Genomic DNA, 53,688 nt, shown 5'->3' on the forward strand with positions numbered 1-53,688 from the left:
ACGAGCCCGGCCATGACGATTTGTGAGTTCTCAAAGTGCGTGCGGAAATTTCGCCCGCACTTTGCCTCGCCTCAGTTCAGCATCCGCTTCGGCGGGCGGCCGGTGAACGGCTCGACATCGGCGGTGTGGGGCGGCTGGCCGTTGAAGGTCAGGACGCCGCCTTCGGTCGAGATTGCGACGTGGTCGCCGTCGCTGACCGAGCCGTCGAGGATCATCTCGGCGAGCGGGTCCTGCACATGGCGCTGGATCACCCGCTTCAGCGGACGGGCGCCATAGGCGGGGTCCCAGCCCTTCTCGGCCAGCCAGTCGCGCGCGGCGGGGTCGAGGTCGAGCACGATCTTGCGATCCTCCAGCAGCTTCGCCAGCCGGCTGAACTGGATGTCGACGATCCGGCCCATCTCGCTCTTCTGCAGCCGGTGGAACAGGATGATCTCGTCGACCCGGTTGAGGAACTCGGGGCGGAAATGCGCCCGCACCATCTCCATCACGGCCTCGCGCACCACGCCGGTGTCCTCGCCTTCCGGCTGGTTGACCAGATATTCGGAGCCGAGATTCGACGTCATCACGATCAGCGTGTTGCGGAAATCGACGGTGCGGCCCTGACCATCGGTCAGGCGGCCGTCGTCGAGCACCTGCAGCAGCACGTTGAACACGTCCGGATGCGCTTTCTCGATCTCGTCGAACAGCACCACCTGATACGGCCGGCGCCGCACCGCTTCGGTGAGCGCGCCGCCCTCGTCGTAGCCGACATAGCCCGGAGGCGCGCCGATCAGCCGGGCGACCGAGTGCTTCTCCATGTATTCGGACATGTCGAGGCGGACCATCGCGGTCTCGTCGTCGAACAGATATTGCGCCAGCGCCTTGGTCAGCTCGGTCTTGCCGACGCCGGTCGGGCCTAAGAACATGAACGAGCCCATCGGCCGGTTCGGGTCCTGCAGCCCGGCGCGGGAGCGGCGGACCGCGGTCGACACCGCATGCACGGCCTCGAACTGGCCGACCACGCGCTTGCCGATCTGCTCTTCCATCCGCAGCAGCTTCTCTTTTTCGCCCTCGAGCATCTTGTCTACCGGCACGCCGGTCCAGCGCGACACCACCTGGGCGATGTGATTGGCGGTGACCGCCTCCTCCATCATCTCGCCGGAATTCTCGTTGGCTTCGATGTCCGCGAGCCGCTTTTCCAGCTCCGGAATCCGGCCATAGGCCAGTTCGCCGGCGCGCTGATACTCGCCGCGGCGCTGCGCGTCGGCCAGTTCGAGCCGCAGCCCGTCGAGCTCGCTCTTCAGCTTCTGGGCGTCGGAGAGCTTGTTCTTCTCCGCGCTCCAGCGCTGGGTCAGCGCAGCCGACTTCTCCTCGAGGTCGGCGAGCTCCTTCTCCAGCGTCTGCAGCCGAGACTTGGAGCCGGCGTCGCTCTCCTTCTTCAGCGCCTCCTGCTCGATCTTCAGCCGCACGATCTCGCGGTCCATCGAATCGAGTTCTTCGGGCTTGGAATCGACCTGCATCTTCAGCCGCGCTGCGGCCTCGTCCATCAGGTCGATCGCCTTGTCGGGCAGGAAGCGGTCGGTGATGTAGCGGTTCGACAGCGTGGTGGCGGCGACCAGCGCCGAATCGGCGATTCGCACGCCGTGGTGCTGCTCATATTTGTCCTTCAGCCCCCGCAGGATCGAGATCGTATCCTCGACGGTCGGCTCGGACACGAACACCGGCTGGAAGCGCCGCGCCAGAGCTGCGTCCTTCTCGACGTGCTTGCGATATTCATCGAGCGTGGTGGCGCCGATGCAATGCAGCTCGCCGCGCGCCAGCGCGGGCTTCAACAGGTTGGACGCATCCATCGCGCCGTCGGCCTTGCCGGCGCCGACCAGCGTGTGCATCTCGTCGATGAACAGGATGATGCCGCCGGCGGCTGCGGTGACCTCGTTGAGCACGGCCTTCAGCCGCTCCTCGAACTCGCCGCGATATTTTGCGCCCGCGATCAGCGCGCCCATGTCGAGCGCCAGCAGCTTCTTGTCCTTGAGGCTCTCCGGCACGTCGCCATTGAGGATGCGCAGCGCCAGGCCTTCGACGATCGCGGTCTTGCCGACGCCGGGTTCGCCGATCAGCACGGGATTGTTCTTGGTGCGGCGCGACAGCACCTGGATCGTGCGGCGGATTTCCTCGTCGCGGCCGATCACCGGATCGAGCTTGCCGTCGCGCGCCGCCTGGGTGAGATCCCGGGCGTATTTCTTCAGCGCGTCATAGGCGTTTTCGGCCGTCGCGGAGTCGGCGGTGCGGCCCTTGCGCAGCGCGTTGATCGCGGCGTTGAGGTTCTGCGGGGTGACGCCGCCCTTGGCGAGCAGTTGCCCGGCCTCGGAATCCTTGTCGAGCGACAGCGCCAGCAGCAGCCGCTCCACGGTGACGAAGCTGTCGCCGGCCTTCTCGGCGGCCTGCTCGGCGCCGTCGAGCGCGCGCGCCGTCGCCGGCGCCAGATAGACCTGCCCCGCGCCCGAGCCGGACACCTTCGGCATCTTGCCGAGCGCGTCCTCGGTCGCCTTCAGGATCAGACGGGAATTGCCGCCGGAGCGATCGATCAGACCGCCAGCGAGCCCTTCGGAATCGTCGAGCAGCACTTTGAGGATGTGCAGCGGCGAAAACTGCTGATGGCCCTCGCGGACCGCCAGGGATTGCGCCGACTGGACGAAGCCGCGTACGCGTTCGGTGTATTTTTCAGGGTTCATTTTGGGTGTCCCTCAGCCTGCCGTCGGCGCCTCGAAAGCACGCGGACGGCATCTTCATTGGGTTCCACCGGCCGCGCTGACATTCCTCAGCCGGCGGCGGTCGTCGCCCTGCCCGATCAGGGCAGCGGCTTGACGGAAATGTGGGCATCTGCTGGTGGAAACGGAAGACGCGGCGTCACAATTTCGTGCAGGTCAGAGTCGCGGGAATCGACTAAGAAAAACGGCATGATCCTACCATCTCCAGCCTCCATCACCTCGATCTATCGCTACCCCGTCAAGGGCCTGTCGCCCGAATCGCTGCCGGAGGTCGCGCTGCGCGCCGGCCGGACGCTGCCGGCCGACCGCGCCTACGCGATCGAGAACGGGCCGACCGGGTTCGACCCTGCCGCGCCGGTGTGGAAGGCCAAGACCCACTACCTGATGCTGATGCGCAACGAGCGGCTGGCGGCGCTGCGGACGCATTACGACGACGACACGCATACATTGTCGATCGCAGCCGACGGCGCCGAGCTGGCGCGCGGCGACCTGCGCACCGCGGAGGGTCGCGCCGCGATCGAGGCGTTGTTCGCCGAACGATTCGCCGACGAGTTGCGCGGGCCGCCGAAGCTGCTCGTCGGCGACGGCTACAGTTTTTCCGACGTCGCCATGAAGGTGGTCTCGATCATCAACCTCGCCAGCGTCGCCGAGATCGAGAATATGACCGGGCACAAGGTCGACCCGCTGCGCTTCCGCGCCAACCTTTATGTCAGCGGCTGGCCGGCCTGGGCCGAGCTCGACATGATCGGCGAGACGCTGGCGATCGGCGAGGCGCGGCTGAAGATCGTCAAGCGCACCGTCCGCTGCGCCGCCACCAATGTCGACCCGGTCACCGCCGCGCGCGACATGAAGATTCCCGAAACGCTGCAACGCCAGCTCGGCCACGCCGATTGCGGGGTCTATGCCAAGGTGATCGAAGGCGGGCGCATCGCCAAGGGCGATAAGGTGGAATTCGCGTAGACGGATCTCGTCAGCAACATGCGCTCTTTCCTTCTCCCCTCGTGGGAGAAGGTGGCGCTGACGACGTCAGCGCCGGATGAGGGGGCGCAGAACTCGACGGCGATTGTTGTCGCGCCCCCTCACCCGGCAGCCTTCGGCTGCCACCCTCTCCCACAAGGGGAGAGGGTCAGAACAGCTCAGCTCGACGGCATCACATAGGCGTAGATGCGGCTCTTCGAGTAGACCGACTCGGCGACGCGGCGGCCGTGATTGCCGGAGACGACGATCGGATTGCCGCTGGAATCGATGCCGCTGACGATGCCGACATGGCCGCCGCGCTTGCCGCGCGACATCACCGCGATGGCGCCGACCTGCGGGCCGGAGATGCGCTGGCCGTAGCGGGCGAACGAACTCGCCATGTCGGAGCCGGTGCCGCGATGGCCCGAGCGCTCCAGCACCATGTTCATGAAGCGCGCGCACCACAGCCGGCTGCGGCCGGTCGGATTGCCGCCGATGTAGCGGCGTGCCTCGGCCACCAGGCTCGAGCCGCCGCCACCACCGCCGTTCCAGGTCTGCCACTGCGCCTGCTGGGCAGTGGGCGCGACCCGCGCCGAACGCCGCTGCGCACGCTGCTTCATCATCCGCGGCGCGCTGGTGGCGGCGGCGTAGTTCGGCGCGAAGGCCTGCGCCTGACCGGTCTGCGCCTGATCAAAGCCCGCGAAACCGAACTGCTGCGGCTGGGCGAAGCCATTGGCGGCGGCCTGAGCGGGCCTGCTCCGGGCATGACGCTTTGCGTAGCCCCGGCCGTGCCGTTTGCCGTAGCGCTTGCCGTGATGCTTGCCGGCACGATGCTGATAGCCGCGCTGTGACGCGAACTGATCGCCCTGATACCAATTCGAATAGTGCGTAGTGTGATGACCATGATGACGGTGCAACGGCCGGGCCGATGCGGGGCTCGTCAGTGCGGCGATCGCCGCAAAACCCAGGATCCATACGATAACGCGACTGAACCGAAACGCAGTGAACTCAACCATACAGCAACTCTCTCCATCGACACGCCGGTCCGCAACGACCGGCCGGGTGCCGTAAACAGAGCAGCGATGGCGAGAGAATGACTCGTGCGGCGACGAGGTAGTGATATGACGGTCATAAGAAGATCATTTCGTGGCAGGGGAACCCGCACGTCGGAACGTCGCGCCGCAGCGGCGACCCAATTCCGCATCACGAAATCGCGCGTCGCAGAACGCCGGTGCTGCAATCAGGGCGCGATGTAATCGCCCGGCGCGGCGTGGTGTTTCTTCTGCGCGCGGCTCAGCAAAAACACGCCCTGCTCGCCGAACATGTTCCAGAACCACCACGGCGCGTTGAGCCGCAGCGGCCGGCCGTAGCGGTCGAGCGCCACCGCGCGTTCCATCTTGACGTCGATCTCGTCGCACAGCAGGACGAAATCCTTGATGGTACAAAAGTGGATGTTCGGGGTGTCGTACCAGGTCGCCGGCAGATTGTCGGTGCGCGGCATCTGGCCGTTGATCAGCAGTTGCAGCCGCATGTTGATGTAGCCGAAATTCGGAAACGACACGATCGCGCGGCGGCCGATCCGCAGCAGGTTCTCCAGCACGACCCTGGGCTGCCGCGTCGCCTGCAGCGTCTGCGACAGGATCACGTAGTCGAAGGCGTCGGCGGTGTAGTTATCGAGGTCGGTGTCGGCGTCGCCCTGCACCACCGCGAGGCCGCGCGAGACGCAGCGGTTGACGCCCTCGCGCGACAGCTCGATGCCGCGGCAATCGACGCCGCGGGATTCGAGCAACTGCATCAGATCGCCCTCGCCGCAGCCGACGTCGAGCACCTTGGAGCCGGGCTCGACCATGTCGGCGACCAGCAGATGATCGGCGCGATGCACCCGCAACGTGGTCCGCGCCTGCGGCTCCAGCGGCAAGCTCTCCTGCACCGCCATCTCAGCGCCCCGTCCGGTCGAGCCCGCGCGCGGTCGCCGCCGAATGCAGGAAGGCGCGGGCGATGTCGATGAATTCCGGCTCGTCGAGCAGGAAGGCGTCGTGGCCCTTGTCGGTCTCGACTTCGGCGAACGACACCCGCGCGCCGCCGGCGTTGAGCGCGTGCACGATCGCGCGCGATTCCGGCGTCGGGAACAGCCAGTCCGAGGTGAAGGACACCACGCAGAACCGGGTCTGGGTGCCGCGGAACGCCGCCGCCAGCACGCCGTGATGGTCGGCGGCGATATCGAAATAATCCATCGCGCGGGTCAGATAGAGATACGAATTGGCGTCGAAGCGCTCGACGAAGGACGAGCCCTGATAGCGCAGATAGCTCTCGACCTGGAAATCGGCGTCGAACGAGAACGTCGGCAGCTCGCGGTCCTGCATCCTGCGGCCGAACTTGCGGTGCAAAGCGGCGTCGGACAGATAGGTGATGTGCGCGGCCATCCGCGCCACCGCGAGGCCGCGGTGCGGATGCGCGCCGGTCTCGACATAGCGGCCGTGGGCCCAGTCCGGATCGGCCATCACCGCCTGGCGGCCGAGTTCGTGGAAGGCGATGTTCTGCGCCGAATGCCTTGTCGCGCAGGCGATCGGCATCGCCGAGAACACCCGCTCCGGATAGGCGACGCTCCATTGCAGCACCTGCATGCCACCCATCGAGCCGCCGACCACGCAGAACAATTTGTCGACGCCGAGCCGGTCGATCAGCATCGCCTGGGCCCGGACCATGTCGGGGATGGTGATGACCGGGAAATCGAGGCCCCAGACCTTGCCGGTGGCCGGATTGGTCGAGGCCGGGCCGGTCGACCCCATGCAACTGCCGATCACGTTCGAGCAGATGACGAAGTAGCGGTCGGTGTCGATCGGCTTGCCCGGACCGACCAGCGTCAGCCACCCGCCGGGCTTGCCGGTGATCGGGTGCACGTTGGCGACGTGCTGGTCCATCGTCAGCGCGTGGCAGACCAGGATGGCGTTGCTCCTGTCGGCGTTGAGCGTGCCGTAGGTCTGGTAGGCGATCTGGAACGGGGCGAGGTCGACGCCGCAATCGAGCCGCAGCGGCTGGTCGGCGCCGAACGACGCCACCAGCGACGTCGGATGATCGGCCTCGTGCGGGCGCTCGCCATTCGCAGCCATGGGGCCTTTTGCCGAATGTATGTTCATCATATTGCCAACGGCCTCAGCGCGGAGATCCACGCTGACCTCAGATAAGAGCGGCCGAGCCAATAAAAAACCCGGCCTGAACATCGGTTCGGCCGGGATCAGAAACTGTCCCCGGCCTGTTTAGCGAGTTGTTTAACGTGGCTGCAAGCCGGCCGGCTCAAATGACCACGGGATCTGGCTGGGACTCTAATCACGAAGTCCGGAGCCGTCAATATTGGGCCTTTGGCGGGCGGCGCGGCTTGTTCCGGGATGCCTTCCAACGGGCACGGCGCAACCTCTCCCGCTTGCGGGGGAGGTCGACGCGCGAAGCGCGGCGGGTGGGGGAAGCTGACTCTCGGCGGATCGCAGCGTCCGTGCCCGGCTCGCCCTCACCCCAGCCCTCTCCCGCAGGCGGGAGAGGGAGCGCGCTGCGGCGGTTGAGAGGGAATCGATCAACGTTTCCTTTGCTTTCGCGGGCCCTGTTTTCTAATCAGGGGCGGTATCTCCCGGACGTTCGAACCCGCAAGGCCGACCATGACCCAACCGCCCTCGCCGCCGTCGCTCACCGAATTGCGGCAGGAGATCGACAGTATCGACGAGCAGGTCCACCAGCTGCTGATGCAGCGCGGCGACATCATCGACCGGCTGATTTCGGTGAAGCAGACCCAGGAGGTCGGCTCGGCGTTCCGGCCGGCGCGCGAGGCCGACATGATGCGGCGGCTGGTGCAGCGCCATAAGGGCATCCTGCCGCTCGACACCGTCGAGAGCATCTGGCGGGTGATCATCGCCACCTTCACTTATGTCCAAGCGCCGTTCGCCGTGCATGTCGACCAGTCGCTGGGCGAATCCGCGATGCGGGATTCGGCCCGGTTCCATTTCGGCTTCACCGTGCCCTATGTGCCGCATTTCTCGGCCTCCGCGGCGGTCGAGGCGGTGGCGCGCTCCAAGGGCGACCTCGCGCTGGTGTCGGCGACCTCCGGCAGCACGCCGTGGTGGCTGGCGCTGGAGGCCGACGGCGCGCCGAAGATCATCGCCCGGCTGCCCTTCATCGAGCGCGCCGACCATCCGGCGGCGCTGCCGGTATTCGTGGTGTCGCGGGTCGCCGACAGCGCCATGGTCACCGAGGTCGAAACCTGGAGTATCCGGGTGTCGGGCTGGAACGCCGAGATCGCCCGAGCGATCTCGCCGCTGGCCGAAGTCGTGGCGGTGCCGGATACCGCTTTCGACGGCGCGGCGCTGCTGGTGTCGATTTCCGCCCCCGGGAGCCTCGACCAGATCAAGGCTGCCCTGATCGCAGCGGGGGCCTCGGTGCGCTCATCGGGCCTCGTCGGCAGCCACGCGAGGCGCTATACGGTGCCCCCGAGCGGCAAGGCCCTGACCTGACGGCCCGGCTTTCAGCCGCCTGACACTCCGGAGTAGACGATGTCCCGTCCCGTGCCGAAGCCCGGCATTCTCGATATTGCGCCCTACACCCCCGGCAAGAGCCCCGTGCCCGAAGCCGGCCGCAAGGTGTTCAAGCTCTCGGCCAACGAAACCCCGTTCGGCCCGTCGCCGCACGCGATCGCGGCCTATAAGAGCGCGGCGGACCATCTCGAGGATTATCCGGAAGGCACCTCGCGGGTGCTGCGCGAGGCGATCGGCCGCGCCTATGGCCTCGATCCCGACCGCATCATCTGCGGCGCCGGCTCCGACGAAATCCTCAATCTGCTGGCGCACACTTATCTCGGCCCCGGCGACGAGGCGATCTCGTCGCAGCACGGCTTCCTGGTCTATCCGATCGCCACGCTGGCGAACGGCGCCACCAACGTGGTCGCGCCGGAAAAGGACCTGACGACCGACGTCGACGCGATCCTCGGCAAGGTCACGCCGAACACCAAGCTGGTGTGGCTCGCCAACCCGAACAACCCGACCGGGACCTATATCCCCTTTGATGAAGTCAAACGTCTCCGCGCGGGCCTGCCCTCGCACGTCGTGCTGGTGCTGGACGCGGCCTATGCCGACTACGTCTCGAAGAACGATTACGAGATCGGCATCGAGCTGGTGTCGACCACCGACAACACCGTGCTGACCCACACCTTCTCCAAGGTGCACGGCCTCGCCGCCCTGCGGATCGGCTGGATGTTCGGGCCCGCCAACATCGTCGACGCGGTCAACCGCATCCGCGGTCCGTTCAACACGTCGATCCCGGCGCAGCTCGCCGCGGTCGCGGCGATCCAGGACACCGCGCATGTCGACATGTCGCGCGTCCACACCGAGAAGTGGCGCGACCGACTGACCGAGGAGTTCACCAAACTCGGCCTGAAGGTGACGCCGAGCGTCTGCAATTTCGTGCTGATCCATTTCCCGACCACGGCGGGCAAGACCGCGGCGGATGCGGACGCGTTCCTGACCAAGCGCGGTCTCGTGCTGCGCGCGCTCGGCAATTACAAGCTGCCGCACGCGCTGCGCATGACGATCGGCACCGACGAGGCCAACGAACTGGTGATCGCGGCGCTGACCGAGTTCATGGCGAAGCCATGACGGCGCCGCTGTTTCAAAGAGTGGCGCTGATCGGCTTCGGCCTGATCGGCGGCTCGATCGCACGCGGCGCGCGGCTGCAGGGGCTCGCAGGCGAGATCGTCGCCACCGCCCGCTCGGCGGCGTCGCGCGCCCGCGTGGCCGAGCTGGGTGTCGTGGACCGCGTGGTCGAAACCAATGCGGAGGTAGTGAAGGACGCCGATCTCGTCATCCTGTGCATCCCGGTCGGCGCCTGCGGCGAGGCCGCGCAGGAGATCGCGGCGAATCTGAAGCCCGGCGCGATCGTCTCCGACGTCGGTTCGGTCAAGGCCGCGGTCGTCAAGGCGATGGCCGAGCATCTGCCGCCGAACGTGCACTTCGTGCCGGCGCATCCGGTCGCCGGCACAGAGAACTCGGGGCCGGATTCCGGCTTCGCCGAACTGTTCATCAACCGCTGGTGCATTCTGACACCGCCGGAGGGCACCAATGCGGACGCGGTCGACAAGCTCGCCGCGTTCTGGAGCGGGCTCGGCGCCAATGTCGAGATCATGACGCCGGAGCACCACGACAAGGTGCTGGCGGTGACCAGCCATCTGCCGCATCTGATCGCCTACACAATCGTAGGCACAGCCGAGGAGCTCGAAGGAGTGACGCGCTCGGAGGTGCTGAAGTTCTCTGCAGGCGGTTTCCGCGACTTCACCCGTATCGCCGCCTCCGACCCGACGATGTGGCGCGACGTGTTCCTGAACAACAAGGACGCGGTGCTGGAAATGCTCGGCGAATTCCAGGAGGACCTGTCGAAGCTGACCCGCGCGATCCGCCGCGGCGACGGCGAGGCGCTGTTCGAGCATTTCAGCCGAACCCGCGTGATCCGCCGAGGCATCGTCGACATCGGTCAGGACGAAGCCGCTGCCGATTTCGGCCGCAAGCATCCGCAACTGGGGAAGACGGCGACGTAACCGCGCCGTCATCGCCGGCGGCGCCGTGCTCCGCCATTGCGCCCCGCAGGCGGCGCGAACTCCGCCGCTGAAATCGATCCGGGCGAGACCTTAAACAACTAATCAAATTCGACAGGAGCAGGACGGCGCATCGTCAATTCGCGATCCTGCTCTCGCTTCCTATTTGAGTGGGGTCTCGCTGCAAGGCTGCATTGGCGAATGCACATGACCGGCAGACCGCCGGCGCTTGCGACGAAATTCACTCGAGATCGAGACCATCGCCGCGTTCCCCGTCGAGCGCGTCGTCGCGATCCGACGTTTTTCCGGCGCGACGCGCCAGCCTCGCATAACCGACCCGCAACTGATCGGCTGAAATCAGACCGCCGTCGGCCCGACGGGCTCCGGCGCGCACGAGCAGCGCCGCCATGCTGCGCCAGGTCAGCCCCGACGTCGCCCGCAACTTCGTGATTTCATCGAACTGATAAGCCAGGACGCGCTCGAACGGCACACGTTCGCCATCCACAGTGAGTTGAGCGACAAAATTTTCCGCCCAGGATTTTGGATCAACTTTCATGGCCGGGAACCTATGACCGAACCGTTCACTCAGTATGAATCGAATCCAAGAAAAAGCGGGGCGAAACACAAAAGCTGTGTTCACAATGATCGACTCTTTCTACATCGCTCGCGACTGCAGTCCAATTCACCAAGGATAGGCACGTCGGCTTCGGACAAGGTTCACTTGTTATCGCTGGTTCTGCACGAATGCCACTTTCGTCACAGACGGCCATGGTCGACACCAATACCAGCACGACGAATGCCCAGATATCGCGGGCCCAATTATCGCGGACAGAATCGCGACCGGCCGGCAGCGGCGCCGGCGACCGCGACGCATCTCACGCCAAGCCTGCGGGCAAGCCCACCGCCGCACCTCACATCGCAGCTCAAACGCTCGACGAATTGCTCGCCAAAGAGGCACTCGCGAATCTAAAACGCGCCCGCGCTGCTGCGCACGCCGAAGCCGACAAGACCAGGCCGCGGATCAACATCCCGCCTGCCAAGCTCGTCGTGCGGCCACAGACACTGCAGTCCTGGAAGCGCCCGTTCGTTTCGCTGGCGTTGGTTGTCGGACTCTCGACAGGCCTCTACGCCGCCGGCTTCGCCTATCTTATGGTGCAGCCGTTCTCTCCAGCGGCGCAATCCGAGGCCGAGATCCGAACGCTGCGCGACGGCGTGGCCCAGCTTCGCCGAGACCTCGCCGAACTTTCCAGCGATGTCGCGGCCGGCCGCACCACGCTGACTGCCGCGAACCAGGCCGCGACCGACCGTCTCGACCGCTTCGCCCGCATGCTCGTCCGAATCGAGCGAGAGCGGCCGACCCTGGCGGAGCAACCGCAACGGGCCGCAGCCGACGGCGCCGCGATTGCGCCGCCGGCGCGCGCGGCATCGCCGTCCGACGTGACCGGAAGCATCGCGCCGCCGTCGCCGTCCGCATCCCCACGGCCCGACATCGTCGCCGGATGGCGAGTCCGCCGCGCCTATCATGGCGTCGCCGTGCTCGAGAGCCAGTCCGGCGTGGTCGAAGTCGTTCTCGGTCAGAAGGTGCCCGAACTCGGACGCATCCTCGACATCAGATCCGACGACGGCCACTGGCAGGTCATGACGACCAAGGGACTGATCGAGTCCGGGCGCTGACAGGCGCAGGCGCCGCCGTCATCGCACCAGAACGGGTATCGTGCCACGCGTCTTCTGCAGGAAGGCGCAACGACGATCGCCCGTCATCATCACATCGCGGCATCGCCATCGCGAGCCATTCATTCGCAGAGCACCGACCCGGCTCCATGTCGCGGACGATTGGAACATTTTTAGAAACGTAGCATCACGTAGCATCACGAAGCACAGCGTCGCATCGTGTAGCTTTGTGTAGCTTTGCGTCGCAGTGCGTAGCGATTTGTTCTGGTAATTAGTAGTTCGCTACCATTCACACACCGACGTGAACGACACAGATAGCTTCAATTTTATATTTCCCCAATTTACCCTTAGTTTCTGCGCAATTCTATTACTTGACCTCGCGGTTCCAGATGCGCGTAATACTACTAGTTCGATTCGCTAATAACGAACCCGATACTCAGATTGAGCCGCACTTTCCCGAAACGATACACATCGGTCGCCGTGGCGACTTACTCCGACGACGGGTCACGAAAGGATACCGCCCTGTTCTCCGAAACTCGCCGGGCGGAGAAAAACGACGATCAAGCGGGCGTGCAGAAGCGCCGTCGCCTCGATGCCGAAGCCCATCGCGCCGATCGTCCGTCGACCACCAAAGACGCGGCGCGCCGCGTCAGAAGCAGTTGTGTTGCGTGAGTATCAATCAAAAAACGGATCAGGCGGACAGTCTCGTTCGGCTGTTCGACCGCACTCAGGCGAGCACACAGGGGAATCATATGTTTGTCGTAATCGACGATCGGCAGGGCGTGGTGAACGGCTACGCGGCCGGCTTTGACCGCGAGGGGATCGTGTCGATCGGTTTCTCGTCGACCGACTTCCGCGATTGGCTCGAATGCGCGGTCAGCACCGATCTCGGCGCCATTGGAGCTTTCATCCTCGGCGACTGCCCCGACAGGACCAGCCTTCCGCACAGCATCCGCACCAAATCTCCCGCGCCGATCATCGCATTGAACGGCATGAAGCGCCTGAACCAGACGATCGAGCTGTTCGAAGCCGGCGTCGACGACGTCGTTCATGCTCCGGTCCATGTGCGGGAGATCCTCGCACGCACCGCGGTGATCCGCCGGCGAACGATCGGATCGGGCGACCGGCCGGCCACCAGCGAAATCCGTGTCTTTCTCGATGGGCGGGATCCGGAAATCGGCGGCCGCACGCTGCCTCTGCCGCGCCGCGAGCTCCGCATCCTCGAATATTTCGTCGGCCATCAGGGGCGGTGGCTGACGAAGACCCAGGTGTTCAACTCGATCTACGGCGTATTCGACGCCAGCTTCGACGAGAACGTCATCGAGAGCCATGTCAGCAAGCTGCGCAAGAAGCTGCGCGGCCATCTCGGCTACGATCCGATCGAATCCAAGCGCTACATGGGATATCGGCTCGGCGATCTCAGGTCGCGCGCTACTGGCGAACCTGATCCTTCGACACATAGTTGAAGTCCTGAACCAGGACGTCCTGGACGACGCCGGCCTGCAGCCGCTTGTTGACCTGCTCCTTCACCTTCCGGGCGAACTGCGCGAGGTCGTATCTGGCCAGGTTCTTGAAGTCGAGGTTCTGATCGCCGTAGACGGTTCGAAACGCCTCGTCGACGACGAAAGGTTCGGGCGGCACCGGAAGCTGGCGCAACACCTTGGCGTCGGCGGTGAAAGCGAGTTGCGCCACGACGTAGCCCTGCACGCGGCCCTCGGCGATCATCGGCACGTTGACGACCTTGGTCTTCTCATACACCAGCCCGTCGAGATAATCCTGCGCCGGCGGCGGAGCGGCGCGGCTCTCGTTCCAGTACGACACGCCGAAGCTCGCCCCGATGGTGACGATGCAGGCCCACACGCCCGCCAACAGCAGTTTCATCATCTGCATGGACGCGTCCCGGCCAGCGAATAGGTTCCGTCGGATTCGACTTCCTGGACCGATCTGGTGATGATCGCCGAGACTTCACGCGCCGCATCCAGATGAATCTGCAGCGCCGCCTGGTTTCTGGCCAGGCTGGCGCGAAGCTGCGTCAGATGCGGCAGCAGCCGCGGATCGGCGGCATCTTCCGGGCTGCCCCGCACTGCCCTGTTCAGTTCCAGCAGCCCGCGATTCTTGCGCTGCCCGAACGACACGAAGTCGACGGCCGCCCTCGCCTCGAGCTTCTCGGTCTCCTCGTCGACGGTCGCCCTGAGCCGTTCGATGGCGCTGAGCGTATTCGAGTTGCGGCCGAGCCATCGGCCCGGATCGAGCGGACCTGCGCCCTCGTCCGGCGACGGCGATGCCTGCACGCCGGCGTCCGGCTGATCGCGTCCGCGTTCGGCCGCCGCGCTCGATGGCCGGTCCTCGATATGCGTGTTCTTCATGTGTCCCTCGTTCAGCTATCGGCCGCGGCGGGCTCCGTCGACGACGGTTTGCCGGCCAGCTGCTTCGCAATTCCAATTCCGTTGCCTCGGGCCATCTCGTTGCCGATCTGCTCGGCGAGCATCGATCGCCACACCGAGCCGGCCGTGCCCTTTCCGAACAGATCGTCGGCGTTCTTCGGCAACATCGATTCGACGAACATCTGCAGCACGAACGCCTCGAACTTGCGGTACACGGCGCGGTCGCCGCCGGCTTTGTCGACGATCGACGCGCGCCCCGCGATCTCGGCGGTCGTACTCCGCGCCGGCAGATCGGCGCCTGCGGTGGCGGCACGGCCGATCGTCGCGGCCTGGTCGGCGAGCTGGTCGACGGTCGCGACGAAGCTGTGATCCGACGCCATCCGCTCCAGCCTGCTCGCGGCGATGCGCTGCGCGGCCGGGTCGGCGGCCGCCATCACATCGACGATGAGATCGTTCACCGGTTCAATCGTCACGATCAGTTCCTTCCTCCGGCATCGGCCGTCTGTCTCCCTGACTAGATTTCCCCGGCGAACCGGGCGACCAGTCGCTCGATCTCGGCTTCCAGCACGCGTTGGTCGTCCTCGCGCGCCGCGCGCCCCGCGGCCGACCGAACCTTGCGCAACACCTGCTTCAGCTTGCGCGCCTCGTCGCGCGCCTGAACCGACAGTCTTTCCCTGCTCCGGTCGACAGCGCTCTGCTCGACGCCGATGCTCTTCAAATGCCCGTCGGCCGCCATCGCCAGGGCGGCATCCAGCCCGCCCGCGTCGTTGAAGCGCTCGATGATGCGGCGACGCCGGTCGTCCAGCTCGTTCCCCTTGGCCTGACATTCCATCAGCCGCCATTCGGCGATGCGGTGCAGCCTTGCCTGGACGGCTGCGATGCGGCGGATCTTGCGGTCTCTCGGTGTCATGGCCGGCTCAATCGGTCAGCGACGCGGCGAACGCGATCGCGAACTGCAGCAGCATCTCGCGGCTGCTGAGATACAGCAGCGTCAACCCCCCGATCAGCACCAGCGGCAGCGAGATGAAGTACACCGGAATGCTCGGCGTCAGCTTGTTGGCCAGACCGACCGCCAGATTGACGATGATCGAATACAGCACGAACGGACTTGCGATCCGCAGCGCCAGCGTGAACGCCTGGCCGAGACGTTCGACGATCTGGCCGAGTCCGTCCTCGCTGCTGAAGCCCGCGGCCGGCTGCCACGCACGATAGGAGCCGATCAGGCCGCGCAGCAGCTCCCAGTGCTGATCGGTCAGAAAGAACAACACCGTCGCCGACAACGTGATCAGCGGCACCAGCGACGGCACGTGTTCGCCGTCGTCGACGATGCCGGGGAGGCTGAGCCCGATGGCGGAGGCGATGAAGGTGGCCATGGTCTCGAGCGCGGCGAAGAACATCCGCGCGGAGAGCCCGATCACCAGGCCGACCAGAAGCTCCGAGCCGATCAGCCTGATCGCGGCGGACGGAGCGGCGCCCTCGACCACCGGCCGCAATATCGGTTCGAGCAGGGGAGACAGCATCAGCGTCACGGTGACGGCGAGGAACAGCCGCACCTGGAACGGGATGTTGGCGCGGGAATAGCCGGGCGCCACCATCATGCAGGTGCCGACCCTGCAGAAGATCAGGAAGACGGCGAGCACGGTGGTCGACGAACCTTCGATCACGACACCGCTCCGAGCGACATCACCTCGACGCCGCGGGCGATTTCGACATGCGACAGAACCGGCAAGGTCGGGAACAGCCGCTCCGTGATCATGCGGACATAGGCGCGCACGTCCGGCGGCGCGACCAGCACGATGTTCTCGCCTTTTCCCGACGCCTTGCGGACCGCGGCCGAGACGTCGGCGGCGAACTGCTCGACCAGCCGCGGATCGGCGTCGAACTCGACGACGTCGCCCTTGGCGTCGCGCTTGATGCTCTGGTGAAACGCGAGATCCCAGCGATTGCCGAGCCGCAGCACCTTGAGCACGCCGTTGTCGGAGAAGTCGCCGCAGATCTGCTGCGCGATCCGCATCCGGACGTGCTCGGCGATCTGCTCGGAGCGCCGGACGTGCGGTGCGATCTCGGCGATCGCCTCGAGGATCAGGTGAAGGTTGCGGATCGAGATGCGCTCGGCGAGCAGCAGCTTGAGCACCGCCTGAAGTCCCGAATACGAAATCTGCGAGGGGCAGATGTCCTCGATCAGGCGCTTGTATTCGGGATCGAGCCGGTCCAACAACGCGCGCATGTCCTTGTAGGACAGAAGCTGCGCCAGATTGCTGCGGATGACTTCGCTGAGATGCGTCAGCAGCACGGAGATGTTGTCGGCGGCCTTGAAGCCGTCCTTCTTGACGTCTTCGAGAAATGTCTCCGGGATCCACATCGCCTTCATCCCGAACGCAGGCTCGACCGTCTCGTCGCCCGGAACGTCCGGCCGACGATCGCCGTCGAGCAGCACCAGCACCTCGCCGATCCGCAGCTCGTGCTGCGCGACGACGGTGCTGTAGATCCTGATCCGATACGCCTTCGGACCGATCGACAGATCGTCCGACAGCTTGATCTCGGGAATCACGAAGCCGTATTGCGTCGCGAACCGGCGGCGGATCTTGCTCACCCGATGCGCCAGTTCGCCGTGCGCGTTCAGCATCTGGATCGCGAGCTGGCTGCCGACGCAGAGCTCGATATCGGCGGTCTTCAGGAATTCCTTGATCGAGTCCTTGGACTCCGCCTGGGCGCGCTGCTGCTCGTGATCGGCCCGCGCCCGCTCGACCAGGCGCTCCGCCGCCCTGCGGCGCGGCAGCGCGTAGCCCATGAACGCCATCGCGCCGCCGAGCAGCGCGAACGGCAGGAACGGCAGCCCGGGCAGCATGCCGAGCACGAACATCATCAACGCGGCGACCGATTGGGCCCGGGGATAGCCGCCGAGCTGGCGCAGCACGGTCTGCTCGGCGGAGCCGCGCGTGCCGCCCTTCGACACCAGCAGACCGGCCGACAGCGAGACGATCAACGCCGGGATCTGCGACACCAGCCCGTCGCCGACCGACAGCTTGGTGAAGACGTCGGCGGCGCGCTCGAGCGGCAGGCCGTGATGGGTGACGCCGATGACGATGCCGCCGAAGATGTTGATCGCGGTGATGATCAGCCCGGCGATGGCGTCGCCGCGCACGAATTTCGAGGCGCCGTCCATCGCGCCGAAGAACGCGCTCTCCTCTTCGAGCTCACGGCGCCGGCGCTGCGCCTCCTTGTCGTCGATCAGCCCGGCGGACAGATCGGCGTCGATCGCCATCTGCTTGCCGGGAATCGCATCGAGGGTGAAGCGCGCACCGACCTCGGCGATGCGAGTCGCGCCCTTGGTGATCACGACGAAATTGACGGTGACCAGGATGGCGAAGATGATCAGGCCGATGACGAAGTCGTCGCCCATCACGAATTTGGAGAATCCGGCGACGACGTAGCCCGCGGCGTATTCACCCTCGCCGCCGTGCGACAGGATCACGCGCGTCGTCGCCACGTTGAGCGCAAGCCGCAGAATCGTGGCGATCAGCAGCACGGTCGGGAACGCGGAAAAGTCGAGCGGCCGCTGGATCCACAACGCGACCATCAGGATCAGCGCCGACAGCGCCACCGAAAACGCCAGGCCGACGTCGATGAAGACGGTCGGTACCGGCAGCACCAGCATCGTCAGGATCGCGACGATGCCGAGCGCGAAGCCGACATCGGCGCCGATCCGACGCTCGTCCGGAAGAACTGGCTGGGTCACGTCGGTCATGGGATTCCCGCATCGTCGGCGATGCGCAGAGCTTGCCGCGCCGAGCTTGCGCGAAGGTGGCGGCCGACGTCAGAATCCGTGCTCGATCCGGGAATACACCAGCTCGGTGAAGGCGAAGATGTGGGCGCCGATGAACGAGCCCGACACCGCGACCACGATCAGCATCACCACGATCTTCGGGATGAAGGTGAGCGTCATCTCCTGCACCTGGGTCAGCGCCTGCAGCAGCGCGATCACGACGCCGACCGCCATCGCCGCGCCGACCGCGGGGCCGGACACGATTATGATCGTCCAGATCGCCTGCTGGACGATGTCGAGCGCGTCGCGTTCGTTCATGGCTCAGCTGATGGTGATGCCTGGGCCGAGCTGCACCTGAACGCCGTTGTCCAGCGTCGCGATCGTGCCGCCCTGGACGATGTACACCGCCTTGATGGTGCCGGTGGTCTGCACGCCGTCTTCGGCGGTGAACGACGCGGTCCGGCCGATCAGGCCTTCGGCCTGGGTCAGCGCGCTCGACGACAGCAGCGCGTCGAGCTTGGCGTTGGTCTGGATCGCCTGCTCGACCGACGACAACTGCGCGAACTGGCTCATGTATTGCGACGTGTCGGTCGGGCTGGTCGGATCCTGGTTGCGCATCTGCGCGATCAGCAACTGGAGAAAGTCGTCATAGCCGACCGTGGCCGACGACGAAGACGACGATACGGTGCTGCCCGTCGCCGCTGAATTCGATTGCACGCTGTCGACGACCATTTCATCCTCCTCGCATTCAAGCGGTTTCCATCTTCCACGTCGTGTCGGGGCGGGTCAGGATCGAATCCTCGATCTCGAACAGCGCCCGAAGCCGCCGCAGGGCATCGAAATATCGCTTCGCCTCGACCAGATCCTCGACCTCTTCCAGACCCTGAAGAATGTCGGCATTGTCGGTCACCGCGATCAGTTCGCAGCGCTGCACCCGGAACACCGCCCGGACGGGGTCGTTGTCGTGCGGACTCATCAGCATCAGCTGGACGACGAAGTAGAGCTGCCGCAGCGGCGTGACCGCGTCCTCGACCTGCATGACCTGGTTTTCGAGCAAGAACGCGACCTCGTTGATCAGTTCAAGCGTCACCTTGCGGTCGACCCGCAGCACCGCGCCGTTGACGTAGATCCGCTCGCCGGAACGCATCGAGATGGACATCGGCTTCTTCATGTCAGCGCGTCCCGGATGGTGACGTTGACGGCGATCAGTTGATCGACGTCGGTGGCCTTGTCGTGCCGGAGGCGATCGGCGTCCCTGATGATCCACAGCCCGATCGAGATCAGTTCGGCGCGGAGCGCCTCGGGCAATCCGTTGCGCGGGCTCGACAGGTCCTGGATGAAGAACGTCCACAGCCGCCGGATGAAGAGCAGCGCCTCGATCTGCTCGATCGGCGTCAGCTCACCGGCCTGCAGGCATTTCAGCAGGTCGATGCCGTAGTTCAAGGCGTCGCGCTCGCGCTCACGCGCTTCGCGGCCGCTGTCGGCAATCTCGGTCTCGTAACTGGCTAGCGTCATGCGATACTGCGTTCGGGTGTCGGCGCGGCGGATCCGGCGGCCATCAGAGATAGTTGAGGATGCTGAGCTGCTGGATGCGTGCGGTCAGCGCCAGCGACATCTCGAGCTGGTTGTTGAGATTGGTGACGCGGACCGAGGCTTCGGCCGGATCGACCTCTTCCATCGCTGTGACCTGCTGGGTGATCAGGTCGCCCTGAACCTTGAGCCGGCTGGTGGCGTTGGTGGTCTGCTCCTGCGCCGTGCCGAGATGCGCGCCGATGCCGGCGAGGTCGTTGATCGCCTCGCCGACGGTTCCGATCGCGGTGTCGATCACGCTCTGCAGCGCCGCCTGGTTGAGGTTCTGCGTCCCGAGATCGCTCAGCATCGTGTAGGCCATCGCGAGCTTCCTGAACGCCGGCTCGTTGGCGGTCGCCGACGAATCGATGGTCTGGGTGGTCGAGATCCGGCTGCGCATCACCTGATCCGACGACGTCGACCAGTTCGCGCCCCAGGCGGGATCGTCGAACTCGGCCTGGAGGGTGGTGTCGAGGAAGGACTGCATGTCGACCGCCGAGATGCCGGACACCAGCGGCGACGATTGCGAGAAGCCGAAGGTCGCGACGAACGCCGCGTCGATCGCGGTCTTGCTGGGCGAGCCCGCGGCGTAGTCGACCATCGGCGTGACGCCAGTGTTGGTGCCCGCGAACAGATACTGACCGTTCATGGCGACGTTCAGCGTCGAGATCAGGCTCTTGAGATTGGCCGCCGCCGATTGCGCGATCACCGTTCCGCCGTTGGCGGAATTGCGCGCCGCCAGGAGATCCTTCTGAAACGATTCGGCGGTGTCGATCAGTCCACTGATGCGCTGCTGCGAGGTGTCCAGCCGCCCGGCGACGAGCGCGTTGGTGTCGACCAGCTTGTCGATCTCGACCCGTTCGGCGCGCAGGACCACGTCGCGCCCGGCGAGGGCGCCGAGGCTGAGCCCGACATCGGCGTGTCGCCCCGTGGTCGCCTCCTTGGTCGCCCGCGACACTGCGGCCTGGCTCTTCATCGCCGCAATCCGCAGCGTCGTCGATATCGCGCTCGAAGAAATGAAAGTGCTCGCCATTGCGTTTATCCCACGGCTGCGAGGAGTTGCTTCAACATGTCGTCCACCGTCGCGATCAGCTTGGAGGACGCGGAGAACGTGCGCTCGACCTGCAACATGTAGGACATCTCGTCTTCCATATTGACGCCGTTGACGTTCGACAGCGCCTCCGCGCTGCGCTCGAGCAGTGTCTGGCTGTAGGTCGATTCGTTGCTGGCGCTCTGGCGCTGCGATTCCAGCCAGCTCACCGACGAGCCGGCGAAGTCGATCAGATTGGCGTTCGGCTTCCCCAATGCCGCGGGATCGAACGCCCGGGCGGCGGCCATCCCGTCGGCGAGTTGTTGAAGCCGATCCGAGAAGCCGGCGTTGCCGGTGGTGTTGTAGACGTAGGCGGCGCCGCCGGAGATGCCGCCGTCGCGGAGCCGGCTGGGATCGCCGCCGGCTGCCTGATCGACCGCCGCGCTGACGGCGATGGTGCCGGCCAGTCCGGCGGAGATCGCGCCGGAGGCGGGAATCGCCGGCGCGCCGGGATAGGTGAAGAGACCCGGGACGTCGGGCAGCGCCGAACCGCTCTGGTCGCTCTCGGCGAACGCCTCGATCAACCCGCGCGCGATTTCGTCGAGCTGGTTCTGGTACGACACCGTGGCGTCGTCGCGCAGCGAAGCGAGCCCGGCGAGCCTGCCCGAATGCACCGGCATCACCGCCGAGGCGCCGTTGACCGGCACGCCGTCGATATAGACCGCGTTGCCGACCGTCGCCGCGTTGTAGCCGTAGGTCGGCTCGAAGGTGACCGACCTGGCGCTCTTCTCGAACAGGGTGACGCCGGAATCGGTGTAGATCACCATGTCGTTGTTGGCGCGGGTGGCGACGGTGATACCGACTTCCTGCGACAGCTTCGACAGGATGTTGTCCCGCAGATCGAGATAATCGGTGATGTCGGACCCGGTGATGGTGCCCTTGACGACCGCGGTGTTGGCGGTCTCGAACTGCGCCAGCAACTGATTGATGGTCTCGACCGACGCCGCGAGATCGGCATCGGCGTCGGCCCTGACCGACTGCACGGTGTCGGTCGCCTCGTTGAGCGAGGCGGCCACCGCGTTCGCCGCGGTCACCGCGGCTTGCGCCAGCGTGACGTTGTCGGGCGCGGTGGCGTATTGCTGCAACGCGCTCTTCAGAACGGCGAGCTTCGCGGCCGGTGACTGGTCGAGCTCCGGATCGTCGACGGTCGCGGCCGCGATCTTCTGCAGGCCGTTATACAGCGTGTCCTGGCTGGACGAGGTCGACGTCGCCTTCAGCACGCTGTTGAACAGGCCGGCGCTGGTCGCGCGCTGGATGCCGGCGACGTAGATGCCGTTTCCAGGCATCGTCGAGAGCAGCACGTTCTTGCGGGAATAGCCGTCCTGCATCGCGCCGGCGATGTTGCGGGAGATCGCCGACGCCTGAGTCCCCGCCGCCATCAGCGACGAACGGGCCGAATTGAGCGCGACCGTGAGTGTCATGCTTGCACCTGGTCTGGTTCAGAATCTCGATCAGCGCTTCAGGTTGACGAGTACGTCGAGCAGGTCGGCGCCGGTCTGAAACACCTTGGAGTTGGCGGTGTAGCCGCGCTGCGACTCGATCATCGAGGTCAGCTCGGCGGCGAGATCGACGTTGGAGGCTTCCAGCGCTTCGGACTTGATAGTGCCTAACCCGCTGCGGCCGGCGAAATCGACCTGCACGTTTCCGGAATCGATACCGACCGAATAGACGTTGCCGGCCTCCGGCACGAGATTGTCCGGGCTCGGCACCGTCGCGAGCGGAATGCGATAAGTCGCGATCCGGGTGCCGTCGTCGTAGACCGCATACAGCGTGCCGTCGGTGTCGACCTCGACCTTGTCGATCGAACTCGGCGAATTGCCGTCGCCGGTCGCCTTGAACTGGAAGTCGTCGGCGACCTGGGTCATCGCCGACAGATCGAGGGTGAACGGCGAGCCGCCGGGAATGGTCAGGGCCAGCGAGGTCGGGCTGGCGGCGTCGAGCCGCCCCTTGCCGGTGGCGCTGACGTCGAAGGTGAAGACGTCGGACGCCAGCGCCGCCGACGAATACGGAAAGCCGCCGGCGGTGGAGTCGGCGTTGTTGTAGATCTCCATCGACCAGGTGTTGGCCGCGGTCTTGTAGGCGTAGATGTCGAGCGTCACCTTGTTGCCGATATTGTCGTAGGTGATCAGCGACGTCTTGGAGGTGTAGGCCGGCGGCCCCGCGGTGATCGCGGCGTTGGCGTCGAGATTGGCGCTGGCGACGGCGGCGGTCGACGGATTGCCTTCCAGCGCGGTCTGCCCGATGTTGACGACCTCCATCCCGGTGAGGCCGTTGGCGACGACGTTCGGCGCCCCATTGGCGAGGCTGTAGCCCATCAGATAGTAGCCGGCCGCATTGACCAGATTGCCCTCGCCGTCCGGCACGAAAGAGCCGGCGCGGGTCAGATACGGCGTCCCGCGGGCATCACTGACGGCGAAGAAGCCGTTGCCCTGGATCGCCAGATCGGTCGCGGAGGTGGTGTAGTTCAGCGTGCCCGGATCGGAGATCGCGTAGCGGACGTGGGTCTCGACGCTGCCGGAATTGTAGTTGCCGGTCCCGCTGCGGAGCACGAGCGACGAGAATTCGGTGGAAGCGCGCTTGTAGCCGCTGGTGTTGACGTTGGCGATATTGTCGGCGACGGTCGACAGCTTGTTCGATTGCGCGGTCATGCCGGAGCCGCCGGTGCGCATCACTCCATAAAGACTCATCGATCCTTCTCCCTTCCGAGTGTCCGCATTAGACGCGCCAAGCCTTGCGTGAGGCTGATCGCGACGACGACGAATGGTTACTTCGGCGCTGCGGGCGGGCCGCAGAACGAACGGGCGTCGCCGGTCCACGCCCCGAACCCGCTGGCCACGAGATTCCCGATCACGCTGCAGACGTAGCGTCGCTGCCCGGCCTTGTTGGCCGGGCCCGCGTTGTAGCGCGCCACCGCCATGGTCCAGCTGCCCTCGCGCGCTCGCAGCTCGCGCAGAAAGCGCGCGGCGTAGTCGACGTTGCGGGCCGGGTCGAACATCGACTCGACCTCCGCGAATTTGCCGCCGTGATAGTAGTGATTGATCTGCATGCAGCCGAGATCGACCAGCCTGGCGCCGCTGCGCCTGGCCGCGGTGAATTCCGCCATCGCCTCGCTCAGGCTGCCGGCGACGACGGTGCGCCCGTCGACATTGAGCGCATAAGGCCGCAGCACGTTCTTCGCACCGGTCTCGGTGAGCCCGACCGAGTACAACACGCCGAGCGGGACGCCGTGCCGGACCGACGCGAGCGCCATCTGCCGCTCGCACGGCCCGTTGGCGCGCGCCGCACCCGACAGGCTACAGATAGACAGCGCCGTCAGTGCCAACGCGATCGGCATCGTTGTTCCGGGGGCGCTCCGCCGGATCGGCAATCTGGTCATGCGGCTGCCTGCTGTGACGCGACCCGGCGTTGGGGTCGCCGGATTGGCGCTGTGCGCCGGCGTCGCCGAGTTGCGATCCGCCCGGCGACGATTGCGAAGGCCTGTGGTCCTGCTGCGCCTGTTGCTGACCGGCGCCCGCGCCGGAATCGGCCGGGCGGCTCTGGTCGATCGCGGCGATCTCGAATGTGTAGCCGGCCGATTGCATCGCGTCGGTGAGCGCGCCGCGCTCATGCCGGAGCAGTTGCGCGGTGTCGGGACGATCGGCGGAGAGACGGACCTGGACCGCATCCCCGACCAGCCGCATCTTCACGGTGACGGCGCCGAGGTCCGGCGGATCGAGCTGCAGCGTCAGCGTCCTGACCGGCGTGGCGGCCGGCCGATCGGACGCCGCCGGGCTCGCCGCTGACGCCGGCGCGGCCGGGCTCGACATCGCGGGCAGGTCGGCTCCGATCCGGTCGACGATCTTCTGCAGCAGGGTGAATGGCTGGACAGGTTCGAAATGCGTCTCCTGCTGCCGCACCACCACCTTCACCTGCACCGCAGTGCGGGTGTCGGAGAACGCGGCCGAGGTCTGCCAGCGCGGCTCGGCGGCAGCGCTCGTGCGGCTCTCGGTCGCGAGGCTCAGTTCGGGCTCGGCGCTCTGGCGCTGCGGCCGGCCCGGCGACGGCGCGACCGGCGTTATCGCGTCGGCCTCGTCGTTGTCGGAGGCTGCGACCGGCGGGCGGGGCTGATCGAGCCGCGAGATCAGCACGCTCAGGCTCGCATCCGGACTGGTCCAGTCCGGCTGGTCGCGCCTGTCGTCGGTGTCGACCGGCCGTTCGGCGCGCGGCTTCGGTGTGGCGGCGGGAGCAGACGACGCGAACGCGATCTCCGCGGCCGGGTGCTGCGGCGGCTCGATCCGCTGGATCAGGCTCGGCTCGATCGGGTCGCGCGGCGCGGGCTCAGCCTCGCGCTTCGGTTCGGGCTTCGGTTCGGGCTTGAGTTCGGGCTTCGGCTCCGCTTTGGCGGACTGCGCGATCCGGCGGAGCTGGTCGCCGAAATGCGCGACCCTGCCCTTGTCGTCCTTGCCGGCGCTGCCGTCCTTGCCAACCGCGACGTCGGCGAGGCTCGGCCGCGATGGTGTTCTTGCGGTGGCGAGCTGACGGAACGCCGCCAGCAGATCGGCATTGGTCATGGCTTGCCCTCCTCTGATGGCGGCCGGTCCTGGTCGAGAAGTTTCTGCGCACGATCGAGCGCATCCGACGACGAGCCGAATTCGATCCGCGACCGCACGGCGCTGTCGCCATCGCCGGCGACCTCGAGCGGCCCGGCGATCAAGGCCGCCGGCTTGCGCATGTTGCGCCCGAGCTCGAGCGCCGCCGTCAGCAGCTCGGCATCGGCGCCCGGCAGCCGGTTGCGGTCGAACTGCTGCAGGTCACGCAGCGCCTGCTCGTAGTCGCCGCTGACCAGACGCGCGGTCGCGCGAAAGAAATCGGCGCGTGCCCGTTCGGGGCTTTGCTCCTCGGTCAGCCTGATCAGGCGTTCTGCGGCGAGAGTGGCCATCTCGGTCTTGCCGCGGATCAACGCGGTGCGGGTGATCAGCACGTAGAGCGCACGCTGGCTGGCGCGGTCGAGATGATCCAGCACCGCGGCGAGCCGCCAGAACCGGTCCGCCTGCTGCGCGAAGCTGAAACGCGCCACCGACAGCGCGAAGCGCTGACGAAAATTCCCCGCATAGATCGAATGCCGGAAGCGGCGGAAATACTGCGAGGCGAGCGACTCGAACTTGTCGAAATCATCGGCCTGACCGACCAGAAAGATCTCGCGGCGCAACGCGGCTTCCTCGATCAGCGTCCCCGGCATCGCCAGCCGGACCTGATCGAGGCGCTTGATCGTGCTCTCGACGTCGCTGCGGGCGAGCAACGCCGATTGCGCCAGCGTGATCTCGGCGGCCAGCGTGTCGGGCAGCGCGTGCGCGTCGACACCGCCCAGCAGCGGCCGCGCGTCGTCGGGCCTGCCTTCGACGTAAGCGAGCGCGCCGTCGAGAATGGCCGGGTCGAGGCCCAGCAAATTCTTCGCCCGCAAGTCGCGGATCACCTTCGGATCGCCGCCGCTGAGCAGGAAGGTGACGGCCGCGCGCGCATTGCGCGGATCCTTCCACACCTCCGGATCGGCCTGCAGCAAGTCCTCGCCCAGCCGCTTCAGCAGCCCGGACTGCTGATTGTGCGCGTCGAGCGAGCCATAGGCGATCCGGTCCTGCAAAGCCTGCAGCTTGCGAACCGACCGGTAGGGCGGGCTCGCCGCTGCCGGCGCCGATTCGTCCGCGCGGGCCGAGCCGATCACGGCGAGCAAGGCGATGGCGGCGATGGCGGCGCGGGTCATGGCGCAAGCGTGCGGATCAGAATTTCGATGCGGCGATTCTGCGGCGCCGACGGATCGTTCGGCAGCTTCGGGCGGCGATCGGCGTAGCCCTCGATGCGCTCGACACGCTTGCCCTCCAGGCCGCCGCGGATCAGCATGTGATAGGTCATGTGCGCCCGGGCAGTCGACAGCCGCCAATTGTCGTAGTCCGTCGACGAGCGGTAGGGACGGTCGTCGGTGTGGCCGCGGACGATCACCTGCCCCGGGGTGCGCGCGATCAACGGCGCGATCTTGTCGAGCACCCGCACCAGATCCGCCGACGGACGCGCGGAGCCGGTGGCGAACATGACGTTGCTGGCATCGTCGGTCAGATTGATCAGGAGCCCTTCGGAGGTCTCGCGCAATTCGGTCGCGGGGCGCGACGCGCCGAGCGGCGCCAGCGCTGCAGCGACCGCCGCCTGCAATGCGCCGGCATTGCTTCGCGCCGGCGCGGCTTCCTGCGTCGGCGCCGCCGGCGGCGCGACGGGCGCGGGATTTTTCGGCGCTTCGTCGGCGAACAACCTGACGGGCCTCGGATCGTCGTGCCGATCGGGCTTCGCCGCGGCGCTTTCCAGCGGCTGGGCGCCCTTGCCCGGCGACGCGGTCGCGTCGGGCTGTCCCTGACGCGGACGGCGTCCCTGTCCTTCGATCAGTGCGGCCGCGTCGACGTCGAACGGCAGGCTGCCGATCTCGCTGCGGCCGGATTGCTGGTCCTCCACCGGCGATTTCGACGCCATCGGCCAACTGATCGGATCGAACGGATCGCGGTTGGCTTCACCGCCCTTCAGACCGTCGGCGCGGCTGGCCTCGATCGACGTGCCGCCTGGCGTCGGCGGTGACGGCGGACCGGCGATCTCCGACAGGATCGCATAGGGATCGCGAAACAAGGCGGTTTCGTCGAAATGCGTCTGGGCGCGTTCGGGCCGCTTGGTGGCTTTCGCCGCCTTGTCGGTCTCGGGGAGCGGCTTCGAGCTTTCGCCTTCGTCCGCCTTGCCGGCATCGATGCGCTTGGCGTCGTTGATTCCCTTGCGGTCGGGGGTGGAGTCGGTGAGCCTGATCGGGTTGAAGTAGCTGGCGACGCTCTCGCGCGTTTCTTCATTGGTGGCGTTCATCAGCCACATCACCAGAAAGAACGCCATCATCGCCGTCATGAAATCGGCATAGGCGATCTTCCAGACGCCTCCCTTCACGTCGTCGTCGAGCGAACTCCAGCGCCGAATGACGATCAGTTCCGGCTTTTCCCGTTCGGACGGCTCAGTCAAGAAACGCTACTTTCAGGCGATCGGCCCAGATCCTGAGCTGGGTTTCGAGAACGATCTGATCGATCGCGACCGCGACCTCGGCGACGGGTTCGGCGCGCAGCTCGATCGACGCGGCGCGAACGCCGAGCTCGCGCCGCACCAGATCAATCAGATTGGACGGACCCGTGATCCGAATTGCCGGCCGGTAATTGTCGGACACGATCGACGACAGCCGGCCGACGAAATCGCGCACGGCCTCGCGCTGGATCTGGGTCATGATCAGTGGTTCGAGCAGCCGCGCGGTGACGGAGGCGACATTCGCCTCGAACCGCCCGCCGATCTGCAGCACGTCGGCGGCGATCTTCGCGGCGCCCTCGTTCAGGAGATTCTGCCGCTCCTCGTCGAGCTGGGCATTGAACCGGATTCGCTCGTCGTTGAGCTTCTGCTCGTAGTCGGCCAGCGCCGCGGCCTGGCCGTCGGCGTAGCCGCGCTGATACGCATCGTCGTCCGGCGGCGGCGCCGGCTTCGGCGGCGGCGGCTTGCCGCTGGAATGCAGCGCCTGGTCGAACGGGACCACCCGGCTGCGGATCTTCGGCGCGTCCTGACGATCGAAGTCGGCCAGCAGCCTTGCTACTTTCTCCGCGCTCATGCCGCCTGCTCCTGTCGGATCCACTGCTTCAGCACCGCCGCGGCCTGCTTCTCATCGAGCTGCACGATCTGCTCGAGGCGTTTCTGCGGCGTGTGCTGCGCCCGTCGCGCGATGTCGGTCACCAGATTCGGCATCGCCTCGTGCGCAAGCTGCGGCGGCGTCGCGCCGTCGCCGGCCAGCATGCCGACGCCCTCGCCCGCCAGCAGCGGCGTCTCGTTCGATCTGGCGCCGGCCAGCACGGTGTTGATCGCCGGCCGCAAGCCGAACCAGATCAGCATGCCGGCCACGGCGAGGATGGTGATGGCGCTGACGACGTTGCCCGACTGGCGGATCAGCGCCTCGGTCAGCGACACGCCGGGGACCGGCGCGAAATCGCGCGCGCCTTCCATGAATTCGACGGCGGACACCTGAATCTGATCGCCGCGCGACCGGTCGAGCCCGGCCGCCGTCCCGGCGAGCTGCGCGATCTCGGCGACCCTGGCCTCGATCGCGGCCTCGCTGGCCTTGTCACCGAGGCTGGCCGCGAGCCGCGGGCGATTGATCAGCACCGCCAGGAACATCTTGTTGACGACGAAGCCGTCGCTGGTCGTCGTGGTGGTCTTCGACGACACTTCGAAGTTGGTGACGTCTTCGCGCCGCTGCTTCTCGTCGTTCGAGTTCTTGCCGCCGGTGGCGTTGTTCGGCTGGTCCGGAAGATTCTGCTGGACCGTGGTCGGCGTCTGCCGGTCGAGGCTCTGCGACGATTCCTTTTCACGCACCGAACGTATCGAACGCTGCGCGCGGGATTCGGGATCGTAGACGATCTCGTTGGTCTGCCGCTTGTCGGTGCTGATCTGGGTCGCGACGCTGACTTCGAAATTGTCGAGACCGAGATACGGCGTCAACGCCTTGCTGACGTTGTCCTGGATCAGCCTGCTGACGACGCGCTGCAGATTGGCCATCGTCGTCGGGCTCGAGCCGACGCCGTCGTCGTCGGTGCCGAGCAGCGATCCATCGCTGTCCAGCACCGTCACCTTGTCGGGCGTCATTCCCGGCACCGCGGCCGCAACCAGATGCCGGACCGAACGCGCGGTGCGCGCGTCGGCGGGAACGTCGGTCCTCAGCACCACGGAGGCCGAAGGCGGCGCCTGCTCGCGCCGGAACGAGCCACGCGCCGGCATCACGATGTGAACGCGCGCAGCCTTGACGCCCTTGATCACCTGGATGGTCCGCGCGATCTCGCCTTCGAGCGCGCGCACCCTCGTCACCTCCTGCATGAACGACGTCAGGCCGAGCGAGCCGATCTTGTCGAACAGTTCGTAGCCGCCGCCGGCGCTGCTCGGCAGTCCCTTGTCGGCGAGCAGCGTCCGCGCCTGCGCCGCCTGACCGGGGCGAACCAGGATGGTGTCGCCGGCGGAGTTGATGTCGAAGCTGATATTGGCCTCGCGCAGCGCCGCGCTGACGCGCGTGACGTCGTCGCGGCCGAGCCCCGAATACAGCACGTTGAATTCCGGCCGGCTGAGATAATAGGCGCTGCCGCCGACCGCCAGGAAAACCGAGATTCCGACCGCCGCCAGAATCGCCAAGCGCCGCCCGCCGAGCTCAAGCAGATTGCTCCAGAGTTTCTGCGCGTAGTCGCGATTGAACATCGAACCCTCTGCCATGCTTCCATGCCGACTATCGGTCGGGAAGCTTGTCTGGGGATTGCGCGATCCGGACATAAGTAACGGCCGCGACCAGCGAGGCCGCGGCCGTTACCATGATCGAGCGCGTGCGCTTACTGGAACAGCGACAGGATGCTCTGGCTGCCCGAATTGGCGATCGACAGCGCCTGGATGCCGAGCTGCTGCTGAACCTGCAGCGCCTGCAGCCGGGTCGATTCCGCGTTCATGTCGGCGTCCACCAACTGACCGACGCCGCGATCGATCGCGTCGCGCAGCGACTTGACGAAGTTGGAGTTGGAGTCGATGCGGGTCTTGACCGCGCCGAGATCGGCCGAAGCCTGGGTCACGGCGCTGAGGGCCTGGTCGACGATCGCAACGTAGTCGTTCAGCGTCTGCAGGTCGGCGGCAGAGTCGGTCAGCGCCGAGATGTCGATCGTCGCCACCGACGCAGTCGTGGTGCCGACGGTGACGTCCTTGTCCATGATGCCCGCCGGGGTGCCGCCGGCCGGGTCGTACAGCTTCAGCCCGTCGATGTCGATGTCGATGGTCTTGATCGCCACCGTGCCGCCGACGCGGGTGAACGACGACACCACCGACTTGGTGGCGTTGTAGCCGGCGGCGCTCGAGTCGACCGTCAGCCAGTTTTCGCCGTTGAACACCGCCAGGCCCGAGGTGTTCTCGAGGTCGTCCTGGATCGCGGAAAGTTCGGCCTGCACCTTGGCGCGATCGACGCCGGGCTCGCGCGCGGCGACGAGCTTGGCCTTCATCGCGGTCAGGCCGCTCTTGCTGTCGCCGACCACGGAGGTCAGCGCGGTGTACATGGTGTCGACGGTCGCGGCGCCGAGACCGAGAGCGTCGGACACCGCCGACAGGGCTTCGTTGTCCGAACGCATCGTGGTGGCGATCGACCAGTAAGCGGAGTTGTCGGAAGCGGTCGCGACCCGGAAACCGGTGGAGATTCGGTTCTGGGTGGTCGCGAGGTTGGAGCTGACCGTGCGCAGAGTCTGCAGGGCGGTCATCGCAGAGGTGTTCGTCAGAAGGCTCGACATTGGATGTCCCTTGTTTGATTTGACGTCTTGGGGGGGGGGACATACCGGGCTTGCACCGGTACGACAGGGCGGCATCATGCCTTTGGTTCGCCGATACACGGGGATCGGCCCAACCTGTCGTCGTTTGCGCAATCTAGCCGCCAAACCTTGCTCAAAGCTGAACGGCGCGACCGCGTTTCGCCGCAACGCCCGCAACCGCGCGTTACGGCAGAAACGATCTGACCAGACCGACGGACAGAAGACTCCAGCCGTCGATCAGCACGAAGAACAGCACCTTGAACGGCAGCGCGAACACCGTCGGCGGCATCATCATCATGCCCATCGACATCGTCAGCGTGGCGACGACCATATCGATGACGAGAAACGGCATGATCACCAGGAAGCCGATTTCGAAAGCTCTTCGTAGTTCCGAAACCATGAACGCCGGAATGATCACGCGCAGATCGACCTTCTCGCCCTCGGCGCGCACGCGGAGGCTTTCCGCGGCGAGCTCTTCGAAGGTCCGCAGGTCCTTGTCCCGGACGTGGGCCAGCATGAACTCGCGGAACGGATCGGTGACGCGCGAGAACGCTTCCTTTTCCGAGATCTCGTTCTGCATCAGTGGCTGCACGCCGTCGCGCCAGGCCCGGTCGAAGGTCGGCGCCATGACGTAGAAGGTCAGAAACAGCGCCAGGCTGACCATGATGATGTTCGCCGGCGTGGTCTGCAACCCGAGCCCGGAGCGCAGGAACGACAGCGCGACGACGAACCGGGTGAAGCTCGTCACCATGATCAGGAGGCCGGGCGCGAGCGACAGCACCGTGAGCAGCGCGACCATCTGAATGACGCGGCCGCTGGCGCTGCCCTGCCCCGGCGGAATCAGCGTCGACAGATCGGGAATCTGGGCGAGTGCCGCGGTGGGAAGCAGCAGCAGGAGGGCGGCGAGAACGGCGCGCGTCATTGCACGACCAAGGTTTCGATGATCAATTCCCGCACCTTTCCGCCGGAGCGGATCGCCGCCCGCTCGTTGAGATCCTCGCGCAGATATTGCAACCCCCGCGCGCCCTCGATCTGCTCCGGTGAGATCGTCCGGAGATAAGCGAGCGCGTCCTCACCGATCTTGGCGACGACGACGCTGGCTTCTTCCGCGTTCAACTGGTCGGTCACCACCGATGCCTCGAGACGGACCCAGACGCCGGGCGGCGAAGCGAGGTTGGTGACGATCGGCGACACCTTGTGCAGCCGGGCGTTCGGTCCGAACGCCGCCGGGGAGACCGCCGGCTCCTTCACCTCTTTCTTGCTGTCCGCGATCCGCTGGAACGACGACAGCAGATGCAGCCCCGACAGCACCCCGGCGCCCATCGAGACGGCCGTGAGCACCAGAACCACCGCGACCCATTGCATGACGCGTCCCTCTTCGTGCTCAGAACGGAACCACCTGATCGTAGATCTGCTGGCCCCAGGCGGGTTGCTGCACCTCCATCAGGCGGCCGCGCCCTCCATAGGAGATGCGAGCCTCCGCGACCTTCTCGTAGGCGATGGTGTTGTGACGGGTGATATCGAGCGGCCGGACGATGCCGCCGACATTGACGACGCGCATCTCGTAGTTGACCCGCACCTCCTGCGATCCGCTGATCAGCAGGTTGCCGTTCGGCAGCACGTCGACCACGACCGCCGCGACCGAGAATTTGACCTCCTCGGCGCGGTCGATCTTGCCGGTGCCCTTGGTCGAGGTCTTCGAATTGACGTTGGCCTCGAACTCTCCGCTCTTCGACCACGGCAGGAATTCGGCCAGATAGTCGGCGCCCAACCTGGTCTGCGAATCGCGCGAGCGATCGGTCTTGTTGTCGAGGATCGCCTTGTCGTTCATCGAGATGGTGACGGTCAGCAGATCGCCGACGCGCGATGCGCGGGGATCGCGGTACAGATCCTTGCGCTCGTCGAACAGTGAGTGACGGCGCGGCGCGTTGCGATCGCGCTGCTCCACCGGAATTCCGCGGGCGTCGGCGTGCAGTCCATGGCCGATAGGCGACATGAACGGCGCCTGGTTGATCTCCGCGGGATTGACCGCGCAGCCGGCCAAAGCAAGGCCGGCTACCACGGCCGGGAGAATAGGCGTGAACTTCATTGCGTGCTCTTTCCGTCGTCGGCGCGACGCATCCCGGCGAGGGTGTCGGCGAGCTGAGCGCCGCGGCCCGGCTCCATCTCGTTGAGAATTGCGCTGGCATTGCGGGCGCGAAGCTTGGCGAGGACCGCGGCCGCGGTGTCGTCCGACATGCTGGCGATCTGCTGCGCCGCGGCGTCGGGATTCATCCGCGAGTAGATGTCGACGACGCTGTCTTCGGCCTTTTTCAGGAAATCCTCCCGCCGCTTCAGCCACTCCTCGTATTCCGCGCGCTTGGCCTCGAGCTCGGCGATGCGCTGCCGCAGCCTGGCCTCGGCGGTCTCGAGCTCCTTCTGCTGCCAGGCGACACGCGCATCCAACGCGGTGTCGGCGATGTTCTTGCAGAACCGTGCAGCGTCGGTGTCGGTCCGCGCGGCCGGCTCTTCGCGCGCGGCGGCGGCAGCGGCAGCGGCGGCCGCCGCCGGCGCGGCCGCCGTCTTGGCGATCTGTCCGGTCGTCAGCTCCGGCTGCTGCGACGGCGCGACCGCGACCTTGGTCGATCGCTTCTGGCGCGCGGCCGATGATTTGGTGAACTCCGTCAGGTCGAGAGGCTTGGCCAACTTCTGTGCGGGCTGCGCTCGCGCCGGCGTCTGTCCCGCCATCGCGATGCAGCCCGCCAGCACAACCGTCGTCGCCGATATCGCAAATCGTGCCATGCGTGTTCTCGTGATCAGTTGGTGCGAGCGTTGCACGCCCAAGCTTGTGCGGCGCTGACCCGGCATCGCTACTGAATGACGAGATCGGCCTGGAGCGCGCCGGCCGCCTTGATCGCCTGCAGGATCGCGATGATGCCCGACGGCTTGAGGCCGATCTGATTCAGCCCGCGGACCAGCCGCTGCAGGTCGGTGCCGCGCAGGATCGCGATCTTCGCGCCGGGCTCGTTGGCGTCGATGAAGGTCTGCGGGACCACCACGGTCTGGCCGCGCGGCGAGAACGGCGCCGGCTGCGACACCACCGGCGCCTCGGTGATCCGAACGCTGAGATTGCCGTGGGTGACCGCGACGGTCGACACCTGCACGTTGCGGCCGATCACGACGGTGCCGGTGCGTTCATCGATCACGACCCGCGCCGGCGTGTCGGGCTCGACCTGAAGCTCCTCGATCTCGGCGATGAAGCGGACCGGCGACATCCATTTCGGCCGCGCCAGCACCACCGTCCGGTAGTCGCGCTCGAACGCGACGCGGGCCCGATAGCGCTCGCTGCCGAGCTGATTGATCGCATCGATGACCCGCATCGCGGTGACGAAGTCCGGATTCTTCAATTCGAGAACCAGCGATTCGCCGTCGTTGAACCGGCCCCGCACTTCGCGTTCGATCAGCGCCCCGTTGGGAATCCGGCCCGCGGTGGCGACGCCCTGGCTCACCGTCTGCGCCGCGCCTTCGATCGAGTAGCCGCCCACGGCGACCGCGCCCTGCGCGACCGCGTAGGTCTCGCCGTCCGCGCCGCGCAGCTGGGTCATCACCAGCGTTCCGCCGAGCAGCGAGGTGGCGTCGCCGAGCGAGGAAATCGACACGTCGATCCGGGTTCCCCGCGCCACGAACGGCGGCAGATCGGCGGTGACGACGACGGCGGCGACATTGCGGGTGCGCAGCAAGGTGCCGCGGATGTTGATGCCCATATTGTCCAGCATCGACTGCAGCGACTGCTCGGTGAAGGGCGCGTTGCGCAGCGTGTCGCCGCTGCCCTTGAGGCCGATCACCAGGCCGTATCCGAGAATTTGATTTTCCCGCACGCCCTTCAGGCTGGCGATGTCCTTGATCCGCACCGCGGCGTCGGCCGCCGTGAGCAGCAAAGCGAGGATGGCGCCCGAAATCAGCAGCCGGATCATCCGTTTTGAATCCGCACTGATCCGTCCGGCTGCACCACGCCCCTGATCGTCACCCCGGTGTCGAGATTGCGGAGCGGGATCGTCGCGCCCTCGCCGCCGGATTGCAGCGAAGTGCCGTAGGTGACGATCGACAGCCCGCCGTCCTCGATCGTCACTTTGACGACGCTGCCGCGGGTGACGATCTTCTGTTCCTCGATCGCGTTGATCGGGATCAGGTAGCCCGGCAACAGCGTTCGCCGGGCGATGCGCCCGACAGCCGCGGTCCGCTCGTTGACGAACGCCGCGAGGCCGGACAAATTCGGCGCGAATGCGCGATCGATCAGCATCTCGTCCTTGATCGCCTCGCCCGGATAGATCGTCGTGGCCGGGACCGGCAGCCGTACCGGATCCGCCGCCGCGGCTGCGCCGCACATCGGCAAGACCCCGACGGCCGCAACGACGATCCGCCGCAGGGCGATCGAAATGGCACGCACACCCAGCATCATCCGTTTCCGATTTGAGAGCCCGTCCGGGTCCGGTCAAACCGGAGCCGGACCCTGTGTTGTCGTTCGGCGCGCCGTCTTCGGACGCGCCGGTCAGCGAAGCCCCTTGGAGACGGTCGACGCCATCTCGTCCGCCGCCTGGATCACCTTCGAATTCATCTCGTAGGAGCGCTGCGCCGAAATCAGTTCGGTGATTTCCTTGACCGGATCGACGTTGGAGCTCTCCAGATAGTGCTGGTGGATCTTGCCGAAGCCGAGATCGCCCGGGACGCCGACGACCGGAACGCCGGACGCGAGCGTTTCCTTGTAGAGATTTCCGCCGAGCGGCTCGAGGCCGGCCTGATTGGCGAAATTGGCGAGCGTGAGCTGGCCGATCTGGCGCGGCGCGATCTCGCCGTCGAGCTTGGCGTAGACCTCGCCGGATTCGTTGACGGTGACTTCAACCGTCCCCTGCGGAATCAGGATCGCGGGATCGACAGTGTAGCCGTCGGCGGTGACGAGCTGCCCGTCGGCGTTGGTGTTGAACGATCCGGCTCGCGTGTACAACGTAAAGCCGTTCGGACCGGCGACCTGAAACCAGCCGCGGCCGTTGACCGCGAGGTCGTAGGTGTTGCCGGTCTGGGCCAACGTGCCCTGCATGTGCAGCTTGCGCACCGCCACCGACCGCACGCCGAGCCCGAGCTTGGCGCCTTCCGGCACGGCGCCCTCGCCGACCCGGTTCGGAACGCCCTGCATGCGATCGATCTGATAGAACAGATCGGTGAATTCGGCGCGCGCCCGTTTGTAGGACGTGGTGTTGATGTTGGCGATGTTGTTGGCAATGACCTCGACGTTGAGCTGCTGAGCGCTCATCCCCGTGGCGGCAATAGCAAGGGCTCTCATCGATCCGACCTCATATCGCCATTCGGCTGACTTCTTGATAGGCCTGGACGACCTTGTCCCTGACCGCGACGGCCAGTTGCAGCGTGCGTTCGGCGGACATCACCGCCTCGACCACGCGCTGGGCCGAGACCTTGCCCTGGATCGACGAGATCGACGCGGCTTCGCCGGCTCTCAACGACCCGATCGCATCGGCCGCGACCTGCTCCATGATCCTGTCGAATCCCACGGCCGCACTGCCGGGGCCGCCGATCGCCGGCGCGGGCGGCGCCATCGGCGCGGCGATCTGGTTCGTCCTGGCGGCGCCTGCGCCGTCCACGATCGAAGACAACGTATCCAGCATCACGACCCCCTCAGCAAATCAATCGTCATCGACACCATCGACCTCGCCTGTTTCACCACCTGCAGCCCGGCTTCGTAGGAGCGGTTGGTTTCCCGCATGTCCGCCATCTCGATCAGCATGTTGACGTTCGGCAGCTTGACGTAGCCGCTCGCGTCGGCGGCGGGATGGCTGGGCTCGTACTCCGTCCGGAACGGCGCGGAGTCGACGCCGATATCCTTGACCTTGACGACCCGGACCCCGGCCGCGCGATCCATTTCGGCGGTGAACGTCGTGGTCTTGCGCGCATAAGGCTCGGCGCCGGGGACGCGCCCGGTGGAATTGGCGTTCGCCAGATTCTCCGAGACGACGCGCAACCGCGTCGACTGCGCCTCGAGCCCGGAGCTCGCGATCTGAACGGAAGCCTGCAACGGATCAATCATCGGCGGCTCCTATCAGGCCTTCGCGCTGGTCATGAACATGCGGTGGAAGGATTTGACGATCGCGGTGTTCAGCGAGTAGTCGCGGTTGATGTCGCCGGCCTTCAGCATCTCCTGCTCCAGGCTGACCGAATTTCCCGAATGCACGACTTCCCAACTGTCCTGCTTGCGGACGCCCTGCGCGCGCACGGTGTCGCCGGTGGTGATGTGCATCGGCGACGTCACCGCCACCGGCACCACCCTGTTGTCGAGCAGCTTGGCGAACGGCTCGATGTCCTGCGCCCGGAAGCCCGGCGTGTTGGCATTCGCGACATTCGACGAGATCGCCGCCTGTCGCAGTGACAACCAGTGTGCCTGCGACGACGCGACATCGAACAGATAGATCGGTCCCACTGCGCCCTCTCATGCTTTGACCGCTCCTTGATACGCGGTCAAACTTGTCCGAGGCTGGCGCGACGATCTTTCGCGGCGCACCGCGCCCGCTCACGAGCCGGGCTTCTTCCGGCCCGCGTGCAGGAAGTAGATGATCTCCGCGACCGGGCGATAGAACTCGGCCGGGATCACCCGGTCCAACTGCGCGACGTCGTACATCGTGCGCGCCAGCAGCTTGTCTTCGATCACCGGAACGCCGTTCTGCTCTGCGATCTCCCTGATCTTCAAGGCGATCAGATCCTGCCCTTTGGCGACCACCGTGGGCGCGGGGTCTTCGCCGTGCTGATATTTGAGCGCGATCGCGTAGTGCGTGGGATTGGCGATGACCAGCGTCGCACGCGGCACCGCCGCCAGCATCGCCTTGCGCGCGCGATCGCGCGCGATCGAGCGCATCCGTGACTTGACGATCGGATCGCCTTCGGCCTGCTTGAATTCGTCCTTCAGTTCCTGCTTGGTCATCCGCAGATCGCGCCGCCAATGAAACCGGGCCCAGGCGAGGTCCAACGCCACCAGCACGATGGTCGCGATGCTGACCGCCGAGACCAGCCGCATCGCGGCCGACAGGATCAGCTCCGGGACGGCCGCCGGATCTCCGAACAATGCATTCACCGCAACGGTTTCCTCAGCCTGCAAGACGATCGCGACGACAATGCTGATGGCGAGAAACTTGGACACCGACTTCCCGAATTCGACGCGCCCCTGACTTCCGAATATCCGATCCCATCCCTTGGCGACCGAAATGCGCGAAAGGTCGGGGGTGATCCGCTCGAACACCAGATTCGGCGCGTTCTGGAAGATCGACGCCGCCACTCCCGCCAGCGCCAGCACCGTGACGATGGGGATTACCAGGCGCGCCGCACTCGCACCGACCGTCATCAGCAACGCGACGGCATCCGCGCCGTTGCGAATGCGGATTCCGGCGGGATCGTCGATCATCCGCGCCAGCGTCGCGCTGAGACCGCGGACGTTGCCGACGGTGAGAAAGCTCTGGATCAGGAGCAGCGCGATCATCGAGGCGAAGATCGAGACTTCGCGAGAGACCGGAATTTTGCCTTTCTCGACGGAGTCGCGGATTTTCTTTTCCGTCGGCTCCTCGGTCTTGCTTTCCTTGTCGGGCGCCTCGGACACGGTCTATGGCTTCACGTGAACAACGGCTGGTCTTCTTCGTCCGGATTGAGATCGATCTCTCCCCGCCCGGCCATTTCGAGTGCGAGATCGGTGATGACCCGCCGCGCCTCGACGATTTCCCGGTGGTTCGCCGGAACGCCGTTGGCGAGTTCGTGATCGACCAGCCGGCGGGTGCGCGAGGCCAGCGACGACAGGATCAATTCGCGGAACGTCGCGTCCGCGCCCTTGAGCGCCGTCACGACGCGGTCGGTCGGAACCTGATCGAAGATCAGCATGCGCGCCTTGGGCGTGAGATTGACGATGTCGTCGAAGGTGAACAGCATCCCTTTCAGGATCTCCGCCGATTTCGGCCGGGACTCGGCGAGGCTCTTGAGCGATTCCTCCATCTGCGCTCGCTCCATCTTGTTGATGATGTCGGCCATGCGCGGATAGGTGTCGGCGGCAAGATTGCGCTCGAAATTGATCATGAAGTCTTCGTGCATGGTCTTTTCGATGATGCTCATCGCATCCTCGACGACCGGCTTCAGGCTCAGCATCCGCCGCATCAGGCCGTGCCGGATATCGCCCGGCAGATGGCTCATCACCCGCGCGGCGCAGGCCGGCTTGACGCGCGACAGGATCAGCGCGGCGGTTTGCGGATGCTCCTTGAGCAGATAGTTCGCGAGCAGGCTCTCCGATACGAACGAGATCCGCTCCCAGACCGATTTGGTCTTGTTGCCCGACACCTCGGACATCAGATCCGAGATCTGCTCAGCAGGCAGAACGCCGGCCAGCAGTTGTTCGAGTTCGCCCACGGTCGCCGAGATGTTCGGGCCCGCGGTGAAATTCTGCGCGAACTCCTCGATGATCGATTCGAGCTCCGGCGTCGAAATCGGCGTCAGTTCGGACGCCGCCCGGGTGACGATCTTGATCTCGTCGGGATCGAACTGCTTGAGCACCGTGCCGGACAGCTCCCGACCCATCGCCAGCAGCAACACCGCGACCTTCGCGGTGCCGCTCAGCGATTTGACGTCGGGGGCGGTCTTGGCGGGCGGATTGATGGCCATCACTGTAACTCGCTAGGCCATGGCATCGCCGGCGATTCCCCCGACGATTTCGGTCAGCGACACGCCGAACCGGGAGTTCTCGTCCTCGACCACGACCACCGCCCCCCGCGCCACGATCCTGCCGTTGACCACGACCTCGACCGGTTCGCCGACGCGATGATCGAGCGGGATCACTGCGCCGCGTCCGAGTTTCATCAGATCGGCGACCGGCATCACGGCGGAGCCGAGCAGAACCTGGACGGTGACGGGAATTCGCAGAATCGAATCGAGGTTGGTCAGCCGGCTGGTTTCTTCGGCGGCGCGCGCCGCCAGATCCGCCAGCTTGCCGAACGAGGCGCCGTCGGGCCTGCTCGCATCGGATCCGGCCGCCGTCGCGGCGTTGTTGAGATCGACTTCAAACGATTGCTTCATGTCACCTGCTTTCTCGATGATAGTCCCGCCGGCGCGCCGGCGCCGGCAGCGCCTCCGGGGTCAGCGCCTCACCCACCCGACATTTCCCGCTCCGCGTTCATCTCGGCGATCGTCGCGCGCGCCTGCTCGATCCGGTCACCGAGCAGGCCGACGAGTTGCTTCCCCTCGTCGCCGAAGTCGCGCACCCGGACGACCATCTCGTCCATCGCCTCCGACGTCTTGCCGAAGACGTAGGCGAATTCGGCCTGGGCGCTGCGCAGCCGCACCAGTTCGCGGTGCATTCTGGTGACGCGGACACTGGTGAACAGAAGCGCGGTCAACAGGATCAGATCAACGAGATAGGATGCCATCGAGAAACTCCCGCTTCTGATCCGCCGATTCCTGGACTTGCAGCGAGTATGCGCCGTCGAGTTGCCCGAGCTGGCACCAGAACAGCCGCTGATCGTTGCATTCGAGACGCACCATCGTCTTCGGCGTCGCGTTGAGCTTGAGCACCTGCCCGACATGGAAGTGCGCGACTTCGCCGAGCGTGAACTCCCGCTCTTCGAGCACGGCCTTCAGCACCACCTCGGTGCGCTGAATCTCGCTGTGCAGCTGGCGGCTCCAGTTCGGATCGGTGGACACCGACTCGCCCGAGACGATCTGCGACAGCACCGTGCGGATCGGATTCAGCGCCCCGTGGGGAATTGCGATGAACATCTCGCCGCCGCGGTCGAGCGCCTGAAGCAGGATGTTGGCGCACACCGCCATGTTGTTGAGCCGGCCGATCGCCAGATAGTCCATCCGCGTCTCGACCCGTTCGAGATCGAAGGTGACGTCGGCGACGCGGGAGAACGACGTCTTCAGCGCCTTGCCGAAGCGCTCGAACAGCACCTGCGCGACGTGAAGCTCGACATTGGAAAACACCCGCGGCATGTCCAGCGGCGGCTCGGCGCCGTCGGCACCGAACAGCAACTCGATCATCGTGTAGACGAAATCGCGATCGAACCCGATCAGGATCCTGGCGTCCCAGGCCTGGGCGTAGAACACCGCGGCGATCGCCTCGCCCTCGTGACGATCGAGAATGTCGGAGAGGCGGTCGCTGGCGACGCCGCTCAACGAGAAGTAGGATTGCGACGGCGACATCGACCGCAGGCTCTCCGCGCACAGATTGGTCATCTGGTCGAACACCACATGCAGCATCGGCATGCGCTCGACCGAGATCCCGGCTGCGCCGAGCAATTGATCCGAGGCCTGGTCCGGTTGTCCCGATTTCACGTCCACCTCAGGCTCCCGCTGCGCGCGCGGCCGGCGTCGGGGCTTCACCCTTCTTGGCCGCCCCGGATATCGTCTCGCTCTCGACCACGTCGATCGACGGACGCTCGTTCGACCCGATCATCTTGCGGCCGTGCTCGATCGCGATCTGCGGCAGCGCGCCGTTCATGAAGGCGAGCAGCGTCTGCTTGACGATGATGTACATGCGACACTGCTGCTCGCGGACCGACTTGATCTTGGCCGCCAGCGGCGCGACCAGGCTGTAGGACAGGAAGATGCCCGCGAAGGTGCCGACCAGCGCCGAGCCGATCAGGCCGCCGAGTAGCTTGGGTGACTGATCCAGCGCACCCATCGCCTTGATGACGCCGAGGACCGCGGCCACGATGCCGAGCGCCGGAAGCCCCTCCGCCACCATCATCATCGAGCTGTAGGGCTTCAGTTTGCTGCGGACGATGGTGTCGATCTCTTCGTCCATCAGCGCCTCGATCTCGTGCGGTCTGGCGCTTCCCATCACGATCAGGCGGAAGTAGTCGCAGATGAAGCTGGTCAGGGCTTCATTCGCCAGCACGGTCGGAAACGCGGTGAAGATCTCGGAGGACTCCGGCTCGTCGATATGCGCCTCGACCTCGTTGCGGCCCTTGTTGCGGACTTCCCGCATCAGCGAATGCAGCAGGCCGAGAACATCGAGGTAGTCGCGCTGCTTCGGCACCGACATGGTCAGCGCCTGCCTGATCGCGACGCCGCTGTCGAGCACCACCTTCCACGGATTGGCCACGATGTAGGTGCCGAGCGCCATGCCGCCGATGATGACGAACTCCCATGGCTGCCAGATCACGCTGATGTGCCCGCCCAATGCGGTGAACCCGCCCAGCAGGCTGGCGAAGGTGATGATGGTACCGAACAAGATGCTCAAGCGATTCGCTCCGGACTGGTCCGAATCAACTAGGCGACGAATCTTGCTCGAAGCTGACATCGGCGGCGACAGGCCCGCGCAAGCTTGACGACGGAGCTTCGCATCCGGCCTCGTTCGCCGATTTCGAGGAAGGGCACGTCATGGTCTCGACCATCGTCAACTACCAACTCGTCACCAAAGACATCACCCGTTCGCTGCAGCGGACCGCGGACAAGCCGGACGTGTCGCGCGACACGAAATACTATCTGACCCACATCGGCGACGTGAAATCGATCGACGATTTCATCGGCGACTACCGGCTGTTCTCCTATGCGATGAAGGCCCACGGGCTGTCGGACATGACCTACGCCAAGGCTTTCCTGCGCAAGGTGCTGACTGAAGGAATTTCGGATTCGTCGAGCTTCGCCAACAAGCTGGTCGACACGCGCTATCGCGATTTTGCCGCGGCCTTCAATTTCGCGTCGCTGGGCGAGCAGGCGACCAACACCACCGGCGCGACCACAGGGACCGCCGAGAAATACATCCGGCAGTCGCTCGAGGAGGACGCCGGCAAGGACAACGAAGGCGTGCGGCTGGCGTTGTATTTCGAGCGCAAGGCCCCGACCATCAAGACCGCCTACCAGATCCTGTCCGACAAGGCGCTGCTGCAGGTGGTCCAGACCGCATTCGGGATCTCGCCGCTGACGGCAATGGCCGACATCGACAAGCAGGCGGCGATGATCGAGGCCAAGGTCGACTTCGCCGACTTCCAGGACCCGGCCAAGCTACGGACCTTCCTGCAGCGCTTCTCGGTGATGTGGGACGTCGAAAACAACCAGGCGACGTCCGCGGCCGCGCCGCAGATCCTCACCGGCCAGCCGATCGAGTTCGGACTGAGCGCCCGCATTCTCACCAGCCTGCAAGGCTTGAAGCTCGGAAGATAGACACAGCATGCAATCAGCCCTCTACGTCAGCCTGTCCGGCCAGGTCGCGATCGAAAAGCGGCTGGAAACCATCGCCAACAACATGGCGAACATGAAGACGGCGGCATTCCGGGCCGACGCGGTCAAGTTCGAGACCGCGTTGTCGCGCGCCGGGACGCAGCCGGTCGCATTTTCCTCGTCGGGCAACAATTTCATCTCGCGCAAGGCGGGCGGCGTGACCCAGACCGGAAACAACCTCGATGTCGCGGTGGTCGGCGACACCTGGCTGGGCTTCACCACCCCGTCCGGGCCGGCCTACACCCGCGACGGCCGGCTGCAGATCGGGACCAATGGCGAGCTGCAGACCGTCGCCGGCTATCCCGCCCTCGGCGCCGGCGGCACGCCGATCATCGTCGATCCCGATGGCGGGCCGCTGACCATCGCGCGCAACGGCACGATCTCGCAGCGCAACCTCCAGGTCGGGGTGCTCGGCCTGTTCGACATTCCGGCGGACGCCAGGCTGCAGCGCTTCGCCAATTCCGGCGTGATCCCGGATCGCCCGGCGACGGCCGTGATCGACTTCACCCGAACCGGCTTTCAGCAGGGATTCGTCGAGGCCTCGAACGTCGATGCGCTGTCGGAGATGACCGCCCTGATCACGGTGTCGCGGGCGTTTCAGGGGGTGAGTTCGATGATCGAGAATTCGGAAGGCACGCTACAGAACGCCATCCGCTCGCTCGGCGAACCGGCCAAGGGATAGCGGCTTGCGGCTGAATGCGGGGGCGGCATGAACGCGCTGGAACGGCTCGACGCCACGCTGGCCTCGCTGCGGCACGACGTGCCGACGGTACGGGTCGGAGGCACCGTCTCCGAGGTCACGCCGACCCATTATCGGGTGTCTGGCCTGTCGCGTTTCGTGCGGCTGGGGGAACTGATCGGACTCGACACCGGCGACGGGCTGCAGCTCGGCGAGGTGGTCCGCATCGACGGCAACGGCGTGACCGCCAAACCGTTCGAGTCGCATATCGCGGCAGGGCTGGGCCTGGTCGCCTACCGGCTGCCGCCGAAGACGTTGTCACCGCATCCGGACTGGAAGGGCCGGGTCGTCAACGCGCTGGGCCAACCGCTCGACGGCGCCGGCCCGCTCGCCGCCGGCGAGCGCGTGATGTCGACCGACGTCAATCCGCCGCCGGCGATGAGCCGCAGCCGCGTGCGCGCGCCGCTCAAAACCGGTGTCCGCGTCGTCGACCTGTTCACGCCGCTGTGCCTCGGCCAGAGGATCGGCATCTTCGCCGGATCCGGTGTCGGCAAGACCACCCTGCTGTCGATGATCGCCAAGAGCTCCGGATTCGATACGGTGGTGACCGCGCTGGTCGGCGAACGCGGCCGCGAGGTCAACGAGTTCCTCGAAGACGCGCTGAGCGCCCATCGCGACCGCGCGGTCACCGTGGTGTCGACCAGCGACGAAAGCCCGATGATGCGGCGCGAGGCGGCGAAGACCGCAACGACGATCGCCGAGTACTTCCGGGATCGCGGCGAATCGGTGCTGCTGATCGTCGACTCGGTCACGCGATTCGCTCACGCCGCCCGCGAAGTCGCGCTCGCCACCGGCGAGCCGGCGGTCGCGCGCGGCTATGCGCCCAGCGTGTTCAGCGAATTGCCGCGCCTGCTGGAGCGGTCCGGCCCCGGCATCGACGGAAAAGGCTCGATCACCGGCGTGTTCGCGGTGCTCGTCGATGGCGACGACCACAACGAGCCGGTGGCGGACACGGTGCGCAGCACGCTCGACGGCCACGTCGTGCTCGACCGCGAGGTGGCGGATCAGGGGCGCTATCCCGCCGTCAACGTGCTGTCGTCGGTGTCCCGCCTGGCGCAGCAGGTGTGGTCGCAGGAAGAGCGCGTGCTGGTGCGGAAGTTGCGGGCGATGATCGCGCGGTTCGAAGATACCCGCGACCTGCGCCTGATGGGCGGCTATCAGGCCGGCCGCGACGGTGAACTCGATCAGGCTGTGCAGCTGGTGCCGAAGATCTACGATGTGATGCAGCAATCGCCAACCGACGCCGCCTGCACGGAGCCGTTCCAGGAGCTTCTGGCGGCGATCAAGAATGTGATCGGCTGAGCGGCGAAGCAGCGATCTGCATCGCCGGCGCAGCAACGACGGAACTTTCAACAGCGATGCACCCCGTCGTCACGCCTGCGACGACGGGGTTCGGCACAGTGTCCGAGGGATCTGGCGTCGGCGGGATCTGGAGTCGGCGCTCAGCTGTTCGTCGTGACGCCCGGATCGGCCTTGAGCTCGCTATAGGTCTCCTGCTCGCCGCGGACTTCCTTTTCCGCTTCCAGCCAGAATTCTTCGCTGCGATCTTCCGGGTAACCGGCCAGCTCCCACTTCTCGCGGGCACGATGACGGATACGCTGCGTGAGTTCGTCTTCCATGGTGACTGCCTCCGATCAGAATGCGTTGCGTGCAACGCGCAGGTTTGTCTATTTCGTTTTGGTGTAATCCTGATGTCAGCAACTGGTTCCTGAGCGCGGCGCATGCGAAAATGCGGTTCGTGCGGCACGGCTTTGCCCGCCGTCATTCCGGTTGTGGTATCGGATTCTTGGCTACCCACCGTTTCACAGGACCATCCATGACGCCCCCTTCGTCCAAAGTCGCCCTCGTCACCGGCGCCGCGCGCGGCATCGGCCTGGCCACGACGCGCCGTTTTCTCGATGACGGCTGGCGCGTCGCGTTGCTCGATGTGGATCGCGAGGGCCTGCGCGCGGCGATCGACGCACTGGCGCTGCCGGAGCGGACCCTGGGACTGCCTTGCGACGTCGCCGACGAGGCGTCGGTGACGCGCCATGTCGGTTCGATCGCGACGCGGTTCGGCCGGCTCGACGCGGTGGTCAACAATGCCGGCGTCGCGGTGTTCAAGCCACTGATGGAGACCACGCCCGCGGAGTGGCAACGGGTGATCGACGTCAACCTCACCGGGCCGTTCCTGGTGATCCAGGCCGCCGTGCCGCTGCTGCGCGACAGTGGCGGCGGCGCGATCGTCAACATCACCTCGATCTCGGCGCTGCGGGCGTCGACGCTGCGGATCGCCTACGGCTCCAGCAAGGCCGGCCTCGCGCATCTGACCAAGCAATGCGCGGTCGAGCTGGCCTGCCTCGGCATCCGCGTCAACGGCGTCGCGCCCGGCCCGGTCGAGACCGCGATGGCCAGGGCGGTGCACACGCCGGCGATCCGCGCCGATTATCACGACGCCATTCCGCTCGGCCGCTACGGCCTCGAACAGGAGCTGGCCGAGGCGATCCACTTCCTGTGCAGCGACCGCGCCAGCTACATCACCGGGCAGATCCTCGCCGTCGACGGCGGCTTCGACGCCGCCGGCATCGGCCTGCCGACGCTGCGCGGCGAACGGCGGAACGGGTAGTTCTTCCCGCCCGCCCATCCTTCGAGGCTTGCTTCGCTCGCACCTCAGGATGACGCTTCGAGGCTCGCTGGTGCGCCAGCGACAGATCAGCATCCTTCGAGGCTCGCTACGCTCGCGCCTCAGGATGACGTTGGGGTTTGTTGCGCGGGCCATCGACAGGCACAGCATCGTCATCCTGAGGTGCTCGCCCTCTTGGGCGAGCCTCGAAGGATGCGGCCGCGCACGATCAGCCCGTGCACCGCGCAGCTACGGATTGACAGCTGATCCGGCCGGCTCATTCTATGCTGCGAAGCCAGCTTCGAAGGACTCGGCGATGGGCATCTACGTCTGCATGCTGCGCTGTTCCGACGCATCGTACTACGTCGGCAGCGCGACGGGCGACGATCTGTCCGCGCGGATCGATCAGCACAATGCCGGCGCCTACCCCGGCTACACCTTCGTCCGTCGCCCGGTGACGCTGGTCTGGTCGCAGCATTTCGACCGCATCACCGACGGTATCGCCGCCGAGCGGCAGATCAAGGGCTGGAGCCGCGCCAAGAAGGAGGCGCTGGCGCGGTCCGACTGGGCCGGCGTGCAGCGGCTGGCGCGCCGCCGCGGCGGCAAGCCGGCGCCGTGAGCGGCGCAGGACAGCATCCTTCGAGGCTCGCTACGCTCGCGCCTCAGGATGACGGCGTCCTTGTTGCGAGGCTCACAACAAGCACAGCGTCATCCTGAGGTGCTCGCCCTCTTGGGCGAGCCTCGAAGGATGCGGCCGCGTGGGCTGCGCTGCGCGCCGCTCACCCTACGGATTGCCACTGCAGAGTCGGCGCCCGCGCGGCTCGTGACTACGAACTCACCGCCTCGCTCTCGCGCGACAATCGATCGAGATGCATGCGGATATGCGCGGCCTCGGCGGTGGTTCGCGCCAGCGCGATGGCGCGGTCGAAGGCGGTGCGGGCCTCATTGCGGCGGTCCAGTTGCAGCAGCAGCGCGCCCTTGGTGCCGAAATAATGGAAGTAGTTCGACAGCCTGTCCTCCAGCGGCGCGATCATCGCCAGCGCGGCGTCGGCGCCGCGGACTTTCGACACCGCGACCGCCCGGTTGAGCGTGATCACCGGCGACGGCTGCAGGATCTCCAGCGAGCCGTACAACAGATCGATCTGCGCCCAGTCGGTGTCTTCGGGCCGGGCGGCGCGGGCATGCAGAGCGGCGATCGCCGCCTGGATCTGATACGCCCCGGTGCGGCGATGGCGCATCGCCTTGTCGATCAGCGCCAGCCCCTCGGCGATGAATTTCGCGTTCCACAGGCTGCGGTCCTGATCGTCGAGCAGCACGATCTCGCCGCCGGCATCGAACCGCGCCGGCGCGCGGGCGTGCTGCAGCAACATCAAGGCGGTCAGCCCCATGATCTCGGGCTCGGACGGAAACAGCCGCAGCAGCAGCCGCGCCAGCCGGATCGCCTCCTCGCACAAGGGCGCGCGGATTCCCGCAGTGTCGCCGGAGGCGGAATAGCCCTCGTTGAAGACCAGGTAGATCATCGCCGCCACCGAGCCCAGCCGTTCGCTACGCTCCGGCGCGCCCGGGGTTTCGAACGGCACGCGCGCGCGCGCCACCTTGGCCTTGGCGCGGGTGATGCGCTGCTCCATCGCCACGTCCGACACCAGAAACGCCCGCGCGATCTGCGGCACGGTCAGCCCCGAGACGATGCGCAGCGCCAGCGCGATCTGCTGGGTCGGCGGCAGTTCGGGATGGCAGCAGATGAACAGCAGCCGCAGGATGTCGTCGCGATAATGCGAGCCGTCGAGCCGCTCGGCCAGCGCCGACTCGGCGTCGTCGAGATCGGAGATCAGTTCGTCGTCGGGCAGCGGCTGCTGCTTCCTGCCGCGGCGGATGTCGTCGATCGCAACGTTGCGGCCGACCATGATCAGCCATGCGGCGGGATCGCGCGGCGGGCCGTTCTGCGGCCAGGCTTTCAGCGCGCGCAGGCAGGCGTTCTGGAACGCCTCCTCGGCGGTGTCGAGATCGCGGAAATAGCGCAGCAGCGCGCCGATCGCCTGGGGCCGCGCCGCGGTGATCGCGGTCTCGATCCAGGCGAGGTCGGTCATGGCTGCGCCGTCCCCGGCATGAACAGGCCGATCGGGCGGATCTCATAGGCGCCGCCGGGATTGGCCTTCGCGAGATCGCGCGCGACGTCGAGCGCGGCGTCGAGGTCGGCGCAGTCGACCACGTAGAAGCCGAGCAACTGTTCCTTGGTTTCGGCGAACGGGCCGTCGATCACCACCGCCGGCTCCGAATCCTTGCGCAGCGTGGTCGCCGCCGTGGTCGGCAGCAGCCGCGCCACCGGGCCGAGCCGGCCGGCTTCCGAAAGCTTGCCGTGCACGACGGCCAGCTTCTGCATCACCGCGGCGTCCTCCTCCCGGCTCCAGGAGCCGACGAAATCCTCGTCGTGATAGCAAAGGATGGCATAGAGCATGCGGACTGATCTCCCTGACTGCGCGACGAACGGCCGTCGTCGTGGCCCGCCAGCATGGCCGACAAAGTTGCAGCGGCCAAGCCCGGCGGATCCGTCCTTGCGAGGAGCGCCGCGACGAAGCAATCCAGCGCGGCGCCCGCTTTTCTGGATTGCTTCGCTGCGCTCGCAATGACGATTACGTCGCCAGCGGATGCGCGAAGCTCCAGGAATGGCCGAACGGATCGACGATCCGGGCGTAGCGCGCGCCCCAGAACGCATCCCACGGTTCCATCGTCACGATCGCGCCGGCCGCTTTCGCCCGCGCCACCGCGGCGTCGCAATCCTGCACCTCGAGATGCATCGTCACCGCGGTGCCCTTCAGTTCGTTCGGCGGCATCACCGCCTCGTCGCCGTGCTGGGCGCAATATTCCGGAAAATGATCGGCGAGAAAGATCCGCGCGCCATCGACCTGGATCTCGGCGTGCAGCAGCCGCTTGCCGTCCTCGGCCGGCATCCGCACCGCCTCGCTGGCGCCGAGCGCCTGTTTGTAGAAATCGATCGCCGCACTGGCGTCGCGGACGACGAGATGCGGGGTGACGGTCTGCGGGGCGGTCATGGGAGTCTCCTGGCTGATGAGTCTCCGCAGGACGAACGGAGCGCGGCGCAGCCGACAGCGGCGGCGACAATTTCCGGCGGACCCCGCGGGCACCGCCTGCCCTCTCTTCCGCCTGCGGGAGAGGGCCGGGATGAGGGCGAGCCGGGCACGGAGTCTGCGATCCGCGGATGGGAGTGCCCTCACCCGGCTCGCTGCGCGATCCGACCTCTCCCGCAGGGGGGAAGGGTTGCGCGGTGCTCGTTGAAGGGCTTCACGGCGAGGCGAACGAGACGTCTAAGCCAGCAACCTTACTTTCAGTTCCGCCAGCGCGCGGGTGAACACCTTCGCGTCGTCGCGGGCGCGCGCCAGCACCAGCGCGCCCTGGATCGTCAGCACGGCGTCTTCGGCGCGCTTGCGCGCGAGCGGCGCGCTCAGCCCGGCGCGACGCAGCGCCGTGGCGAGCGCATCCTGCCAGCGGGCGAAGTAATCGTTCACCGGCGCGGCGAAGTCGTCGCGGGCGTGGCCGAGGGCGATGACGCCGACCAGGCAGACGCGGGCGCCGGAGCGGAAGTAATCGTCGACGCCGGCGAGCATTGCGGCGATCGCGGCGTGAGGATCGTCGGTGTCGCGCAGCGGCGCAAAAATGTTGGTCTCGAACCAGCCGTCGATCTCGGCCAGCACCTCGTCTGCCATCTGCTTCTTGCCGCCCGGAAAGAAGTGATACAGGCTGCCCTTGCCGAGCCCGGTCGCCTGCGAGATCAGCGCCAGCGACGCGCCCTCGTAGCCGTGGGCGCGGAACACCTCGCCGAGCAGCGGCAGCAGCGCGGCGCGATCGGTCATCCCACCCCCGTCATGGCCGGGCTCGTCCCGGGCATCCACGTCTTTCCGGTCGCGCGCGCCGAAGAACGTGGATGCCCGGGACAAGCCCGGGCATGACGGAGTGAGGGTGTGGGCCTGTTGCACATGATGCGGCGCTCGCTGCTAATACGGCTCGGCCGCGAGGCCCGGCACGTCGGCGGGGCGCGGGCCCGGCGCCGGCCAGTGGAAGCGGCGCTCGGTTTCCTTGATCGCGACGTCGTTGATGCTGGCCTCGCGGCGGCGCATCAGGCCTGCGTCGTCGAACTCCCATTGCTCGTTGCCATAGGAGCGATGCCACTGCCCGGCATCGTCGTGCCATTCGTATTGAAACCGCACCGCGATGAAATTGCGGTCGAACGCCCACAGGTCCTTGATCAGCCTGTAGTCGTGCTCCTTCGTCCATTTCCGGGTGAGGAACTCGACGATCGCCTCGCGGCCCTGAAAGAACTCGCCACGATTGCGCCAGCGACTGTCGGGCGTATAGGCCAGCGACACCTTGACGGGATCGCGGGAATTCCAGGCGTCCTCGGCCATCCGCGCCTTCTGCGCGGCGGTCTCGCGGGTGAACGGCGGCAATGGCGGGCGCGACATCGCGATATCTCCACGTCGGATGAGCTGCGGCGAAGATTGTACCGATCGGTACAGCGAGTCAAGCGCGCGGTTTCGTCTCCGCCGGCTTCGCCTCGTCCTCCACCGGCATCGTCACCGGCACGGTGAACAGCGTCGGCAAATTGCGATACCAGGTCGCGATCCACGCGACGGCGACCAGCAGGCCGATGCCGACGACGCTGACGAAGATCTGCATCGCGATGCCGCCGGAGATCTGCACCAGAATCCAGTGCGCGGTGAAGGACAGGATCACGCCGACGCAGAACACCGGCAGCGAGCGCTGGCCGCACAGGATGATCGGGTGCAGCCGCCGCGAGCGCAACGCCGGCAGATCGGGTGGCAGCAGCTTCACCACGATCGTGAGCAGCGCCAGGAAATGGATCAGCCGCAGCGGCGCCAGGCTGGTCTTGTCGATGGGATAGATCAGCTTGCCGACGGACTCCGGCACCAGCCCGTAGAGCGCCTCGAAATTCCACGACATCGCGATCACGAAGGCGACCAGCACGATCGTCCAGGACAGCGTCTGGTTCGGCCAGGATTTCACCCACGGGCGCACCTTCGGGCCGTTGCCGAAGCCGCACCAGATGCCGAACACGAACAGGAACTGCCAGGCGAACGGGTTGAAGTACCAATGCCCGTCGGGGAACGACGGCAGGTTCCAGCCGAAATGGCGCGACACCAGATACAGCAGGCCGGACGCCGCCAGCGTCCAGTGCGGCCGGCGCAGCAGTCCCCACAGCACCAGCGGCGCCGCGACCACGAACACGATATACAGCGGCAGCACGTCGAGATTGACGGGCTTGTATTTCAGCATCAGCGCCTGCTGGATCATGATGTCGGGGTTGGCGAGAAACTGCGCGACGTTGAACTCGTCCTTGTACATCGGATTGTCGAAACGCCGCGCCGCGCGGGCGATCTGCGCGGTGAAGAACAGGAACAGGAACACGTGCGCGACATAGAGCTGCGCCGCGCGGGTCCACAGCCGCTTGATCGCGGCGACCATTTCGCCGCGTTTGACCGCCGGGCCATAGGCGAAGCCGATCGAATAGCCGGAGATGTAGACGAAGAACTCGGCGGCGTCGCAGAAGCCGTAATTGCGCAACGTGAACCAGCTCAGCACGTTGTAGGGAATGTGATCGATGAAGATCATCCACTGGCCGAGGCCGCGCAGGAAATCCAGCCGCAGATCACGCTCGCCGGGGCCGATCGCGACATTGCGCGGCGTCTCGTTGCTTGCACCCACGCGCCTGTCCTCCCGGTGTTGTGGCTCGAATCATTTCACACGCGCGGGGCAATCTATCCGACCCGCGCCGCGGCTCCCGCGGGATTCATGTGACAGAGGATCGCGTGTGTCCCGCGCGCCACGGGCATTCGCTTCCCGCTCGATGCGGACCAAAATCAGTCGTTGCGGCGGACCACGCGTCGCAACAGGCTCAATGCAGTTTCACCGTCGGCGTCGGCCGGGTGCTGCCGGACAGCGTGCTGAGCAGCGTCCGGCCGCGGCCGTACAGCGCCGCCTCGTGCATCTTGTACAGCGAGCGGTACATGAAGCGGGCGAAATAGCCTTCGATCATGAAGCTCTTGCTGACCAGCGACCCCATCAGGCTGCCGACGGTCGAGTATTTGCCGAGCGACACCAGCGAGCCGAAATCGCGGTACTGGAATTCGCCGAGCGCTTCGCCCTTCAGCCGCCTCTCGATCTGCGCCAGCATGAACTCGGCTTCCTGATGCGCGGCCTGGGCGCGCGGCGGAATGTTGTTTTCGTAGCCGGGGATCGCGCAGGCGGCGCAATCGCCGAGCGCGAACACGTCGTCGTCGCGGCTCGACTGCAGCGTCGGCCGGACCACCAGCTGGTTGATGCGGTTGGTCTCGAGCCCGTCGATCTCCTTGAGGAAATCCGGCGCGCGCACGCCGGCGGCCCATACCACCAGCTCCGAAGGAACGACCTCGCCGTCGGCGAGCCGGATGCCGTCGGCCAGCACCTCGGCGACCCGCGCCCTGGTCCGCACCTCGACGCCGAGATCCAGCAGCAGCTTCAGCGTCGCCTGCGAAATCCGCGGCGGCAGCGCCGGCAGGATGCGATCGGCGGCCTCGATCAGCACGATCTTGAGGTCGTGCTCGGGATCGATCTTGTCGAGCCCGTAGGCGATGATTTCGCGCGCGGTGTGGTGCAGTTCTGCGGCGAGTTCGGTGCCGGTGGCGCCGGCGCCGATGATCGCGACGTGGAGCTGGCCGGGCGCGATCGGGGCGTGCTGATGCTGCGCGCGCAGGCAGGCATTGACCATGCGGCGATTGAACCGCGTCGCCTGTTCCGGCGTCTCCAGCGGCACCGCGTAGTCCTTGGCGCCCGGCGTGCCGAAATCATTGGTGACGCTGCCGACCGCGATCACCAGCGTGTCGTAGCCGAGGGTGGTGACCGGATTGATCTCGCGGCCTTCCTCGTCGATCACCGGGCCGAGCGTGATGGTCTTCGCGGCGCGGTCGAGCCCGACCATCTCGCCGAGGCG

The 53,688-nt window shown here is 66.2% G+C and carries 61 protein-coding genes and 1 riboswitch (1 of these 62 only partly in view); of the genes, 12 read left to right on the forward strand and 49 right to left on the reverse strand.

Annotated features, from left to right (window positions below):
- Nucleotides 1-71 precede the first annotated feature (71 nt).
- On the reverse strand, nucleotides 72-2,711 hold the full coding sequence (gene clpB / locus ACTZWT_RS17630; RefSeq protein ID WP_444770979.1) for an ATP-dependent chaperone ClpB: 2,640 nt from the start codon (nucleotides 2,709-2,711) through the stop codon (nucleotides 72-74).
- A gap of 225 nt (nucleotides 2,712-2,936) precedes the next feature.
- On the opposite strand from clpB, the gene ACTZWT_RS17635 reads away from it, so the two are divergent.
- Complete coding sequence (locus tag ACTZWT_RS17635) at nucleotides 2,937-3,707, forward strand: MOSC domain-containing protein (RefSeq protein WP_444770980.1); 771 nt, start codon at nucleotides 2,937-2,939, stop codon at nucleotides 3,705-3,707.
- Between the two features lie 176 nt (nucleotides 3,708-3,883).
- Here the strand turns inward: ACTZWT_RS17635 and ACTZWT_RS17640 are convergent, their stop codons facing one another.
- The 3 genes from ACTZWT_RS17640 to metX form a co-directional block, all read right to left on the reverse strand.
- The gene (locus tag ACTZWT_RS17640; protein ID WP_444770981.1) at nucleotides 3,884-4,720 is read right to left on the reverse strand and encodes a TIGR02594 family protein; all 837 of its coding nucleotides are present in this window, start codon (nucleotides 4,718-4,720) and stop codon (nucleotides 3,884-3,886) included.
- Between the two features lie 224 nt (nucleotides 4,721-4,944).
- The gene (gene metW, locus ACTZWT_RS17645) at nucleotides 4,945-5,640 is read right to left on the reverse strand and encodes a methionine biosynthesis protein MetW (protein WP_444770982.1); all 696 of its coding nucleotides are present in this window, start codon (nucleotides 5,638-5,640) and stop codon (nucleotides 4,945-4,947) included.
- A 1-nt stretch (nucleotide 5,641) separates the two neighbouring features.
- On the reverse strand, nucleotides 5,642-6,844 hold the full coding sequence (metX, locus tag ACTZWT_RS17650) for a homoserine O-acetyltransferase MetX (RefSeq protein WP_444770983.1): 1,203 nt from the start codon (nucleotides 6,842-6,844) through the stop codon (nucleotides 5,642-5,644).
- A 96-nt stretch (nucleotides 6,845-6,940) separates the two neighbouring features.
- Nucleotides 6,941-7,020, reverse strand: a riboswitch (SAM riboswitch).
- 334 nt (nucleotides 7,021-7,354) lie between these two features.
- Between metX and ACTZWT_RS17655 the strand changes: the two genes are divergently transcribed.
- The 3 genes from ACTZWT_RS17655 to ACTZWT_RS17665 are packed head-to-tail and all read left to right on the forward strand — an operon-like array spanning nucleotide 7,355 to nucleotide 10,275.
- Complete coding sequence (locus ACTZWT_RS17655; protein ID WP_444770984.1) at nucleotides 7,355-8,203, forward strand: chorismate mutase; 849 nt, start codon at nucleotides 7,355-7,357, stop codon at nucleotides 8,201-8,203.
- A 39-nt stretch (nucleotides 8,204-8,242) separates the two neighbouring features.
- Nucleotides 8,243-9,340, forward strand: coding sequence for a histidinol-phosphate transaminase (gene hisC / locus ACTZWT_RS17660; protein ID WP_444770985.1), 1,098 nt, complete (start codon nucleotides 8,243-8,245; stop codon nucleotides 9,338-9,340).
- Nucleotides 9,337-10,275: a prephenate/arogenate dehydrogenase family protein gene (locus tag ACTZWT_RS17665; protein WP_444770986.1), complete on the forward strand. Its 939-nt coding sequence runs from the start codon at nucleotides 9,337-9,339 to the stop codon at nucleotides 10,273-10,275. The genes hisC and ACTZWT_RS17665 overlap by 4 nt, the downstream gene beginning before the upstream one ends.
- A gap of 238 nt (nucleotides 10,276-10,513) precedes the next feature.
- On the opposite strand, the gene ACTZWT_RS17670 is transcribed toward ACTZWT_RS17665, so the two are convergent.
- Entirely contained in the window at nucleotides 10,514-10,828 is a 315-nt protein-coding gene (locus ACTZWT_RS17670) for a hypothetical protein (RefSeq protein WP_444770987.1), read from the reverse strand.
- Nucleotides 10,829-11,040: 212 nt separating this feature from the next.
- Between ACTZWT_RS17670 and ACTZWT_RS17675 the strand changes: the two genes are divergently transcribed.
- From ACTZWT_RS17675 to ACTZWT_RS17685, 3 genes are all read left to right on the forward strand, one after another.
- Complete coding sequence (locus ACTZWT_RS17675) at nucleotides 11,041-11,946, forward strand: hypothetical protein (protein WP_444770988.1); 906 nt, start codon at nucleotides 11,041-11,043, stop codon at nucleotides 11,944-11,946.
- A gap of 438 nt (nucleotides 11,947-12,384) precedes the next feature.
- Nucleotides 12,385-12,615, forward strand: coding sequence for a hypothetical protein (locus ACTZWT_RS17680; RefSeq protein WP_444770989.1), 231 nt, complete (start codon nucleotides 12,385-12,387; stop codon nucleotides 12,613-12,615).
- Nucleotides 12,616-12,695: 80 nt separating this feature from the next.
- Nucleotides 12,696-13,409, forward strand: a complete 714-nt coding sequence (locus ACTZWT_RS17685; RefSeq protein WP_444770990.1) for a response regulator transcription factor — start codon at nucleotides 12,696-12,698, stop codon at nucleotides 13,407-13,409.
- On the opposite strand, the gene ACTZWT_RS17690 is transcribed toward ACTZWT_RS17685, so the two are convergent.
- The 36 genes from ACTZWT_RS17690 to motA all read right to left on the reverse strand — a co-directional run bounded on the left by ACTZWT_RS17690 (nucleotide 13,375) and on the right by motA (nucleotide 42,364).
- Nucleotides 13,375-13,827, reverse strand: coding sequence for a hypothetical protein (locus ACTZWT_RS17690; protein ID WP_444771268.1), 453 nt, complete (start codon nucleotides 13,825-13,827; stop codon nucleotides 13,375-13,377). The two genes, ACTZWT_RS17685 and ACTZWT_RS17690, sit on opposite strands and share 35 nt — an antisense overlap.
- Nucleotides 13,824-14,309 (reverse strand): hypothetical protein, encoded by a 486-nt coding sequence (locus ACTZWT_RS17695; protein WP_444770991.1) that lies wholly within the window; start codon nucleotides 14,307-14,309, stop codon nucleotides 13,824-13,826. Before ACTZWT_RS17695 ends, ACTZWT_RS17690 begins: the two co-directional genes overlap by 4 nt.
- Nucleotides 14,310-14,320: 11 nt before the next feature.
- A complete protein-coding gene (locus tag ACTZWT_RS17700; RefSeq protein WP_444770992.1) occupies nucleotides 14,321-14,800 on the reverse strand; it encodes a rod-binding protein in 480 nt (159 codons plus the stop codon).
- A gap of 41 nt (nucleotides 14,801-14,841) precedes the next feature.
- Nucleotides 14,842-15,237: a hypothetical protein gene (locus ACTZWT_RS17705; RefSeq protein WP_444770993.1), complete on the reverse strand. Its 396-nt coding sequence runs from the start codon at nucleotides 15,235-15,237 to the stop codon at nucleotides 14,842-14,844.
- Between the two features lie 7 nt (nucleotides 15,238-15,244).
- The gene (gene fliR, locus ACTZWT_RS17710) at nucleotides 15,245-15,991 is read right to left on the reverse strand and encodes a flagellar biosynthesis protein FliR (protein WP_444770994.1); all 747 of its coding nucleotides are present in this window, start codon (nucleotides 15,989-15,991) and stop codon (nucleotides 15,245-15,247) included.
- Nucleotides 15,988-18,075 (reverse strand): flagellar biosynthesis protein FlhA, encoded by a 2,088-nt coding sequence (flhA, locus tag ACTZWT_RS17715; protein WP_444770995.1) that lies wholly within the window; start codon nucleotides 18,073-18,075, stop codon nucleotides 15,988-15,990. Before flhA ends, fliR begins: the two co-directional genes overlap by 4 nt.
- A 69-nt stretch (nucleotides 18,076-18,144) precedes the next feature.
- Nucleotides 18,145-18,411: a flagellar biosynthesis protein FliQ gene (fliQ, locus tag ACTZWT_RS17720; RefSeq protein ID WP_444770996.1), complete on the reverse strand. Its 267-nt coding sequence runs from the start codon at nucleotides 18,409-18,411 to the stop codon at nucleotides 18,145-18,147.
- Nucleotides 18,412-18,414: 3 nt separating this feature from the next.
- Entirely contained in the window at nucleotides 18,415-18,825 is a 411-nt protein-coding gene (gene flgD / locus ACTZWT_RS17725) for a flagellar hook assembly protein FlgD (RefSeq protein WP_444770997.1), read from the reverse strand.
- A gap of 16 nt (nucleotides 18,826-18,841) precedes the next feature.
- Entirely contained in the window at nucleotides 18,842-19,252 is a 411-nt protein-coding gene (gene flbT / locus ACTZWT_RS17730) for a flagellar biosynthesis repressor FlbT (protein ID WP_444770998.1), read from the reverse strand.
- A gap of 8 nt (nucleotides 19,253-19,260) precedes the next feature.
- The gene (flaF, locus tag ACTZWT_RS17735) at nucleotides 19,261-19,608 is read right to left on the reverse strand and encodes a flagellar biosynthesis regulator FlaF (RefSeq protein ID WP_444770999.1); all 348 of its coding nucleotides are present in this window, start codon (nucleotides 19,606-19,608) and stop codon (nucleotides 19,261-19,263) included.
- Between the two features lie 43 nt (nucleotides 19,609-19,651).
- On the reverse strand, nucleotides 19,652-20,695 hold the full coding sequence (locus ACTZWT_RS17740; RefSeq protein ID WP_444771000.1) for a flagellar hook-associated family protein: 1,044 nt from the start codon (nucleotides 20,693-20,695) through the stop codon (nucleotides 19,652-19,654).
- 5 nt (nucleotides 20,696-20,700) lie between these two features.
- Complete coding sequence (gene flgK, locus ACTZWT_RS17745) at nucleotides 20,701-22,173, reverse strand: flagellar hook-associated protein FlgK (RefSeq protein ID WP_444771001.1); 1,473 nt, start codon at nucleotides 22,171-22,173, stop codon at nucleotides 20,701-20,703.
- 30 nt (nucleotides 22,174-22,203) lie between these two features.
- Complete coding sequence (locus ACTZWT_RS17750) at nucleotides 22,204-23,439, reverse strand: flagellar hook protein FlgE (protein WP_444771002.1); 1,236 nt, start codon at nucleotides 23,437-23,439, stop codon at nucleotides 22,204-22,206.
- Between the two features lie 77 nt (nucleotides 23,440-23,516).
- Nucleotides 23,517-24,086 (reverse strand): transglycosylase SLT domain-containing protein, encoded by a 570-nt coding sequence (locus ACTZWT_RS17755; RefSeq protein ID WP_444771003.1) that lies wholly within the window; start codon nucleotides 24,084-24,086, stop codon nucleotides 23,517-23,519.
- Nucleotides 24,046-25,302 carry a flagellar hook-length control protein FliK gene (fliK, locus tag ACTZWT_RS17760; RefSeq protein WP_444771004.1) on the reverse strand — a complete coding sequence of 419 codons (1,257 nt, stop codon included), beginning with the start codon at nucleotides 25,300-25,302 and terminating at the stop codon, nucleotides 24,046-24,048. The genes ACTZWT_RS17755 and fliK overlap by 41 nt, the downstream gene beginning before the upstream one ends.
- On the reverse strand, nucleotides 25,299-26,489 hold the full coding sequence (locus ACTZWT_RS17765) for a chemotaxis protein (RefSeq protein WP_444771005.1): 1,191 nt from the start codon (nucleotides 26,487-26,489) through the stop codon (nucleotides 25,299-25,301). The genes fliK and ACTZWT_RS17765 overlap by 4 nt, the downstream gene beginning before the upstream one ends.
- Nucleotides 26,486-27,769 (reverse strand): MotB family protein, encoded by a 1,284-nt coding sequence (locus tag ACTZWT_RS17770; RefSeq protein WP_444771006.1) that lies wholly within the window; start codon nucleotides 27,767-27,769, stop codon nucleotides 26,486-26,488. The genes ACTZWT_RS17765 and ACTZWT_RS17770 overlap by 4 nt, the downstream gene beginning before the upstream one ends.
- Nucleotides 27,762-28,397 carry a hypothetical protein gene (locus ACTZWT_RS17775; protein WP_444771007.1) on the reverse strand — a complete coding sequence of 212 codons (636 nt, stop codon included), beginning with the start codon at nucleotides 28,395-28,397 and terminating at the stop codon, nucleotides 27,762-27,764. Before ACTZWT_RS17775 ends, ACTZWT_RS17770 begins: the two co-directional genes overlap by 8 nt.
- A complete protein-coding gene (gene fliF, locus ACTZWT_RS17780) occupies nucleotides 28,394-30,025 on the reverse strand; it encodes a flagellar basal-body MS-ring/collar protein FliF (RefSeq protein WP_444771269.1) in 1,632 nt (543 codons plus the stop codon). The genes ACTZWT_RS17775 and fliF overlap by 4 nt, the downstream gene beginning before the upstream one ends.
- A 128-nt stretch (nucleotides 30,026-30,153) precedes the next feature.
- Nucleotides 30,154-31,089, reverse strand: a complete 936-nt coding sequence (locus ACTZWT_RS17785; protein WP_444771008.1) for a flagellin N-terminal helical domain-containing protein — start codon at nucleotides 31,087-31,089, stop codon at nucleotides 30,154-30,156.
- A gap of 202 nt (nucleotides 31,090-31,291) precedes the next feature.
- Nucleotides 31,292-32,029: a flagellar type III secretion system pore protein FliP gene (gene fliP, locus ACTZWT_RS17790; RefSeq protein WP_444771009.1), complete on the reverse strand. Its 738-nt coding sequence runs from the start codon at nucleotides 32,027-32,029 to the stop codon at nucleotides 31,292-31,294.
- Entirely contained in the window at nucleotides 32,026-32,472 is a 447-nt protein-coding gene (locus ACTZWT_RS17795) for a flagellar basal body-associated FliL family protein (protein ID WP_444771010.1), read from the reverse strand. Before ACTZWT_RS17795 ends, fliP begins: the two co-directional genes overlap by 4 nt.
- A 19-nt stretch (nucleotides 32,473-32,491) precedes the next feature.
- The gene (flgH, locus tag ACTZWT_RS17800; RefSeq protein ID WP_444771011.1) at nucleotides 32,492-33,196 is read right to left on the reverse strand and encodes a flagellar basal body L-ring protein FlgH; all 705 of its coding nucleotides are present in this window, start codon (nucleotides 33,194-33,196) and stop codon (nucleotides 32,492-32,494) included.
- Nucleotides 33,193-33,888 carry a MotE family protein gene (locus ACTZWT_RS17805; RefSeq protein WP_444771012.1) on the reverse strand — a complete coding sequence of 232 codons (696 nt, stop codon included), beginning with the start codon at nucleotides 33,886-33,888 and terminating at the stop codon, nucleotides 33,193-33,195. Before ACTZWT_RS17805 ends, flgH begins: the two co-directional genes overlap by 4 nt.
- A 68-nt stretch (nucleotides 33,889-33,956) precedes the next feature.
- A complete protein-coding gene (flgI, locus tag ACTZWT_RS17810) occupies nucleotides 33,957-35,060 on the reverse strand; it encodes a flagellar basal body P-ring protein FlgI (protein WP_444771013.1) in 1,104 nt (367 codons plus the stop codon).
- A complete protein-coding gene (gene flgA, locus ACTZWT_RS17815) occupies nucleotides 35,057-35,542 on the reverse strand; it encodes a flagellar basal body P-ring formation chaperone FlgA (protein ID WP_444771014.1) in 486 nt (161 codons plus the stop codon). The genes flgI and flgA overlap by 4 nt, the downstream gene beginning before the upstream one ends.
- Nucleotides 35,543-35,635: 93 nt before the next feature.
- The gene (gene flgG / locus ACTZWT_RS17820; RefSeq protein ID WP_444771015.1) at nucleotides 35,636-36,424 is read right to left on the reverse strand and encodes a flagellar basal-body rod protein FlgG; all 789 of its coding nucleotides are present in this window, start codon (nucleotides 36,422-36,424) and stop codon (nucleotides 35,636-35,638) included.
- Between the two features lie 10 nt (nucleotides 36,425-36,434).
- Nucleotides 36,435-36,764, reverse strand: coding sequence for a flagellar hook-basal body complex protein FliE (locus ACTZWT_RS17825; RefSeq protein WP_444771270.1), 330 nt, complete (start codon nucleotides 36,762-36,764; stop codon nucleotides 36,435-36,437).
- Complete coding sequence (gene flgC, locus ACTZWT_RS17830) at nucleotides 36,764-37,183, reverse strand: flagellar basal body rod protein FlgC (protein WP_444771016.1); 420 nt, start codon at nucleotides 37,181-37,183, stop codon at nucleotides 36,764-36,766. The genes ACTZWT_RS17825 and flgC overlap by 1 nt, the downstream gene beginning before the upstream one ends.
- A 12-nt stretch (nucleotides 37,184-37,195) precedes the next feature.
- Entirely contained in the window at nucleotides 37,196-37,573 is a 378-nt protein-coding gene (flgB, locus tag ACTZWT_RS17835) for a flagellar basal body rod protein FlgB (protein WP_444771017.1), read from the reverse strand.
- A 90-nt stretch (nucleotides 37,574-37,663) separates the two neighbouring features.
- On the reverse strand, nucleotides 37,664-38,740 hold the full coding sequence (gene flhB, locus ACTZWT_RS17840) for a flagellar biosynthesis protein FlhB (RefSeq protein WP_444771018.1): 1,077 nt from the start codon (nucleotides 38,738-38,740) through the stop codon (nucleotides 37,664-37,666).
- Between the two features lie 11 nt (nucleotides 38,741-38,751).
- The gene (locus ACTZWT_RS17845) at nucleotides 38,752-39,786 is read right to left on the reverse strand and encodes a flagellar motor switch protein FliG (protein WP_444771019.1); all 1,035 of its coding nucleotides are present in this window, start codon (nucleotides 39,784-39,786) and stop codon (nucleotides 38,752-38,754) included.
- Nucleotides 39,787-39,798: 12 nt separating this feature from the next.
- Entirely contained in the window at nucleotides 39,799-40,197 is a 399-nt protein-coding gene (fliN, locus tag ACTZWT_RS17850) for a flagellar motor switch protein FliN (RefSeq protein WP_444771020.1), read from the reverse strand.
- A gap of 68 nt (nucleotides 40,198-40,265) precedes the next feature.
- Nucleotides 40,266-40,547 carry a hypothetical protein gene (locus ACTZWT_RS17855; protein WP_444771021.1) on the reverse strand — a complete coding sequence of 94 codons (282 nt, stop codon included), beginning with the start codon at nucleotides 40,545-40,547 and terminating at the stop codon, nucleotides 40,266-40,268.
- Nucleotides 40,528-41,460, reverse strand: a complete 933-nt coding sequence (locus ACTZWT_RS17860) for a flagellar motor switch protein FliM (protein ID WP_444771022.1) — start codon at nucleotides 41,458-41,460, stop codon at nucleotides 40,528-40,530. Before ACTZWT_RS17860 ends, ACTZWT_RS17855 begins: the two co-directional genes overlap by 20 nt.
- A 1-nt stretch (nucleotide 41,461) precedes the next feature.
- Complete coding sequence (gene motA / locus ACTZWT_RS17865) at nucleotides 41,462-42,364, reverse strand: flagellar motor stator protein MotA (RefSeq protein ID WP_444771023.1); 903 nt, start codon at nucleotides 42,362-42,364, stop codon at nucleotides 41,462-41,464.
- Between the two features lie 140 nt (nucleotides 42,365-42,504).
- On the opposite strand from motA, the gene ACTZWT_RS17870 reads away from it, so the two are divergent.
- From ACTZWT_RS17870 to fliI, 3 genes are read left to right on the forward strand one after another with little or no spacing between them, the layout of a single operon-like run.
- A complete protein-coding gene (locus ACTZWT_RS17870; protein WP_444771024.1) occupies nucleotides 42,505-43,287 on the forward strand; it encodes a DUF1217 domain-containing protein in 783 nt (260 codons plus the stop codon).
- 7 nt (nucleotides 43,288-43,294) lie between these two features.
- Entirely contained in the window at nucleotides 43,295-44,026 is a 732-nt protein-coding gene (gene flgF, locus ACTZWT_RS17875; RefSeq protein WP_444771025.1) for a flagellar basal-body rod protein FlgF, read from the forward strand.
- Nucleotides 44,027-44,053: 27 nt separating this feature from the next.
- Entirely contained in the window at nucleotides 44,054-45,385 is a 1,332-nt protein-coding gene (fliI, locus tag ACTZWT_RS17880; protein ID WP_444771026.1) for a flagellar protein export ATPase FliI, read from the forward strand.
- A 140-nt stretch (nucleotides 45,386-45,525) separates the two neighbouring features.
- Here fliI and ACTZWT_RS17885 read toward each other — a convergent pair whose 3' ends face one another.
- Nucleotides 45,526-45,702 carry a DUF2934 domain-containing protein gene (locus tag ACTZWT_RS17885; protein ID WP_444771027.1) on the reverse strand — a complete coding sequence of 59 codons (177 nt, stop codon included), beginning with the start codon at nucleotides 45,700-45,702 and terminating at the stop codon, nucleotides 45,526-45,528.
- 197 nt (nucleotides 45,703-45,899) lie between these two features.
- Between ACTZWT_RS17885 and ACTZWT_RS17890 the strand changes: the two genes are divergently transcribed.
- Together ACTZWT_RS17890 and ACTZWT_RS17895 are read left to right on the forward strand one after the other, a co-directional pair.
- A complete protein-coding gene (locus ACTZWT_RS17890; protein WP_444771028.1) occupies nucleotides 45,900-46,688 on the forward strand; it encodes an SDR family NAD(P)-dependent oxidoreductase in 789 nt (262 codons plus the stop codon).
- A gap of 313 nt (nucleotides 46,689-47,001) precedes the next feature.
- Nucleotides 47,002-47,304 (forward strand): GIY-YIG nuclease family protein, encoded by a 303-nt coding sequence (locus tag ACTZWT_RS17895; RefSeq protein ID WP_444771029.1) that lies wholly within the window; start codon nucleotides 47,002-47,004, stop codon nucleotides 47,302-47,304.
- A gap of 208 nt (nucleotides 47,305-47,512) precedes the next feature.
- Here ACTZWT_RS17895 and ACTZWT_RS17900 read toward each other — a convergent pair whose 3' ends face one another.
- From ACTZWT_RS17900 to ACTZWT_RS17930, 7 genes are all read right to left on the reverse strand, one after another.
- Nucleotides 47,513-48,772 carry an RNA polymerase sigma factor gene (locus tag ACTZWT_RS17900; protein ID WP_444771030.1) on the reverse strand — a complete coding sequence of 420 codons (1,260 nt, stop codon included), beginning with the start codon at nucleotides 48,770-48,772 and terminating at the stop codon, nucleotides 47,513-47,515.
- Nucleotides 48,769-49,140, reverse strand: coding sequence for a YciI family protein (locus tag ACTZWT_RS17905; protein WP_444771031.1), 372 nt, complete (start codon nucleotides 49,138-49,140; stop codon nucleotides 48,769-48,771). The genes ACTZWT_RS17900 and ACTZWT_RS17905 overlap by 4 nt, the downstream gene beginning before the upstream one ends.
- 175 nt (nucleotides 49,141-49,315) lie before the next feature.
- A complete protein-coding gene (locus ACTZWT_RS17910) occupies nucleotides 49,316-49,735 on the reverse strand; it encodes a VOC family protein (protein ID WP_444771032.1) in 420 nt (139 codons plus the stop codon).
- 273 nt (nucleotides 49,736-50,008) lie between these two features.
- Nucleotides 50,009-50,554, reverse strand: a complete 546-nt coding sequence (locus tag ACTZWT_RS17915; protein ID WP_444771033.1) for a TetR/AcrR family transcriptional regulator — start codon at nucleotides 50,552-50,554, stop codon at nucleotides 50,009-50,011.
- A 141-nt stretch (nucleotides 50,555-50,695) separates the two neighbouring features.
- Entirely contained in the window at nucleotides 50,696-51,163 is a 468-nt protein-coding gene (locus ACTZWT_RS17920; protein WP_444771034.1) for a nuclear transport factor 2 family protein, read from the reverse strand.
- A 58-nt stretch (nucleotides 51,164-51,221) separates the two neighbouring features.
- Nucleotides 51,222-52,424: an OpgC domain-containing protein gene (locus ACTZWT_RS17925; RefSeq protein ID WP_444771035.1), complete on the reverse strand. Its 1,203-nt coding sequence runs from the start codon at nucleotides 52,422-52,424 to the stop codon at nucleotides 51,222-51,224.
- A 190-nt stretch (nucleotides 52,425-52,614) separates the two neighbouring features.
- On the reverse strand, nucleotides 52,615-53,688 hold the 3' portion of the coding sequence (locus ACTZWT_RS17930; RefSeq protein WP_444771036.1) for an NAD(P)/FAD-dependent oxidoreductase. The gene runs 249 nt beyond the window's last position; 1,074 of the gene's 1,323 nt are visible here — the last part of the coding sequence; its start codon lies off the right edge, out of view; the stop codon is at nucleotides 52,615-52,617.

The sequence above is a fragment of the Rhodopseudomonas sp. NSM genome, assembly GCF_052445935.1.
Lineage (GTDB): Bacteria > Pseudomonadota > Alphaproteobacteria > Rhizobiales > Xanthobacteraceae > Rhodopseudomonas.

What these genes read in the sequence shown, in the direction of transcription:
- ACTZWT_RS17900 (WP_444771030.1), bottom strand. Translation starts at nt 48,772, where the DNA reads ATGACCGACCTCGCCTGGATCGAGACCGCGATCACCGCGGCGCGGCCC.
- fliK (WP_444771004.1), bottom strand. Translation starts at nt 25,302, where the DNA reads ATGACCAATGCCGATCTGCTGGCGGCGTTCCGTCAGCTCGCCACCGCA.
- ACTZWT_RS17635 (WP_444770980.1), top strand. Translation starts at nt 2,937, where the DNA reads ATGATCCTACCATCTCCAGCCTCCATCACCTCGATCTATCGCTACCCC.
- ACTZWT_RS17845 (WP_444771019.1), bottom strand. Translation starts at nt 39,786, where the DNA reads ATGGCCATCAATCCGCCCGCCAAGACCGCCCCCGACGTCAAATCGCTG.
- ACTZWT_RS17675 (WP_444770988.1), top strand. Translation starts at nt 11,041, where the DNA reads ATGGTCGACACCAATACCAGCACGACGAATGCCCAGATATCGCGGGCC.
- ACTZWT_RS17895 (WP_444771029.1), top strand. Translation starts at nt 47,002, where the DNA reads ATGGGCATCTACGTCTGCATGCTGCGCTGTTCCGACGCATCGTACTAC.
- ACTZWT_RS17640 (WP_444770981.1), bottom strand. Translation starts at nt 4,720, where the DNA reads ATGGTTGAGTTCACTGCGTTTCGGTTCAGTCGCGTTATCGTATGGATC.
- ACTZWT_RS17870 (WP_444771024.1), top strand. Translation starts at nt 42,505, where the DNA reads ATGGTCTCGACCATCGTCAACTACCAACTCGTCACCAAAGACATCACC.
- metX (WP_444770983.1), bottom strand. Translation starts at nt 6,844, where the DNA reads ATGATGAACATACATTCGGCAAAAGGCCCCATGGCTGCGAATGGCGAG.
- flaF (WP_444770999.1), bottom strand. Translation starts at nt 19,608, where the DNA reads ATGACGCTAGCCAGTTACGAGACCGAGATTGCCGACAGCGGCCGCGAA.
- ACTZWT_RS17785 (WP_444771008.1), bottom strand. Translation starts at nt 31,089, where the DNA reads ATGTCGAGCCTTCTGACGAACACCTCTGCGATGACCGCCCTGCAGACT.
- ACTZWT_RS17670 (WP_444770987.1), bottom strand. Translation starts at nt 10,828, where the DNA reads ATGAAAGTTGATCCAAAATCCTGGGCGGAAAATTTTGTCGCTCAACTC.
- metW (WP_444770982.1), bottom strand. Translation starts at nt 5,640, where the DNA reads ATGGCGGTGCAGGAGAGCTTGCCGCTGGAGCCGCAGGCGCGGACCACG.
- hisC (WP_444770985.1), top strand. Translation starts at nt 8,243, where the DNA reads ATGTCCCGTCCCGTGCCGAAGCCCGGCATTCTCGATATTGCGCCCTAC.
- flbT (WP_444770998.1), bottom strand. Translation starts at nt 19,252, where the DNA reads ATGTCCATCTCGATGCGTTCCGGCGAGCGGATCTACGTCAACGGCGCG.
- fliQ (WP_444770996.1), bottom strand. Translation starts at nt 18,411, where the DNA reads ATGAACGAACGCGACGCGCTCGACATCGTCCAGCAGGCGATCTGGACG.
- ACTZWT_RS17885 (WP_444771027.1), bottom strand. Translation starts at nt 45,702, where the DNA reads ATGGAAGACGAACTCACGCAGCGTATCCGTCATCGTGCCCGCGAGAAG.
- ACTZWT_RS17755 (WP_444771003.1), bottom strand. Translation starts at nt 24,086, where the DNA reads ATGCCGATCGCGTTGGCACTGACGGCGCTGTCTATCTGTAGCCTGTCG.
- clpB (WP_444770979.1), bottom strand. Translation starts at nt 2,711, where the DNA reads ATGAACCCTGAAAAATACACCGAACGCGTACGCGGCTTCGTCCAGTCG.
- ACTZWT_RS17905 (WP_444771031.1), bottom strand. Translation starts at nt 49,140, where the DNA reads ATGCTCTATGCCATCCTTTGCTATCACGACGAGGATTTCGTCGGCTCC.
- fliF (WP_444771269.1), bottom strand. Translation starts at nt 30,025, where the DNA reads ATGTTCAATCGCGACTACGCGCAGAAACTCTGGAGCAATCTGCTTGAG.
- ACTZWT_RS17920 (WP_444771034.1), bottom strand. Translation starts at nt 51,163, where the DNA reads ATGTCGCGCCCGCCATTGCCGCCGTTCACCCGCGAGACCGCCGCGCAG.
- fliP (WP_444771009.1), bottom strand. Translation starts at nt 32,029, where the DNA reads ATGACGCGCGCCGTTCTCGCCGCCCTCCTGCTGCTGCTTCCCACCGCG.
- ACTZWT_RS17665 (WP_444770986.1), top strand. Translation starts at nt 9,337, where the DNA reads ATGACGGCGCCGCTGTTTCAAAGAGTGGCGCTGATCGGCTTCGGCCTG.
- ACTZWT_RS17855 (WP_444771021.1), bottom strand. Translation starts at nt 40,547, where the DNA reads ATGGCATCCTATCTCGTTGATCTGATCCTGTTGACCGCGCTTCTGTTC.
- fliI (WP_444771026.1), top strand. Translation starts at nt 44,054, where the DNA reads ATGAACGCGCTGGAACGGCTCGACGCCACGCTGGCCTCGCTGCGGCAC.
- flhA (WP_444770995.1), bottom strand. Translation starts at nt 18,075, where the DNA reads ATGACCGACGTGACCCAGCCAGTTCTTCCGGACGAGCGTCGGATCGGC.
- flgG (WP_444771015.1), bottom strand. Translation starts at nt 36,424, where the DNA reads ATGAGAGCCCTTGCTATTGCCGCCACGGGGATGAGCGCTCAGCAGCTC.
- ACTZWT_RS17765 (WP_444771005.1), bottom strand. Translation starts at nt 26,489, where the DNA reads ATGACCCGCGCCGCCATCGCCGCCATCGCCTTGCTCGCCGTGATCGGC.
- flgC (WP_444771016.1), bottom strand. Translation starts at nt 37,183, where the DNA reads ATGATTGATCCGTTGCAGGCTTCCGTTCAGATCGCGAGCTCCGGGCTC.
- fliN (WP_444771020.1), bottom strand. Translation starts at nt 40,197, where the DNA reads ATGAAGCAATCGTTTGAAGTCGATCTCAACAACGCCGCGACGGCGGCC.
- ACTZWT_RS17910 (WP_444771032.1), bottom strand. Translation starts at nt 49,735, where the DNA reads ATGACCGCCCCGCAGACCGTCACCCCGCATCTCGTCGTCCGCGACGCC.
- ACTZWT_RS17750 (WP_444771002.1), bottom strand. Translation starts at nt 23,439, where the DNA reads ATGAGTCTTTATGGAGTGATGCGCACCGGCGGCTCCGGCATGACCGCG.
- ACTZWT_RS17685 (WP_444770990.1), top strand. Translation starts at nt 12,696, where the DNA reads ATGTTTGTCGTAATCGACGATCGGCAGGGCGTGGTGAACGGCTACGCG.
- flgF (WP_444771025.1), top strand. Translation starts at nt 43,295, where the DNA reads ATGCAATCAGCCCTCTACGTCAGCCTGTCCGGCCAGGTCGCGATCGAA.
- ACTZWT_RS17890 (WP_444771028.1), top strand. Translation starts at nt 45,900, where the DNA reads ATGACGCCCCCTTCGTCCAAAGTCGCCCTCGTCACCGGCGCCGCGCGC.
- ACTZWT_RS17795 (WP_444771010.1), bottom strand. Translation starts at nt 32,472, where the DNA reads ATGCAATGGGTCGCGGTGGTTCTGGTGCTCACGGCCGTCTCGATGGGC.
- flgD (WP_444770997.1), bottom strand. Translation starts at nt 18,825, where the DNA reads ATGGTCGTCGACAGCGTGCAATCGAATTCAGCGGCGACGGGCAGCACC.
- flgK (WP_444771001.1), bottom strand. Translation starts at nt 22,173, where the DNA reads ATGACACTCACGGTCGCGCTCAATTCGGCCCGTTCGTCGCTGATGGCG.
- flgH (WP_444771011.1), bottom strand. Translation starts at nt 33,196, where the DNA reads ATGAAGTTCACGCCTATTCTCCCGGCCGTGGTAGCCGGCCTTGCTTTG.
- ACTZWT_RS17740 (WP_444771000.1), bottom strand. Translation starts at nt 20,695, where the DNA reads ATGGCGAGCACTTTCATTTCTTCGAGCGCGATATCGACGACGCTGCGG.
- ACTZWT_RS17825 (WP_444771270.1), bottom strand. Translation starts at nt 36,764, where the DNA reads ATGCTGGATACGTTGTCTTCGATCGTGGACGGCGCAGGCGCCGCCAGG.
- ACTZWT_RS17775 (WP_444771007.1), bottom strand. Translation starts at nt 28,397, where the DNA reads ATGAGCGCGGAGAAAGTAGCAAGGCTGCTGGCCGACTTCGATCGTCAG.
- ACTZWT_RS17705 (WP_444770993.1), bottom strand. Translation starts at nt 15,237, where the DNA reads ATGACACCGAGAGACCGCAAGATCCGCCGCATCGCAGCCGTCCAGGCA.
- ACTZWT_RS17655 (WP_444770984.1), top strand. Translation starts at nt 7,355, where the DNA reads ATGACCCAACCGCCCTCGCCGCCGTCGCTCACCGAATTGCGGCAGGAG.
- ACTZWT_RS17805 (WP_444771012.1), bottom strand. Translation starts at nt 33,888, where the DNA reads ATGGCACGATTTGCGATATCGGCGACGACGGTTGTGCTGGCGGGCTGC.
- ACTZWT_RS17915 (WP_444771033.1), bottom strand. Translation starts at nt 50,554, where the DNA reads ATGACCGATCGCGCCGCGCTGCTGCCGCTGCTCGGCGAGGTGTTCCGC.
- ACTZWT_RS17690 (WP_444771268.1), bottom strand. Translation starts at nt 13,827, where the DNA reads ATGATGAAACTGCTGTTGGCGGGCGTGTGGGCCTGCATCGTCACCATC.
- flgI (WP_444771013.1), bottom strand. Translation starts at nt 35,060, where the DNA reads ATGATCCGGCTGCTGATTTCGGGCGCCATCCTCGCTTTGCTGCTCACG.
- ACTZWT_RS17695 (WP_444770991.1), bottom strand. Translation starts at nt 14,309, where the DNA reads ATGAAGAACACGCATATCGAGGACCGGCCATCGAGCGCGGCGGCCGAA.
- flgA (WP_444771014.1), bottom strand. Translation starts at nt 35,542, where the DNA reads ATGCTGGGTGTGCGTGCCATTTCGATCGCCCTGCGGCGGATCGTCGTT.